A 57671-nucleotide genomic window follows, 5' to 3' on the forward strand; every position below is an offset into this window, starting at 1 on the left:
TTTATACTTTCAGTCCCTTCTAAATACCTTAATACAATTTTTAATTTTTCTTCTGAATTAAAATTAGCCATAAAAAAACACCCCGTAAAAGTTAGATTGATGTCTAACTTTTACGGGGCAGTTCAATGAAGGATTAATGCCCTTTTATGTTGAATTTCTTATGGAACTAAAGGGGCAGTTTAGTTGAAGGAGCATTAAGGTAGTTTTATAGAAATAACAAATAAAACTTTTTATGAAACCGGGACAGAACACCCGCGATTTTGATCGTGAGAGATTCAAAATAGAGTCTTTATTATGAAGGAGGGGAAATGAATTTGAATGAAATCGAACAAATGAAAAAAGTACACTCTTTAATTAAAATGAGCGTCGAGATAGCCGGAGGCGCTGCTAGCACTGCAATAGGATTAATAACAACTGGTCCATTGGGCGCTGTCTTGTTAGGTGGTTTAGGTTCCGGTATATCAAAAATACTTGTAGATTTCACTGAAAGGCAATTATCTAAAAGGGAACGTACTCGTATAGGAGCAACCGGCGCCGTTGCTATAACTAAAATAAATGAACATATTAAATCTGGAAAAGAAATAAGAGAAGATGACTTTTTTAAATCATACAGTTATCAAAGGTCAAGCGCTGAAGAAATTTTTGAGGGTGCTCTTATTAAAGCAAGAAATGAACACGAAGAGAGAAAAGTTGTGATTTTAGGTAATATTTTTGCAAATGCTGCATTTATGCCTCAAATCTCCGTAGGTGAAGTAAATCATATTTTAAAAATGATTGATAATTTAACTTATCGACAATTATGTACTTTGTCATTAATATTCAGAAAAGAATCATTAGGTATTAAATTGGAAAATGTTGATTATGGTATTTATGATAATGAGGAGTATCTATCGCTTTTATCTCCAACTTCTATTTCACTTCGTCAAGAAATATATCAAATGTATCAACTCGGTCTTTTTAATATGAAGGATACGGCATTATTATCTTGGGAAGATATTACACCAGAAAGATTAGAACTCAATGAATTAGGAAATAGATGCTATGAAATTATGGGGCTATACGAGATTTCTGATAATGAAGTAAAAAGCGTGGCTCGTGTTTTATCTTCTTGATGGACGGATAACGGAATAGAGAACATCACATTATGACGAGCTTACCACACCTTCTATACATCATAAAAATGAGATGGGTTATTTTTTAAAGTGCGGTTTTAATAGCAGTGTGGAGTTATGTATTGAGGTTGGAGCGATGTGTGAAGCACATAAATTCAATTCTAAGGTAACACATTGTTTGAGTTTAGTAAGAGATGACGAATATAGTCCATTTAAAGTGCTTACTCCTTGTGGCGTTTGACAAGAAAGATTAAGATTTTGGGGCACAGATGTAAAAGTAGGTGTGACAACTAAAGATAATTCTTTGAAGTTTGTAACATTAGATAACTTACAACCTTATCATTGGACAAATGCTTATCCTTTTGAGAGTCTAGAGCATTACTCAAATGATTAATTTATACCTTGAAAGCAAATTATTAAAGAACTACCAAGGGCGATTGCGAAATAAAAGCAATCGCTTTTTGACTAACGGGGCAGGATGACACAGAAATGGGGAATTCAAATATGAAATTAAATGCAAAATTAAATACACCACAAATCATCTTTACATCTGCGTTTGTTGCCACAATACTTACCGTTGTAAATTCTTTTGTAGAATGGGATAAGTCAATATATGTGGGTCTTTTTGCAGGCACAATGACTATTGTTGGTGCCATAATTGCTAAGATTATTTTAAAGATGAGAATTAGAGTGAAATCTTGCCAAACAAACGGATGCGATTGTGGAATAGGAGCAATCGCTTTTTTATGAAAAGGCAATTTCCGTTTGTGATTTCAATTGTTGCGGTTACTCTTTTCGTTATTTAAATAATGAATCGGTAAAAGTGTAATTATCCGATGATATTTAATATTAGCTTTATTTTTAATGTGTAAAAAATAGTTCATTATTCCTATTATTTGATATATACTAAAAAATGATTTTTCATCAAACAGGAGGACTATTTTAGATGCAAAGAAAGAAACACTTACTTTTTTTTATTTTAGGGATTATATTTGTAATCTCAATGAGCGTTGACAACAAGGCTTATGCAGGTTCAACATTAGCAACAGCATCCAGTATTTCGGTGAATAAAAATGTTGCCGGAAAATTAACCAGTAGCAGCCACTCAGAATATTATAAATTTTCATTGACGTACCCAGGTAATGTCACCCTTTCCGTTAAAAATGTTACATCCGCTATGTGGAGACCTTCCTTACTCAATAGCTCAGGTAGTGAACTTATTAGTTTTGATACAGATCCTAGCAGTTCTGCTGTTGGATCAACCGAAAAGCAAATAGGACTTCCAGCAGGAACCTATTATGTAAAAATTTCAGGTTATTGGACTGCAACCGGAGAACCTTATCAATTTCAAGTGAAATATTCACAAAGTAATTTTTTTGAAAAAGAATTTAATAATAACGCAGCAACAAGTAATTTAATTTCGATTAACAAAACATACAGAGGTAGTATAAATAGCTCCTCTGATCTGGATTATTTTAAATTTACGTTAAGCAAACCTGGTAATGTGACATTATCAATGAAAAATGTTACATCCGCTATGTGGGAACCTCAATTACTCAATAGCTCAGGTAGTGAACTTATTAGTTTTGATACAGATCCTAGCAGTTTTGCTGTTGAATCAACCGAAAAGCAAATAGGACTTCCAGCAGGAACCTATTATGTAAAAATTTATGGTTATTGGACTGCAACCGGAGAACCTTATCAATTCCAGATTAAATATACCGAAAGCAATGTATATGAAAAAGAGGTTAACGATACAACTTCACGTGCCAATTCAATCAAATTGAATACTACATATAAGGGCATTATTAACGATTCATATGATATAGACTTTTATAAATTTACAACATCTCAAACTTCAACTGTGGATTTACTATTTAAACAAAAAGCAGGCACTAGATGGAAAGCTAGTATTTTAAATAGCAAAGGAAATACAGTTAAGAAGTTAGTCACTGATCACAACAGTAATAATACTTCCACTATTTCAACAAAATTATCTAAAGGGACATATTACTTGGCTATTGAAAATGACTATAATGCAACAGATGTTCCTTATCAATTTAAAGTGAGAATTAAAACAAATACTTTGAAAGCTTCTCAAATTAAGATAACAAATAACAAAGGAAAGTCAGATGTTATCAATGTCAGTAAGATTGTGAAGGGCGATGTAATTAGAGTATATAATAGCAAAGGTAAACAACTAGCAAGTGCTACATCAAAAGGAACTTCAGTTAAAATAAACGTAGCACAAATAGGAAAAAAAGCTAGCAACGCTTATTTAACAGTAACTAAGTCTGGTCAAGGAGAGAGTTATAGAACCAAAGTATCTTATGCAGGTGAGGTTTCAGATGCTTTAAAGGCATCCAAAGTCAAGATAACCAATAATAAGGGGAAATCAGATAAAATAACAGTCAGGAATATTTCTAAGGGAGATACTATTAAGGTATACAAATCCAGAAGCGGAGGAAAAGCTATTGTTAGAGGAACTTCAACTGGATCGTCTAAAACTTTATCCGTTAAACAACTAGGAAAAAAAGCTGGAAAGGTCTATATCACGATTACTAAATCCGGCCAAAGAGAGAGTGCCCGGACGACTGTCTCATTTGTTAAAGAAAAATAAAGTTATATAAACTGAAATAGATTTTTTAAACCAATTAGATATGTAAATAACACAAAAGAAGCACTTAGATATTGCCAAGTATCAAACTGCAGACAAAAACCAATTATTTTAGGCTATTGTCTGCAGTTTTTATGTACGTGCACTTAAATGGGTTTTATATAGGGGGCTTATTCTATTGATAGATAAAGACGGTTTGATGTGATACCATTTGTTACTATCAATAAAATTTTGCGCAAGAATGAAATAGCAACTTATCTATATAGTGGCTCTAACAAATGACAGGTATACGTTTCAGCATCTGCAATAGATATTTTATTGTATGAAAACCTTTGTGCCATATTAAAGGAGAATATTAGAGAGTTTCTAAGAAACAAGGATGAAGGATAGGAAGAAGCCAAAGGATTATCTCCAGCTAAAGGGGCATTGGTCCAAGGAGGATTAATGCCTTTTTGTTGAATTCTTTATTGTAGAAAAGGGTCAGGTTAGTGAACAATGAAAATGTTACAGTGTTTTGGGGTATTTTGTTTCTATCGTTAAATCCAACAAATCATTGTAAGCGATTTTTAATTTTTAGTAATATGTATGGGTATTACCAAGATTCAAACAACTAGGAGACAATGATGAAAAAAACAGCATTAATAATTTGTGTGCTAGCAGCATTAATGTTGGCAGGATGCCAAGAAAGTAAAATTGAAGAAAAAGTAGAAGCAGAAACAAAGACGGAAGTAAAAAAAGAAGAGACGACAAAAGAAGTACCAGCAGAAAAGAAAGAAACTAGGGAAGAAACAAAAGCCCCTTCTATGAACAAGGAAGAAGTCACAAAGTTAATTAGCTCAACTATAGAAAAGATTGAATCTGCTTTAGATAAAGCTTGGGATGAAAACAATTGGGATTCAAGCGCAGAAGCTGATCTAAATGTATTTAAAGAAAAGTTGAAAGATGTAACTAGCGAAGAATTTGTGGACACACAAATTAAAAATATGCTGGATAATAGATATTACGAAGGCACTGATATTCGTTATTTCCCTTATGGATTAATGACTGAACTCAGACTAGATATTAAGCAAGAAGAACAAAGACTAGTAGCAACGTCATTCGCACCCGAAAATTTAATAAACAGCGGTGTTATTTTTACAATTACCTTTGACTATATCGATGACAAATGGATTCTAAAAGGTTGGACAGGAGAAACCATTACAAATTTAGGTTTAACCATAGAGGAATCACAACAACTATTAGAGACATATCTTGGGTATTCAGATATCACTTTTAGAGAAGAAAAACAAACTGAAAAAGGAACAGTTTTTGTATTCTCATTAGGTAGTGACGCTACATTAACATTTAATCCAAATACAACAGAATTCACAGAAGAGCATCCAGAATTAAAAGAAGAGGAAGGAGTAAAAGAAGAAGTTTCTTATGAAAACGTTGATTACAAAAAGTTAGATGCAAAAGCTGATGAACTTGTGTGGGGCTATAAAACTGAAGATGGAACCACTCCAGGAACAAATCCTTTTTACCAATTAGGAGTAACATATTATATATATGAATACTTTTTAAACTTAGGTTCCTATGATGTCGATCACGAAGATTGGCTAAAACGTTATCCATTTGAGAAAGCATCTTATATATTAAGTGATTCTGCATTAAATGGAGTCTGGAATATTCTAAGCGAAAAGCTAGAAGCATCCGAGTTTGAAACCTTGAAAGCAGAGCAGAAAGAATGGATTAAAGAAAAAGAGGCTTCGGCCCAAAAAGTGCTCAACTCTGAGGATGACGGACTAATAGGGAAGGTGCTGTATTATTTAGATTTATATAACTCGACAGTAGCGCGATGTGATGAACTTATCGAGAATTACTATTCTTATTTACCATCACCGTACCCTCAATAAAAATAATTCTACCTCTGCTTAGGCAGAGGTTTTTCCTTTTGTAAATCTGTAAAATACGCTACAAGAACTGTTTTCTCATTTTTAATTTTTCCTGTTTAAGTCGTGGTAGACTCATAAAAAATTAAAAGGAGAAGTGAAAAATGAACTATGTAGCAATTCTAGAAGGCGGATTAATTAACGAGATTCTAAGGGATGCTAATAAGGACAAAAACCTTGTTATCATAGACCGTGATTGCGAAGGAACTGACTTATCCTAACTTGCATCAATGGAAGAAAACGATGCCTACATCCACATCGGTTTCTAGCCCATCAAGCTAAACTTACTTGGATGGAAATTATATAGGGCTTTGAGTTCTACTTTGGATAGAGATATAGAAGATTGATGATAAAAATTTTAATGTTTATAGCTTTGTTATATACAAAGGAGAAATGACATTACAAAAATTCTCTTATCCAAGGGGTGACTTCTAAGTGAATATTCGTTTTCTTTGAGGGACAGTTGCACTATCCCTTTTTTATTTGGAAAACTCTAAGTGAGTTTTAAACTAATAAGAATTTTGTTTTCACCAGTTATGAATAAGAATATTGTGATGATCAATACAAATTGTGAAGGAATGTACTTAAAGTAAAAGGGGCGTTGATCCAAGGAGGATTAATGCCTTTTTGTGTTGAATTCCTTATTGTAGAAACGGGGCAGGTGTGCGGAAGTAGGAGAGAATACATTTGAATTAGAAAAAATATGGTTTGTTATTTTCCGTAAACTAGGGGAGTATTAGATACTAATATTTCCTGTATAGTCCAAACATATCTACACGATTAGAAGATGGATCCGCGTCTAGTAGAGGAAGATAGTTCTCATCTAGATTAGGAGAGTAATAGAGTGATTCTGAAACAATGAGAAAATAACTTTATCATTGCTCCTATCTCTTTTATGATGACAAATACAAAAGCTTAAGAAAAATTGCTCCTTATTCAACAAACAGGTTCAATACCAAGTGATCAAGGCTGTCATATTGACGGTCTTTTCTTGTGCTGCTAAAGAGTTAGATGAGTGTTCTATTTGATAGTGGATTGTTAATACCAAGTAGTATTAGAGTGGTTAGTTGAAGAAAGCGCTCCAAATAATATGGTGATATAATAAAAGAAAGCGAGACAACCGTTCATATCGATGTTTTTAAGTATGGATGTTGTTTGCTAACTTAGAAAAGGGAGTGTAAAAAATGCGAAAGAAAAGGTGCTTCATAGTATTAGCCAGCTTAGTATTAATTCTTAGCTTTTTGACACCTGGTTTTGTGAACGCGGCAACCGATAAAACCAAACCTACCATTACGGGAGCCACCAATACTACTGCTTACCTATACCACTCATTCAATCCAAGAAAAGGGGTAAAGGCAAAAGATAATGTGGATGGTAACATCACAGACCTCATCCAAATTTCTGGGAAAGTAAATTTAAAAAAAGTGGGTAAATACACGCTTACATACAAAGTAACAGATAGCGACAATAACACCTGTACAGTAAAGCGTGTTGTAACGGTTAAGAAAGATACAACCAAACCAAAAATTACGGGAGCCTCCAATAAGACCGTATACAAAGGTTATTCCTTCAATACTAAAACAGGAGTAAAAGCTACAGACAACTTAGATGGTAACCTTACTTCCAAAATCAAAGTGAGCGGAAAAGTAAACACCAAAAAAGTCGGAAAGTACAAAATTAAATACACTGTTTCCGATAAAACCGGCAACAAAACAACAGTTACTCGAATGATTACAGTAAAAAAGGACACAACTAAACCGAAGATTACCGGAGCATCCAGCAAAACCGTTTATATGGGCTATTCTTTCAATCCAAAAACAGGCGTGAAGGCTACAGATAATGTGGATGGTAACATAACTTCTAAAATTAAAATAAGCGGAAAAGTAAACACCAAAAAAGTCGGAAAATACAAAATAAAATATACTGTTTTCGATAAAACCGGCAATAAAAGAACAGTCACTCGAACAATCACAGTAAAAAAGGACACAACTAAACCGAAAATTACTGGTGCATCGAATAAAACTGTTTATATGGGATATTCCTTTAACCCAAAAACAGGGGTAAAGGCTACGGATAATCTTGACGGTAATATCACGAGTAAAATAAAGATCAGTGGAAAAGTGTATATGAATGAAGTTGGTACCTATAAACTGAAATATTCTGTACAGGATAAGACAAAGAATACAACAACAGTTACCCGTACAATAAAAGTCATAAAGGACACTACCAAACCGAAAATTACTGGTGCTAGCAATACGACAATTAATTATGGCGATTCCTTTGACCCTAAAAAAGGCGTAAAGGCCACAGATAACCTAGATGGTACGATTACTAATAAAATGACGATTAACGGTAGCGTGGACCGATACAAAGTTGGAACATACAAACTTACTTATGCCGTTAAAGATAAGACAGGCAATAAAACTACCGTAACTCGTACAGTTAAAGTTGTTGATAAAGTCGCTCCTACTTTGTCTGGAGAAGGGCTCAATGACATAACCATAGAAGCGGTAGTAGAAACTTTTAATCCCCTATACCAAGTTCAAGCGAATGACAAAGTAGATGGGGATTTAACAGACAATATCAAGGTTGAGGGGGAAGTGAATGTAAATAAGGTTGGTACTTATACGTTGACTTATACAGTTGAAGATAATTCAGGAAACATTACGAAAGCGGAACGCCAAGTGACAGTAGTGGATAAAGCTCCTCCTGCCTTATTTGGTGTAGAGGACACAGCGGTCCATTATTTTGATGAGTTTGACCCGTTGAAAGATGTAGGTGCGTATGACCATCACGATGGAGACTTAACATCTAAAATTACCGTAGAAGGAAAGATTGACACAACTAACTTGTCGGCTGGAGGTTACTACGAATTCACCTATACAGTGACAGATGAAGCAGGAAATAAAACTATTAACCGTCGTAATGTTCTTCTAACCTACAGGGAAGCTGAATTTTCCGGTATTAGCGAAATGACAATCAATATCGGGGAAGAGATTGACACTTTAGATGGGGTAAGCGCTATTGATAAAGGAACAAGGGAAGAAATAACTTCATATATCAATGTTGAAAATTGTGTAGAAGATAATGTTGCAGGTACCCAGTATATTTACTACAGTCTTCCAAAAGAAAAAGGATATGACCCATCATCTAAAGTAAGTCGTAAAGTAACGGTCATTGATAATGTTCCACCAGTTATCGAGGGACTAACAGAGTTAACAGTTAATCAAGGTTATGACTTGCCGGATTTATATGAAGGAGTATGGGCATCGGATAATGTTGACGGAGAGTTAACTAAGAAAATTGAGTGTTACACTGACAATGTTGACACTTCTAAGGCAGGAGAATACACCATTACGTATAGAGTCACCGACAAAGCGGGGAACACAACCGAAGAATATCGTACCGTTTCTGTAAAGTATGTACCTGTCGATAACATTACCATCGACACCAGTCTCTCTAAATTACCGGTTGAAACTGGGAAAACTTTTGAACTATATGCGGGGGTATATCCGGATTATGCTAGTGTGAAAGATGTAACTTGGGCTTCTTCTGACGAATCAATAGCTACAATTGATCAAAATGGTATTGTAACTACGATAAATGAAGGATTGGTAACATTCACAGCAACAAGCAAAGATGGAGTTTCAGGAAGTTTGGAAATTGAAGTGACAAACAAACTGGATCTCCGATTCGATGCATATGGTTATAATGAGAATTCAGTTGATTTCAATTTCTTTAATTATGAAAGCATACCAGTGGTTATTGAAAAAGTTGAATTATACAATGTAGGCGGTGGAGTGGTTCAATCATATTCAAAAGAACAATTGGAAAAGCTTAATGTGAAAACGATTCTCCAACCTACCGAAGAATTGTATATCGTGTTTGATATAAGCAACGAGGAAGCAAAACCCATTATAAATGGAGGTAAATTCGTTGTAACTGCAGGACCAGAAGGTGGAAAGACCTACGAATATGTAAGACAAATAGGGGAATGGACTTGGTAAGCCTTAAAAGAATAAATACTCAAAATAAATAAAGAAAAGGGGTAGCTTTGCTACTCCTTTTTTAAAATTAAAGAACAATTTCGAAACTGTCATCATCCCAGATTAGATGAAACCTTTCCCAAAAACCAACTGAATCAGGATCAGCATCTCCTTTAATATGCTGGATTCCATATTTATCAAGAAGGAAATGAATCATCTTTGTGTCGGTCCCTTTTTTAAAGCTGCTGATAGATCAGATAAATGCATAGGACTGGTTTATTCAAAATAAACGTATACAGAGAGATAAACCTAATTTTATAAAGGGCAACATTTCTATTATGAGTTATTACACAAACGGGCGTTTGTTGAAGAACAAGTATACCTACTTTCTTTCTGAAGATACCTGTTTCATATCTCGAATTAATATTAGACAAAAGCAACAATCCTTACGAAAACAGTTAAAGATGTTGATAAACCCACCAACATCTCTTGTGTACGCACGTGGAGTGTGTCTCGCAACTCATTTTAAAATAAGGCAGTTCATTTTATGGCGCTGCCTTTTTATGTTTCCTTAATCAGTGCAATTGAATGTGTAACACACTCACTAATTGTGATTAGTAAACGCATAACACCAAAAGTGGAGTCGCCATTTAATTATAGTAAGGTTAGCTAAAATAGTTTAACTTCTTTCCTAAAATGGAGCAGTTGCTTATCTTAATATAACTATTTTTTTGAAAGTTTTATCAAAAATTCTTTTTTCCGTTGACTAAAAATACTTTGGAGATATACTTTTATGTGAAATATTATACATAAGTTTATTGGAGGTAATAAGAATGAAGTATCTTAGCGGTATTCTAGCATTTTTATTAACTTTATCACTGGTTTTAAACACTGGTGTGGGAGATGCGGTTGCTGCCATTTCTGATGTTACGTTGCCAACTGTAAAAAGTCTCACTATAGATAAAACAGAAGTGCAACCAGAGGACACCATCCTAGTTCAAGTCGAGGCTGAGGATGAATCGGGTATTTCAACTAGTTTTTATCAACAAAGTAAAGTTGTATTCAAATCGGAATTTGGCAATAGTTCCTATACTCGAGAAACTGTTAATCTAATATATAATCCAGATACAGATAAATATGAAGGACGCCTTAATGTAAATCATTATATGGTAACAGGTAAATGGGAAGTTTACTATATTCGTATTTACGACAATGCAGGAAATTATACTCACATTTCTTACCCTATGGAGGGCAGTGATTACTACGTATCCTTTACGGTAAACGAAGATACAAGGCCACCAGAGGCTCCAATAGTGTACGAAGTGACAGACCAATCTGAAAGTGTTAAGGGCGCTACCAGTGCTATGGATCCATATGGTGTTGAGATTTTTGTTAAAGATGAAGATGAAACTATAAGTATAGGAAAAGGATTTGGGGGGGGCAGAATTTGAAATTCCAATCCCCAAACAAGAAGCAGGCACTGTACTTTCTGTAACAGCGAAAGACACTGCCGGTAATGAGAGTGAACCTACAAAAGTAACAGTCAAAGACACGACCCCACCAGCTGTAGGAGGGGTTGTAAATCAGGAGACTTACAATAATGACGTACAAGTTACTTTTAACGAAGGTACAGCTGTATTAAACGGTGTACCCTTCGAAAATGGAACTACAGTAAGTAAGGATGGAAACTATCAACTGGTGGTAACAGACGGTGCCGGAAACTCAACAACAGTTTCATTTACAATTGATAAAACAGCACCAATCGTAACAGGAGTTAAAGATCAAGAAATCTATAATAAAGACGTAAAGGTTACCTTCAACGAAGGAACAGCCACTTTAAATGGTAAAGCATTCACTAGCGGTACAACGGTAAGTGACAATGGAACGTATGAATTAGTTGTGAAAGACGCTGCGGGCAACTCAACAACGGTTTCATTTACAATAGATAAGACAGCGCCAGTTGTACAAGGGGTCAAAGACCAAGCAAATTATAATAAGGATGTTACGATTACATTTGACGAAGGAACAGCTACTTTAAATGGCAATGAATTTAAAAGTGGTTCAACGGTGAGCGAAGAAGGTTCATATAAATTAGTTGTAAAAGACGCTGCGGGCAACTCAACAACAGTTTCATTTACAATAGATAAGACAGCGCCAGTGGTAACAGGTGTTAAAGACCAAGCTAATTATAATAAAGATGTTACGATTACATTTGACGAAGGGATAGCTACTTTAAATGGAAAAGCATTCACTAATGGTTCAACAAGAACAAAGGAAGCTATTGTAGAAAGACAACCGTAAAGGCCGATTCGAAAGGTAAGTTTTCTTTCAAAATCAGCAAGCAAAAAGCAGGAGTCGTTGTAAAGGTAGTCTCAACAGATGCAGCGAAGAATGCAACAACAAAGTGAACAAAGGTATTGGATAAAACAGCACCAGCATACCAACTGTTAAAACGGTGAAGACAACAACCACAAAAGTAACAGGCACAGCTGAAAAAAATGCGACTGTTTATGTTTACAACGGAAAAACGAAGCTTGGTACAGCAAAAGTAAATGCAAAAGGCAGTTATAGTGTGAGTATCAAGAAGCAAAAGAATGGGGCTAAATTAACAATCTATGTTAAAGACTCAGCGGGGAACCAAAGTAAATCGAAAACAGTAACAGTTAAGAAATAATAAGAGAAAGGAAAATCTGATCTTATATGGTACCTGCTTTTAGGACTCTTTAAAAAAGAGGGTTCTATCTACAGGTACCATAGTAATATTACTAATGATATCTTCTGCTTTTCGTTTTCTCATATCTCAATGATATATATATATATATATATATATATATATATATATATATATGTAATGCTGGTAAACCCACCAACATCCCGTATGTTGCCACATACAGTCCACACACGTAGAGTGTGTCTCGCAACTCATTTTAAAAGAAGGCAACTAACCTTTGTGGTTGTTGCCTTTTCTTGTTCTTTGAAGGATTACGAGGTTGTAGTGAATACGTCGTAATGTTGAGGAGTTTTAAACTATTAAAGAGACAATTTCTTTGTGATAAGAGAAACTATCTCTTTTTAGGTATATAAATAGGCTTAATTATCACTTAGTGTTTTTGAGTCTTTTTCTATCCAGGCAATTACATCAGAATCAGTTTGTATATCAGAAAGCTTATTTATGTTTACCCAATCTCCGTCTTTGTTCAAATAAAATCTTCCTGTTTTAGAGTAAAGCTCGGCAAGTACGTTTTTTCTAGAATTCACTGATTTCAGATACTCAATGTTAAAATCAGTGCCTTTAACAACTTTTACTTTATAGTCGGGATGTTCGTTGTAATATGCTAATAGCGAATTAATATTTATCATTATAGACCTCCTTTGTTATAAGAATATATAAAGGACCAGAATAGGCCCTTAGTTTCCCTCAAAATTATTCATTTTTTTTAAAAAACATTTTAGATAGATTTCTTAATACTTCCGCATCTAGTTCAATATTATGTTCATAAGCATACTTAATACCGTAACCCAACGATAAAGTCATACTTCCAGCAACTCCAGCACCGACAAGCGACCCCGCTCCAGGTATAACTTTTATTGCCTGCCTAAAGAGACTCTTTCCCAAGTTTCCAGTCAAAGACGAGATTGCCAATTCCTTAGCTCTGTCCCTTGTTAATGGTTTTTCATATAAAGTTGCCAATCTGACCATCAAGCTGACTTGAATACCAGTTAGGGGAATAAAATCAGAGCCTGGGAGTGGCGCAGCACCTACGACACCGGCTGATGTTGCAGCAGCTAAAATCCACTTGTTTGCTGTCGAAGACTTTTCCTTAATATGTCTTGCGAATAAAATATCTTTTTTTTCCTCCTTTAGAATATCGAGGATATCATTTCTAAGCATATCAATATTTTCGCCCGTTCTTGATGATATTGGAGTAACCTTAAAATCATTACTTGTAGCTTGTTGTACATATTTAACAAGACTTGGAATATCATCAGCTGCGTCAATTTTATTTAAGACAAAGATGATCTTCTTATTGAATTTTTTTATATTTGTATATGATTGTCTTTCACCCTCTGAAAATACTGTTCCTGCCGCATTAAGGAAGAAAAGAATAACATCTGCTTCTTTATAAAACTTAAGTGTTTCCTCAGAGTTTTTACTGTTTATATCGTCTAATCCAGGTGTATCAGCGAATATAATTTTATCTTTATAATTATATTTCTTTACGACGGTAGTTTCTCCGGGTTTTGGCCCAACTGAAGCCACTTCTTCTCCAATTAGGCGATTAATTGTTGATGACTTACCTGCATTAACATCACCAACCATTGCAAATAAAATTTCTTTTTCAAGTTGTTCATTAATATTGTTTATCTCTTCTTCATAGCTCTTTTCAAAATCGTTATCATCAAATTGAATCATAATCTCCTCACTCCTCTTTGTAAAATTAAACCAAATTAACCTATATACACCATTTATATACTTAATGCTTTACCCTCTCACGGTATTTCTTTAACCAGAAAACGCATAAATCTGCAAAATATGAGAAATTGAGTATAAAAAATTACTATTAACTAATATGGTGAGTTTAGTGGGAATAAAAACTATCTTCTACGCCTGCCAATCTATTTTAATGAACACCATTTTATCTATATTAATCAATGGAAGGGTATTTGAAAGACTATCAGTTGGCAATTACTTGATTGTTAATAATACAAATAATTAATTACTTAAATCACAGTTGAATATCCGTTAATTTCAAAAATTTGGTATAATTTACACAAGGAGATAAATGTAAATATTTGTTTATTTTTAGAGTGTATCTCTTTTTAATCCCAAAAATTAAGGGGGAGCAGAATGATAGATAAGATTATACTTAAGAATGTTGCTACCTATAATGATGAAGGAGCAGTCTTGGCAAAATTAAAAAAGATTAATTTTATTTACGGTAATAACGGGTCTGGAAAAACAACAATTTCGGAAGTTTTAAGAAATGAAAGTCATTTTCCAAACTGTTTAATAGAGTGGAAAAATAGAAGGATACCAACTTATGTTTATAACAGGAATTTTGTAAATGAAAATTTCCAACAGGATAAAGTTATTAAAGGTATTTTTACTTTAGGTAGGGAGTCAGTTGAACTTCAAGCTCAAATAGATTCTCTAAAGGAAAAAATCATAAAACACGATGAGGATATAGAAAAATTAGATGAAACATTGGATATAAAGTCTAAAGAGAAGCAAGGTTTAATTGATAAATTTAAAGAACTATGCTGGGATATAAAGAAAGAGGTAGATGAGGATTTTAAGGACTTAATTGAGGGATATAGGAATTCTAAAGATAGATTTATGAGTAAATGTATAGATGAGAGTAATGTTAGTAGAGAACTAAAAACACTGGAAGAAATCAAATTAAAAAAGGAGGCTATTTACGATCGACCAGTCGAAAAATTAGACGTTTATAACAAAATTATTTTTGAAAAATCTATAGAAGATAATTTTATCTTTAAACAAAAAATCATTGGTAAAGAAGATGTAGATATAGCTGATTTAATTATAAAGCTAAACATTAGCGACTGGGTACAACAGGGGTTTTTATACATAAAAAACAGCAAAGAACAATGTCCATTCTGCCAACAAACACTCCCATATGAATTTGAAAATAAGTTGAAAAGTTACTTTGATAAAACTTATATAAAGCATATAGAATTATTGAATCAATCTTCAAGTAGTTATATAAATCAAGTTCTTGCTGTTATTGATAACATTGAACTACTTACAAGTTCTAAGAGCGGATATTTAAATGTAGAAAAGCTACAAGAAATCATAAACTTAATCAAATCTAAATTTAATGAAAATGTTCTTCTTATAGATAAAAAGAAAAAAGAACCGAGTAGAAGTATAGAAATTGTAGCGATTGCACCTTTTATAAATGAGGTTAATTCTGAAATCTTGAAGGCAAATACAGATATCATAGAATATAACAACTTAATAGACAATGTTAAAGTAGAAAAAGCAAACTTGATTAAAGATATGTGGAGGTATATTGCAGAAAAGAATAAAAAACATTTTACTTCTTTTAATAACAAAAAAATAGGAGTAGAAAAAGCGATAGAAAGTATTAAGAAAAGTCGACAAGAAAAACAGATTTTTAGACATAGATTTGAAAAGGATTTGATTGAACTTCAAGAAAAGTCTACCAGTGTAGAGCATTCAGTTAGTGAAATTAATATTTTACTTGAATCCTTTGGGTTTAAAAATTTCAAATTAGCCACTGCCGCCAAAAAAGGGAACTATAAAATTATAAGGGATAACGGTGAAGATGCAAAAGAAACTCTAAGTGAAGGTGAAAAGACATTTATCACTTTTCTATATTTTTATCAACTACTAAAAGGAAGCAATAGCAAAGAAGAGATTGTTACAGAGAAGGTAGTAGTTATAGATGATCCAATATCCAGTTTAGATAGTAATGTCCTCTTTATGGTAAGTAGTTTAGTTAGGCAAATAATGTTTGATATAAAAGAGAATAAAAAGAATATTAAGCAACTCTTTTTACTAACACATAATATATATTTTCATAAAGAAGTGACCTTTAAACAAGGGAAGAAGACTTATGGGGAAGGTGGTTATTGGATAGTAAAAAAGAAAGATAACCAATCGTGCATTATTCAATATGATGAAAATCCAATCAAGACTTCGTATGAGCTTTTGTGGAAAGAATTAAAAAGTAGGGATAAACAAAGTCTTGCATCTATTCAAAATGTTATGCGTAGAATCCTCGAGAACTATTTTAAGTTTTTGGGTAATATAGATCTTGATAGTTTAGAGGAGAAATTTGAATATGAAGATAAAATTAGATGCAGGTCATTGATTTCCTGGATAAATGATGGTTCGCATTTTATTAACGATGATCTGTATGTTGAATCAAGTGAAGATGTAATGGATAGGTACTTCGAAGTCTTTAAAAAAATCTTTGAAACGCAAGGACATATCGCTCATTTTAATATGATGATGGGCGAACTCTATAATAAGCCTATTATATCTGATAATCAAGTTGTAAAACGAAATAGAGATGGTGAAAAAGAAATTAGGACTGCAATGAAAGAAGTAGCTGCTACAACTGACTAAAACCAATTTTTCCTTTAAATATTTTGGAATACTCTAAAGAATCGGTAATATTTTTATATGGCACTCGTACACTTTTATCTGAAATAGAACGAACAAAAATAGTAAAAGTGAAATAAATAATTGATTTGGTTTTAAATATATCAGTAGTAATGGAAAGGAAAGATTGGAATGAATTATATTAATTACAAACTAGAAGTAGAAGGAATAGGACCTTTTTCAATAAGTCTTGATTATAGCGAGGGGATAGTAAAGAATATTATTATAAATTTGGTAGATATACAGAACCAAGTAAAGGGTGAAATGAATATAAAATTTGTTCTAGCATCAAATATAAAAAGTGCTGAGGATGCTTTTAGGATTACCCAAGAATTAGTACAAGATGTAATTAACGTGTTATTTACTAAAGTTAAAGGAAGATTTGGTATACCAAGGCGTGGAACCTACAGTATAAATGGTATGGGAATAGTTGCAATGAATAGCATTACCTTACAAAATGTTGAAACAGTTGATGTACCTGCAAATATTACAAGAGATTTAGAAGTAGGATTGGTTGATAATACGCTATTATTGGATTTGAGGAATAATTATACTCATCGTTTGTTCAGATCTGCTATGAGAACGGATGACACTACTTCACGATTTATGTTTTTATACGGAATATTATTGACAATTGAGCCAAAGCAACCAGGGGTAGATCAATTAATAATTAATGAGGAGCCCTTGGTCGAAATGAGGCCTACTACAAATCCAAAATGGATAGGTCATAATGAAACCAAGTATACCTGGTTGAGGAATCAAATTGGTCATACAAATGCTTTAACTAATATATATGATGTGGAAAATGAGATAGCAGAGGTTTGTGGAGACTTTTCAGAAATAGTAAAAAAAATAATAAATTAATAACGCAAAACTAATGGTTTTCACAGTTTTTTGTTTTGTGTAATGGATTGACCAGTAATCAGTGGATTTTTTTGGTAATTGTTTAACTTATAATTCTAAATCGAGCACATATAACAAAACATAACTAAATTGGTTCTTAGGTATATTTTTCTTCTGTATTGAAATAAAACTCGCATAAATTTTAAAGAATATTGATAAACCCACCAACATCCCTTGTGTTGTCACATACACTCCACACACGTGGAAAGCGTAGCAAAATTAGTATTGAAATAAGGCAGTTGCCCTTTGGCGCTGCTTTTTTCTTTTCCCTGTAATTAGATTTAAGTACTGTTCTTTTTCAATATATAGCAGTAGTAAATTTTCTTAATGATTTCAATCGGTAATACTATTTAAAAAATTTGGTAGTCGTATCCTCATAATTCTTTCGCCTTTCAAGTCCAATACAGACCCATAAAAGCAAGCTATATTTTTCTATGTATTTATATCTACTCTCATTCTTAGCTCCCCTTTGCTGATTTCTATTCGGGAATATTTCCATTTTCATTGCTCTAAAGAAAACGTCCCCTTTGCGTTTAAAGCAAACTGCTAATAGACAAGTGAAAAAGGAGGGTATTAAAAAAGCGAAACCACGGATGTGATTTCGCTTACTTCTTAACTATATCGTTTAATTCCATTGACCTGCTTTTTCTAATTTTTCTTTCCCTTTGAACGCAATGATGATTAACAAGACACTTAACAGAATCATCCCTGCAACAGCATATAACACGTATAGATAGCTGCCCGTTGCATCAAATACAAACCCATAAGCAGGGAGCGCCGTAATACCTGCTAATGCTAATCCTAATGCTGCCGTTCCATAAATGGCACCATATTCTTTCGTGCCGAAGATAGAGGTAGTCAATAACGGTCCTAGCGTTCCAACAGATGAAGAAACAAATCCAAATAGTCCGATTGCCACTGAAAATACCATTGGATTGTCTGGTAAGAAGATTAATAAGAAAACGGAAATCAATCCAACGAACATGGAGAAAAAGGTGGTTTTCTTTGCACCCATTTTGTCGGTCAAGAAACCGAATACCAAGGATCCAACTAAAACACCAAACATGAACACACCCATGACATTTCCGGCAAACTGGACATCATACCCAATGCTTTGTGCGTAAGGGGCAATAAATTGAGCAAAACTTGCAACCGCGGTAATTAAGAATAAAAAGAATAATAGTGCATAAAAGGCCAATGACTTTTTCGCCACTGCGGCTGTGACACCTTTGTTTTCTAACGTTTGTGCGTCTTGTTTCGAATCGTTAGCTTCTGCCTTGTCCAAGCCATAAGGTAATAGACCTTTTTGTAGTGGTGACATACGTATGAACAGTAAAACCACTGGTATTACAATGATAATCGCCGCAATCCCAACGATGATGTAAGAAGTTCTCCAACCTTGTGAGGCAATTAACGTTCCTACATACGGTTGTATGACCGCCCCAAACATTCCACTCGCTGCCATCATAATACCAAGGGCTAGTCCGTTTCGTTTTTTAAACCATTGGTTTATAAGAACGGGACCTGCCAATTGTGTCACAAGAACACTACCGACAGACAGTGGGATTGCTAATAAATACCATCCCCATACCGAGTTCATCATACCAAATAACGCAAATGCACCGCCTTGTAATAGAATGGATACAATCAATACCATACGAATATCGTATTTACCCATTATTTTTCCGGCAAACGGTAAGAATACCATCATCGCAATGGATGAGACACTCAAGTATAGGGTAAGTTGTCCCATACCAACGCCTAAATCTTCTGACACAGGTGTTAAAAATAAACTGGCAGCATTATTTATACCACCACGTGCAACACCCATCATAATGGCTAACCCAAACAATACCCACCAAGCAAAATGAATTTTCTTCTTTTTCTGTTGCATGTTCTACCCCTCCTGTCCCTATATAATTTTTCTTTCGATAACCCTTTGCTTTCGCAAAAAAATATATCAGTATGTTCTATATTTATTTTACCTTATAAAAAAGGAGAGTTACAATTTTTGACTTCCTCTTTTTTATATACTCACATAATACCTTTATCGAAGCTTAGTAGGATTCACACCTGTTTTTAATATAGCTAATGAACAGGGAAAGGATGATGTATGTCATTGTAGAAATTGTTTGACCAAATATTCAGAATAATATTACTATAATTATATAATATATTAGCTTAATTCATACGTGTTCAATACGCCATGCCATTCCACCAGATGGCATTAGGAGCATATTAATTACTTGGCGCAAATTCAGAACAAGGAGGTGAAATTATGCAGGAGAGATTCCCGGGTATCGTGTGGTTTTGCGATCGCTGCAATACTTGCCTGAGCGAACAGCCGGGTTTTGATGACCACCACTATGTTTGGAAATGTACAGAGTGCGGTCATAAGAATAGCATTTCTTCGGATTCAATCTATGAATCTGAGGATGATTTTAGAAATTATGACAATTAAGTACAATTAGCTTAGGGTATTTTGAGTAGACTGCTTTATAAATATAAGGGAGGAAAAGCAATGTCAATTTTTGAACGTGACCACAGAGTTATTCCTTATAGTTTACTTAATGATGAATCTAAAGAACCTGATGAAATTGATGAATCTGAAGAATTTGATGAATCTTTAAGTGTTTACGAAGCTGCAGAGATATGGGCTTCGCACGGGAAAGATGAAGATTATATGTTTGGGTACACTGAAGAGGAATTGGAAGATGCTCTTTAAAAAACAACACCCTGCTAGCATTATATAGTTAGCAGGGTGTTGAACATCTCAGGGTTTGTATATCTTTTATTTTCTATTCGTACTTGAAGAGCAAATCCAGTATTGAAATTAGGCAGTAGCCTTCTAAAGGGACACTGTCTATTTATGTTTACTTTTTCTTTTTTTGCTTCAGTTTATTCCTTTGATTCTTCTTGATTAATTTCAAGATCCTTTATCTCTTCGTTAACTAAATTTAACTCTTCTTCTGATTCTTCAAAATCGATATCTTTGATGGGAACTTTGATTGTTTTATTTTCGATTAGCTTGTTTATTTCGTCTGTTAAATGGTCTTGTACCTTTTCTCTACCCGTTTCAATATGATCTCTAATTGTCTGTTCGATAATTGTGTTTGCTTGTTCATCATATATTTTTGCATCGTCATATGATGTCGGAGAGAGTATAGACTGTGCCCATCCTAAATTTTCATCGGATTCAACCAATTCTTTTGCGTAAAATGCAGTTAGTTGTGGCTCTTTAATTGTCAGTGTCTGCTCTTTTTTATTGTATTTGACGGTTTTCTTGTCAATCTCACCTCTATAACCCCATCTAACTAATGCTTTATATTTCAGTTCAACTACCTTTTCCATTCCCAAAACCTCGTTATAGAAAAAGTTCCCTTGTTTATCAACAGGTTTAAAAGTAGCTGTTACGGGATGTCCTGCTATGTAAGTCTCTTTAATGATATCTTGTATAGCTCCAATCTCTAATTCGGTAATGTTATAGATTTCTATTCCTAGTGGGGCGATAATTGTTTCTTTTGTTTCAGAGTCTCCGAAAAACACTTTCCCTAGAAAAAATACCCCTAGAAGAATTGCTGTAGAAGCTACTCCAATAATAAATAATTTAACTTTTGACATGATGTTCTTCCTTTCATAGATGTTTTTATATTAAAGTGAGCGGTGTTATTTTTTGTGAAATGACAATGTTAAAGTGATCAAAATAATAGCAATAAAATAAAGAAAGGAAAATATTGAACTAGCACTCAAGAATAGATTGTAATGGTTCTGTTCACTTCAGAATCAGCAAGAACTCTCATGTGGACCTTTGTGAGCTGTTGTAGATTCAAAATGTATGGTTAGTGTTTCCCATATATTACTCATAAGGTTTCTACTACTCTGATTAAATGGGTATGTTTGAACAAAGATGAGCTAGTAAAATTTATTAATTAAAGTGATGTCAGGAGAGGCGAGAACAACAAAAGAAAAACTGAGTCACCCTTCTTTATATTAGGATAATAAAATTCTAATTGTTTGTGAATAAATAGACCGAATATTTTTATATTTATTGTATTGGATTTATAAACGTGTACTGAATCCGGATATATCGCAATAGCAAGTGATTTTCTTGCCCAGTGAGGGAAGGAGCTGTAGTCATAATATAGTCGAATTATCATTTCCTTTTGATTAAGGAAGTTTTTTTATAATATGACTCTTATTGGATATTTCGCTTTTCTGTTAAGTTTTTGCTGAATATACTTGTTTTTTAAATCAATTTTAGATATAACACGAATATTTATTTATATTTAAGTAATAACGTACGGTTTTTGTTGACGTTGGAAATTCCTAATGTTATTATTGTTAAGTAAAAACGAATACTATTTCGATATAATATTAAGGTTATAACCTCAAGGTTTTTTACTGTCGCTTGACGTTTTTATAAATAAGAGTCAAGAGCCAGTACAAATAGTTGTTTTTTATAAGTTTACAAAAATAGAGGAGGATAATTTCTTGAAACAAAGTACTAAAAAAATAGTAATGGTCTTATTCATGGCTTTAATGACTGTTGCTATGGCAGCGTGTGGAAACAGTGAAGATAAAGCAGGATCCGAGAGTAACGGAGAAGGATTAAAAATTGCTATTGTAACAAGTCTAACTGGTGTTGATGATGGCAACTTTAACGAAAATAACTATAATGGTATTTTAAAATTCATCGAAAACCATCCAACAGCTACTGTAAAAGCTATTAAAGAAGAAACGGGCGATCCTGCTGCAGGAGTACAAGCCGTTGCTGATATCGTGGCAGATTATGATGTGATTGTAACACCTGGCTTCCAGTTTGCTGGAGTTTCAAGTGTTGCTTTAGAAAATCCTGATAAGAAATTTATATTAATTGATTCTGAGCCTACACCTGTAGGTGACCAAAAAACGTTCGATAATATTTACTCTATGATGTTTGCTGAACAAGAAGGTGGCTTTTTTGCCGGAATGGCAGCAGCACTTGAAACAAAATCAAATAAAGTTGCAGTTGTAAATGGAATTGCTTACCCATCAAATGTAAACTATCAATTTGGTTTTGAATCGGGTGTAGAGTTTGTTAATAAAACATATGAAAAAAATGTTGAGGTTGTTGAGTTATCCGGATATGCAGGAACTGATGTCAACGGAGTGGATGTTGGCGGTAACTATGCAGGGTCTTTTGGTGATGAAGCAACAGGAAAAGTAATTGGTAATGCATTGATTAAAAAAGGTGTAGACCAAATCTTTGTTGCAGCAGGTGGCACAGGTAACGGTGTGTTCACTGCTGTTAAGGAAGCGAAAGGCGATGTTAAAGTAATTGGTTGTGATGTTGACCAATTTGATGATGGTGTAAATGGTTCTGAGAACATTGTATTAACATCTGCAGCTAAATTTATGGGCATGAACGTTGAAAAGCAATTAAATGCCATTGTTGACGGAAGCTTTAAAAGTGGAAACGTAGTTCTTCATGCAGATACAGATTCTACTGGATTTATAAAAGAAGAAGGCCGTCATCAATTATCAGAGGATACTCTTACGAAAATGAACGAAGCGTACGATTTAGTGAAAGAGGGTAAAATCGTACCTGCATCTAACTTTAATGGTCATACGCCAGAAAAATTCCCGGGATTGTAATATTCATTAGAAAAACATAGTGGAATAAATCTTTAGAAGTTTGTCGCCTTCTAATCTAAATAGATTAGGAGGAGGATGAACTTCTAATTTTTTCCTTTCTATTTTAATGTGATAAAGGAGAAGAAAGATGTCTGATTATATTGTAGAGATGAAACATATAACCAAACGATTTCCTGGAATAGTAGCGAATGATGATGTCTCTATCGGCATAAAAAAGGGAGAAATCTTCGCCTTACTTGGAGAAAATGGTGCTGGTAAATCAACGTTGATGAGTATGCTGGGTGGCATGTATGAACCGGATGAAGGCGAAATCTATATCCGGGGTGAGAAAGTGAATATCAGCTCACCTAACCATGCGGCGAAGCTCAATATAGGGATGGTCCATCAGCATTTCAAACTGGTATCAGATTACACGATTACAGAGAATATTATTTTGGGAATCGAGCCAATCAGAAAATTTGCAGGTCTCTTTCCATATGTGGATATTCGAAATGCCAATCGAAAAATTGAAGAACTGTCCAAAAGCTTTGGCTTAGAAGTGGATCCTACAAAAAAAATAGCAGATCTGAACGTTTCCATGCAACAACGAGTGGAAATTCTTAAGGTACTTTATCGTGAAGCGGATATCCTTATTTTTGATGAACCGACTGCAGTCTTAACGCCGCAGGAAATTGAATTCTTGCTGGATATAATCAAAGGACTGCGAGACGGTGGGAAAACGATCATATTAATTACACATAAGCTGGAAGAAATTAAGAAGGTGGCCGATCGATGCGCCGTATTGAATAAAGGCAGATTAGTCGATGTCCTGGATGTAAAGACAACATCGGTTAATCATATGGCTCAATTAATGGTAGGCAGAGAGGTAAACTTTGAAGCTGAGAAACTACCTGCTGAGTTTAAAGAGGAAGTATTAAAGGTAGAGCATCTAACCGTTAAAAATGAAGATGGGTTTGAAGTAGTGAAAGATGTATCCTTTACCATTCGCAGCGGTGAAATCTTTGCCATTGCAGGGGTTGCAGATAATGGACAGGTTGAAATAGCGGATGCAATAGCTGGACTAACAAAAGTCAGCAACGGAACTATACATCTTAATGGCAAGGATATCACGAATGAAACAATAAGAAGCAGAACAGAAGCAGGTATATCGTATATCCCTGAAGATAGACAAAGCTTTGGCTTATTTTTGGATTTCGATTTAGCTACTAACCTAGCATTAAAGCAGTATTATAAGGAGCCTTTTTCTAGTAAGTGGATGCTAAATAAAGAGGAATTCGAGCGATCTGGCAGTGAGTTGATTGATAAATATGATATTAGAAGCGGACAAGGCGTCAAAACGCAAGTTCGTTCGATGAGCGGCGGTAATCAGCAAAAAGCCATTATTGCTCGAGAAATCGAATTACAATCACCTCTTATGATCTTCGTTCAACCAACACGGGGAGTAGATATTGGCGCAATCGAAAATATTCATAAGATGATCATTCAGGAACGTGATCGTGGAAAAGCGATTCTCCTTATATCATTGGAGCTAGATGAAATTATGAATGTAGCAGATACGATAGGAGTTATCTATAATGGCCAACTTCAAAAGATTGCTAGCAGAGAGTCATTAACGACCAATGAAGTCGGTGAATATATGATGGGGGCAAAGCATGAGTAAAGATAGAAAGAGTAATAACTTACGTAGTAGTCTTATTCGGCTAATAAATAATGAGAAGTGGCAATCAATCTCCATTCCATTAGTCGCCATAATTATAAGTTTTATTGCGGCAGCTATTGTCATACTTTTAATGGGTAAAAATCCTTTGCAGGCGTTCTACAACTTATTTCAAGGGGCAGGAATTTTACCGAAGCCATTTTATGCTGGCTATAAAAGCATGCTGACTGATTTCATGAGTTTGCTGAACGCGATGACGCCGCTTTTATTTGCGAGCTTGGCAGTTGCTGTCGCATTTAGAGCGGGTCTATTTAATATTGGGGTTGCCGGTCAAATGCTCGTCTCTGGTTTTTTTGCGACGATTATTGTCGGCTACAGTGGCTTGGATGCGGTAATCGCAAAGCCGCTTGTTTTACTGATTGGTATAGTCACAGGGGGACTAATGGGAGGATTAGTTGGGTGGCTCAAATATAAATTTAACATCAATGAAGTCGTATCTACGATTATGTTGAATTATATTGCTCAATATGTCATTAGCTTTTTTATTCAAATGTATTATATTGATCCAGTCTCAAGGCAATCTAAATATATTTCTGAAGCAGCAAGATTAACATTGGCGAATGTTGAAATAGGGGCCTTGAAAATGGATATTCCGTTAGGCTTTGTTTTGGCCATCATTACCGCTATTTTAATAAAGATCCTCATGGACAAAACGGTTGTTGGATTTGATATTAAAGCGGTAGGCTCCAACCGCAATGCAGCAAAATATGCGGGAATTAATGTAGGAAGAAATACAGTCCTGGCAATGGTTATATCGGGTAGTTTGGCTGGACTTGCCGGTGTCACATATTATTTAGGTTATTACGCTTCTATACAACCAAAGGTATTGTCAGACATCGGCTTTGATTCCATTGCTGTAGCCCTATTAGGAAACTCTCATCCAATTGGTGTTATTTTTTCATCATCTTTAATATCAATCATTGATCAAGGAAGCACGTATATGAGTTCACAGGCAGGCATTAGACAAGAGATTTCTTCTGTGATCATCGGGTTGATCCTTTTATTTAGTGCATGTGGTGTATACCTGAAATATAAAATTAGCCGCATGAATGAAAAAGCAGTGGAACGAAAGGAGAGTAAATCATAATGGATACAGTACTTATTGATGGTCTATCCTTTGCTTTGCCTCTTTTTATTATAGCAATTGGCGGTATATACAGTGAAAAGAGTGGTATTACCAACTTAGCACTTGAAGGATTTCAAGGTTTTGGGGCATTCATCGGGGCGCTGTCAGCTGTATTAATCGCAAATGCCTTTGGTACAGATATTCAAGATTTGTTTTACGTAGCGTTATTATTTGCTATGCTTGGCGGGATGGTTTTTGCCGTTATTCACGCTGTACTATGCATTAAGTTTAAGGCAAACCAAGTTATCAGTGGTGTCGTCATTAATATACTGGCGTTGGCTTTAACAACATTCTTAACGACACAAATCAATGCGCTTGTCTTCGGAACTGCTTCGGACAAGTTCCAGTTAGGTGTCATGGAGCGGTTTACTATTGCTGGTTTAGCCGATATACCAGTAATAGGTGCAATCTTTACGAATGTGTATCCGTTTGAAGTAATTATCATCGTGATTGCCATTTTTGCTTGGTATCTTTTATATAAAACAAAGTTCGGCATGCGCTTAAGGGCGTGCGGGGAAAATCCTCATTCCGTGGATGCAGCAGGTGTAGATGTAGCGAAAATCAGGTTTACAGCAGTCTTAATATCAGGTCTATTATCTGGTCTGGGCGGCATGTGTTTTGCCTATTCCATTTCAGCTAACTTTTCTTCCAGCATTTATATGGGATATGGATTTTTAGCGATTGCTGCATTAATTTTTGGTAATTGGAAGATTGTCCCGACGCTAGCTGCGTGTCTTTTGTTTGGTTTTGCGAAATCTGGTGGAGCTTTTATTGCTCAATCAATGGCATTGCCAAGCAGTTATACTGATTTATTTATGATTTTGCCGTATGTATTAACATTATTGTTATTAATCTTCTTTTCTAAATCAAACCGTGCTCCGAAAGCATTAGGTGAGATTTATGACAAAGGAAAGAGATAAATAAATTTACTAAGCAGTTTCCATGGGCTAACATGTTAAATTTGGTTAACGAAACGTGTGAGTATCGATAAATTACGGTTCAAGATAATGCACACTCTTATCGTGCGTCGACATAAGGTGGAAATATACCTAGTGTGTGGGCATACAGTCCACATGTGGATAGTGTAGCAAAGCTTATAATGAATAAGGCAGCAGCCCTCATTGGGGGCGCTGCTTTTTTCGGTTTCTCACAATGAACAAAGCTGTATTTAATGTGAATTATCTTATCTGATTGTCAGGTACCTACCAAATGCTATCCCAAGAGGATTGCAACTTTCGCAATAGAACAATTTGGCCGATATGATATGAATCGTGCATCATGATATTGCTGAGTAAACGCTCAATAGAGTACCTGTTAGCTGCATACAATGTTTTTAGCTTTTCATCCTCAAGGTCCGCAATGACCGTTTTTAATTTATTCATGACTTCAATAAGGCGCTGCACTGTCTGGACCCATCTGATTTCGTCTTCTGGATCTCCTGGATTTCCGAAGGTTTCTTCATTGTTTTCTGGCTTCTGCGGATTCTCGGTTCCCTTAATTCGATGGATTACATCTTCATTCCAAAATATCAAGTGGTTGACAATTTGCCAAATCGAATTGCTGTTTCCCGAACTTCGCCATGCCGCCTCAGCTGCGGTAACTCCATGAAGTGCCTGATTCATGGAAGCAAACCATTCATTCTCATGGCAATGCATGTCGAGTTGTTCTAAAAACAATTTAGTTACGACTTGCATACTACCAATCTCCTCCCTGTTTGGGATCATTTTTTAAAGTTAAAAGATAAGTAAAAAGCTGACGATAATAAAATCCTATAATCTATTTAGCAAAAAGCCACTCATACGCATATAATTTTGGACTGCTGGCTATATAAGGACGAATGTATTCTAAATAAAATGCTCTATACATTTATTTTGAGAATACAACCAAACTATAACACTCTGACTTTATTCGGCGCATCCAGCATGTATTCCTTCCACATAACAAATAAAGTTCTTATATATGGGATAGGTAGGCTATGCTTAACAAATTCCTCATAAATCTACGATTATTCCTGGTGATAAAAGCTATTGATTCCATACCTGGAAGTTAAAGATTAAAATAATTCATAAGAATAAATTTAGTAAAAATATTTCATTGACTATCAATGCATGTGTTGTTAGAATGCAAAAAAGGTTTACGAAATAAAAACAGTTATATTATAAAAATAAACTCGTATAATCTTGGAAATATGGTCCAAGAGTTTCTACAAACTAACCACTTTAATTAGTTCGTCTACGGGAATAGATACGTACAGAATGTATAGTAAACTGCTATTTTATTTATACATCCTTCTACTTTCTTATTTGTCCCGCTGAGCACAAAATGAGGAGGAATAAGATGAAAACCCCAAAACAAATCAAATCCCAAATATTAGCAGCAAGAAATATCAGTTTACCTGAGTTAGTTATTAAAAATGTTCAAACAGTAAATGTGTTTACGGATGAATTGGAGCGTGTGGATGTTGCCATTCACAATGGTAAGTTCGTAGGTATCGGCCATTATAATGGTAAAAAAGAAATCGATGGCACTCCATATACAATGGTTCCAGGTTTAATTGATTCACACGTCCACATCGAATCTAGTATGCTTTCTCCTTCTCAATTTCAAAAAGCTGTTTTACCGCGAGGAATTACGACTATTATCACAGATCCCCATGAAATAGCAAATGTCCAAGGGTTAAAAGGAATAGAATGGATGTTAAAAGACAGTGAAAACTGCCTATTGAATTATAGCTATCAACTGCCTTCCTGTGTCCCGGCAACTTCCTTTGAGGACAATGGAGCAACTCTGACGGCAGAGGATCTTGCGTCTCTTTATAATCATAAGCTTGTGCTTGGCTTGGCGGAAGTGATGGATTTCCCCGCAGTATTATCCGGTCAGGAAGATATAATATCAAAGCTGTCCGGGGCAATTATCAACAATGTTCCGATTGACGGACATGGTGCTGGTTTAAGCGGGAAAGATATTAATGCCTATTTGACAGCGGGTATTACAACGGATCATGAATGCGTAAAACCAGATGAAATGATTGAACGCGTCAGACGAGGTATGTATGTGATGCTTCGCGAAGGCTCTGCTGCCCGCAATCTTCATGATTTGTTAGCCGGCTATAGTAAAGAGCTTTCGCATCGTTTAATGTTTTGTACAGACGATAAGCATATAGATGATTTATTGGAAGAGGGAAGTATTGATTATCATGTACGTGAATGCTTAAAGGCTGGAATCGATGTATATTCTATTATGAGAATGGCATCCCTTAATGCGGCTCAATGCTACAATCTAAAAGGGAAAGGGGCAATTGCTCCTGGCTATGATGCTGATTTTATTTTATTGAATGCAATAGAAGAATTTGATATACATTCTGTTTGGGTAAACGGCATCCGTTACGAAGAAAAAAACGAGCAATTGAAAGAAGCACCTTTTGAAAATACCGTGATATTGGGAAGCTACTCAAAGGAGCTTTTACATCTGCCATTGACTTCTGATGTAGCAAGGGTAATTGAAATTATTCCTAACTCGATTGTGACGAAAAAAGCTCAATACAAGGTACCAGCTGTCAATGGCCTGTTTGTGCCAACTGAAGAAGAGGATTTCGTAAAAATGGCTGTAGTCGAAAGACATAAAGGTACAGGAAGTGTAGGAGTCGGTATTGTAAAGGGCTTCTGTCTGCAAAAAGGAGCTATTGCTACAACGATTGCTCATGATTCGCATAATATTATATGCATCGGAAAGAATGATGAAGATATGGATGTCGCTATCAGGCAGCTTGAGAAAATTGGCGGAGGTATTTCGATTGCTTGCAATGGAGAGACAATCGCTTCATTATCATTGCCTGTTGCAGGATTAATGACAACCATCTCACCTGAAGAATTAAATCATCAATACAGCCAACTGCTGAGTGCACTTTCATCACTTGGCATCACGGATGAATTTTCACCTTTACTAACATTATCCTTCTTGGCCTTGCCAGTTATTCCTTCGTTAAAGCTTACGAATCAAGGATTGTTTGATGTTGATTCATTTACGTTTGTAGATGTAAGTGTATAAATTAATTGGAGGGTCTCTCTAAAGTCTTCAATGATTTTTGAGAGGCCCTTCTTTGTTTGTGCAGGTGCGTATGAATCCTCCCCAGTAAATTTGTTTAAAATATCCATTGGATGGAGCACCTGTATATATAACTAATTCAGTGAAAAAGTGTCGCTAAGCTTAGAAATGAGGCAGTAGCCCTCCGTAATAAGGGAGCTGCCTTTTTATATTAGAGAATGCAGTAATTATTGGATAACTATATAAGGTTGATTCCACAAACCTAGTGTAAGTACATATCCTGCTGCTGCACCCATCAATAATGTAATAAAAGTCCTTTTGTTTTCCATCTTGTAATATCTCCTTTGTATACTTCATTTGATAGTTGTATTTTACCTATTTGATGTTTGCAAATTGCAAAAGAAATGTTTATTAAATGTTAAAATGAAAAAAATATTATCCATATATAAAAGAATCCTATAAACGATTACCGTTTATAGGATGTTATACTTCCATTATGGCTATTTTAATAAATCCTCGCTCAAAGATAGTATCTGTGGTGCTAGTTTTTCTCGTTTTCTTTTTGTTATTTTCACATATATGGGATAGGCAACGCTTATTAGCACAATTCCTAAAAAACCTACAATTATTCCTGGTATGAAAAGCTGTTCATCCCATACTAGACAGCAGCTCATACCTATTCCAAATAATAATGTTCCTATAAGGCCTGACATAATGGCCAAGATTGTTCCTGGTCTTTCTGCACTTTTATCCAAATTTCGTAACTGTTCGAATGGATCATCTTCCTTTTTCATATATTTCTTTTTAATAGCTTCTATTTCTGACTGCCTTTTTGCAGAATATGTATACTCAAATTTACTATTTTCCATCATTGTCATCCATTCCTGATTTATATTTACGCATAAGATAATATTTCTATCATTTTATTCGATTACGTTCTCCTTTAAGTAGACAGTAAACGTGCTTCCTTCTCCCGTTGTACTTTGTACATGAATATCTCCACCAACTATATCAATCACTTTCTTTACCAATGCTAGTCCCAAACCGTTTCCTTGCGTAGCATGGGAAGTATCCCCCTGATAAAATTTTTCGAAAATATGCTTTCCTGTTTCAGGGCTAATGCCACAACCGCTGTCGCTGACTTCTACAAATGCAGTAAGTCCTTCTTTTTTTACCTTAATACCAACAGTTCCGCCATGATCCGTAAACTTTATCGCATTTGAAAACAGATTGTTCCATACTAGACTTAACAGTTCGGCATCTTCGTGTATGAAAATATCTTCCTCTAAATCGGTTTCAATATTAATGTTCTTACTTCCCCATGATTGTTCAAACAAAAGTAAACATTCGCAAATCTGTTCTGTTAAATTATAATGTTTTCTCTCCGGAAAGATTTGTTGATTTTCCAGGCGATTTAATTTCAATATATTTGTAATCAGACCAGATAATCTTCTTGTCTGCTCGGTAATGGCCTTTGCATATTCTACCTTCTGTTTTTCAGAAAGGGAATGTCCCTGAAGCAGCGTTCCATAATTTTGGATAGCCGCAAGGGGAGTCTTAATTTCATGAGAGACATTTGAAATAAAATCTGTTCGGAGAGTTTCTACTCCAGATAACTCGATAGCCAGTTCATTAATCCCTTTGATAATTGCATCGAATTCATTGCTGCTGTTTTCATTTCTAATATAGGGAATCTGTGTGTTGAAATTGCCGGACATTATTTCATCCAGACCTTCCTGAATCCGTGCTATTGGTTTTCTTACCATCAAGGTACGGCGAATTTCATCAATCACACTGAAAATAAATGTGAGAATGATAACGTTTAAGAAGGTAATGGGAACAGCTTCTTTCATTTCTTCCGTCGTCAAATCAACCCAATGCAAAAACAATACCAGATTGCAGGTAACTACAAATGCTATCAGTATAAAAAATATTAGGAATCTCCCAAAATTAAATAAAAACTTTTTCCTATTTCTTTCATCTGTTGTAATTCTCATTTGAGCACCGTCTTATATCCTAATCCATGCACGGTAACTATTTCAAAATCATTGCACGCAGAAAACTTATCTCTCAATTTTGTAATATAAACATCCACTACACGTGGTCCTGACTGAGATTCGGCACCCCAGAATTCATCCATCAACTGAGTTCTTGTAAATGTTTTCTTCGGGTATGACAACAGCTTATACAATAATTTGAATTCTCTTACTGTCAGATTGATTTCTTCCTCGTTTAAATAAGCTGAGTGCTCTTCAATATCAAGCCTTAGCTGGCCAATCTCGATTTTTTTATTGGATGCAATTTTTGCCCTGCGGAGCAATGCTTCTAGTCGAAGGAGTAATTCATCCAAATCGACAGGTTTAACCATGTAATCATCTACACCGGCATGGAATCCTTTTCTTTTTGATTCGAGATCTTCCTTTGCTGTCATAAATAACATTGGAATATCATTGTTCAATTCCCTCACAGACTTGGCAAATTCAAATCCATCAATCCCCGGCATCATTATGTCAGAAATAATTAAATCAAATATATGGTCAGTCATCGCATCATAGGCATCATTGACATTCTGAACACCTTTAGCTTGATAGCCGTTTAGGTTCAAATAAGTACAGACGGTCTGATTTAAATTTTCGTTATCTTCTACTACTAATATTTGAAACATATGTATTCTCCTAGTTGTATTTTTGACATTATAGCATGTGATTGTTTACGAAATGTTAACGTATTATTAAAACGTCTAATAGATAAATAAAAGATATGCTATAAGAACCATCAGAAGAAGAAATTGGTCTATTGTTGACTGATACTAATGAGAGCCTAATCTAGAGCCTTTAAACAAAACTGATTCCATAATGATTACCACGAGAACATAGCTTGTATAAAAATTAAAAAATGCAGAAAAATATAGTGGATGATAGATGGTTATTTTTGAATATCTGATCTTTTGTAAGATAAAAATGAGGTGACTAATATTTGTACTGGATTAAGCATTCAATCTCAAGAGGGTAAGTGGTTTTTTGGAAGGAATATGGACTTAGCATATTATTTCAATCAAGCAGTTATGATTATCCCAAGAAATTATCAATATGAAGATAGAGTCACAGGTAATATGGTAACCAATAAGCGGGCTATCATTGGAATGGGGACGGTTATTGATAATCATCCTCTTCTGGCGGATGCTATGAACGAAGTTGGCCTAGCCTGCGCAGGATTAAATTTTGAAGGGTACGCGTACTTTGAGAAAGAACCGATTGAGGGGAAAAATAATATTGCACCCTACGACTTTATACAATGGGTCTTATCAAATCACGAAACAGTAGAAGAAGTTAAACGTGGGATTGAGCATCTAGAACTTGTGGATTGCCCAATCAATGAAAATACGCCTGTTTCAATGCTTCACTGGATGATTGCAGATAAGACAGGAAAGGCTATTGTGGTAGAAAAGACAAAAGACCGCTTGACTGTACATGACAATCTAATAGGAGTTTTGACCAACAACCCTACCTTTGATTGGCATTTAACTAACTTGAATGAGTATTTACATTTGACACCGATTTCACCAAAAGAAACAAAATGGGGTAAGCAAACATTAAAGGCACTAGGCATTGGAGCTGGAACATTAGGGATACCCGGAGACTTTGCTTCCGTTTCCAGATTTGTAAGGATAGCTTATATTCGTACACATATGCCTAAAATTGAAGGAGATATTCACTCTATTACTCAATTTTTTCATATGCTGGATTATGTAAAAATGGTTAAAGGTGGGGTCCTTACAGATGAAGGATTAGAGGATGGTACAACCTATTCCTCTTGTATGGATCAAGAAAAAGGTGTTTATTACTATAGAACGTATGAAAATAATCGTATCAATGCAATCGATATGCATAAGGAACAACTAGAGGGGACAAATCTTAAAATCTTTAAATACCTCACAAACCAGGATATCAACTATCAGAATTAGGTTCACTAAATTCACGAGCGTAATGTTTCATGTTTCTCGTAACATATTTATGTTTAAAGGCAGTCTGTCCTCACCGAATAGGGCGCTGCCTTTTACTGTTTCCAGTTTGGATTTATCGATATGTATTGTCTCCGGATATGTATCTCAGCTATGCAAGCATTCTCTTGGCAAATGGTGAAGGAGTTGAGGTGTTACTGTCTAAAGATTCTTCAATTAGTGATTAGTTTCTTTTATTATTTCAATATAAGCTCAGTTAGTATCATCAGAAGAATATCCTCTATCAATCATCTACTGTTTAGTTCTATCTATGAAGATGGTTTTTCTATGATTATTAACTCTATTCACTTAAAGTGAGAAAATGCGTATAATAATGAATATTAAAAGAGAGAAATGGAGTAGTATATCAAATGGTTCAATCAATCAATACAAAAGATGAGTTAGTTATTGATGCGACCTCACATAACGGGCTTCCTGAATATGGAAAAATCATGATTGGTGACAAAGGATTTGAATTCTTTAATGAACGTGATGCTCGTAAATTTATTCAAATTCCTTGGGAGGAAGTTGATTATGTGATTGCTTCTATCATGTTTAAAGGGAAATGGATTCCGCGTTATGCTATTCAAACTAAACGAAATGGGACATTTACATTTTCCTCAAAGGATTCAAAAAAAGTTTTACGAGCCATTCGTGAACATGTTGATCCTACTCGTATGGTTCAATCATTAAGTTTCTTTGATGTAATCAAACGTAGTGTGAGTAGTATATTTAAAAAGTAATAGTTCACAAAAAAGATGAGTTGGAAGAACTTATCTTTTTTTGTCGAAAAAAAATTCCCTGATAAAGAGACTTTGGACATAGAAAAATTTAATCCTGCTTGAAAGCGAATTATTCGGCATGCTATAATCACTAAGAAAGTTTATTGAAATTTTCGAAAAGCTAGTCTAAATAACCATCTCCTTTATTTTTTACGCGATTCTACTTCGATCAGATGTAAGTAAAAAGTATTGATTGATGAAGAGAAAAAAGGGGTCTTTTTACCTGAAACTTCATTTAATCACTTTTTTTTATGTCTTTTTTTGTCGAATAGAGTCGTTTTAGATGGTTGGAAAACACATCTATAGAAATCTATAAATATAGAAATAGACGTGTTTTACTGTATTAGTTGCTTGTAACAATAATAATAGGAGGTTAGAAGATGGTAGGGATTATCATTGCTAGTCATGGTGAATTTGCGAATGGTCTCTTGCAATCTGGAGAAATGATCTTCGGAGTACAAGAAAATGTAAAAGCTGTTACATTGATGCCGAGCGAAGGACCTGATGATGTAAAGGCAAAAATGAAAGATGCAATTGCCTCTTTCGATAACCAAGATGAAGTCTTATTCTTAGTCGATCTTTGGGGTGGTACTCCTTTCAACCAAGCCAACAGCTTGCTTGAAGAACATCAAGACAAATGGGCAATCGTTGCGGGTATGAACTTACCAATGTTGATTGAAGCTTTTGCATCTCGTTTCTCAATGGAAAAAGCTCATGAAATTGCCGCTCATATTTTGGGCACTGCTAAAGAAGGGGTTAAAGTAAAACCTGAAGATTTAGAACCTGTTGCAGAGGTTAAACCTACTGATAAACCTTCAACAGCTGGTGCACCTGGTAAATTTGAGTACGTGTTAGCTCGTATCGACTCTCGTTTGCTTCACGGACAAGTAGCGACTGGTTGGACTAAAGCAACAAATCCTACTCGTATCATCGTTGTATCTGATACCGTAGCTAAGGATGATCTTCGTAAGAAATTAATCCAACAAGCTGCTCCACCAGGTGTAAGGGCACATGTTGTTCCTGTACATAAAATGATTGAACTGGCAAAAGATGATCAACACTTTGGCGGTCAGCGCGCATTACTTCTTTTCGAAAACCCGCAGGATGCACTTAGGGCGGTTGAAGGCGGCGTTCCATTAGAGACAATCAATGTTGGTTCTATGGCACACTCACCTGGTAAAGTTCAACCGAATAAGGTGTTGGCATTCAATCAAGAGGATATTGAGGCTTTTGCTAGTTTAAAAGAGCGTGGTTTGAAATTTGATGTACGTAAAGTTCCGAACGATTCAAAAGGCAACATGGACGAGATTATCAAGAAAGCCCAAGAAGAGTTAAACAAACAAAAATAATCATGATTATCACGAAAAAAAGGGAGGATAAATCATTATGGATTTGACTATTATTCAAATAATATTAGTCCTTTTCGTAGCATTCTTAGCCGGTGTAGAAGGAATTTTGGATGAATTCCATTTCCATCAGCCAATTATTGCATGTACGTTAATCGGCTTAGTTACAGGAGAACTTGTACCTTGTCTTATCTTAGGCGGTACGCTTCAAATGATTGCTTTAGGTTGGGCGAATATTGGAGCAGCCGTAGCACCAGATGCTGCGTTAGCATCAGTTGCATCTGCTATTATTTTAGTTTTAAGTGGACAAGGTCAAGATGGAGTATCTTCTGCAATCGCGATTGCAGTTCCACTTGCAGTTGCTGGACTTTTATTAACAATTATCTGTCGTACGATTGCAACAGCATTTGTTCACTTTATGGATGCTGCTGCCGCAGAAGGAAATATCAGAGTAGTAGAATTTTGGCACATCGCTGCAATTTGTATGCAAGGTTTACGTATTGCAATTCCAGCTGGATTAATTTTAGCCATTGGTGCAGGTCCGGTTCGTAACTTGCTTGAATCTATGCCAATGTGGTTGACAAATGGTTTAGCTATCGGTGGTGGAATGGTCGTTGCTGTCGGTTATGCAATGGTTATTAATATGATGGCTACAAAAGAAGTATGGCCATTCTTTGCAATTGGATTCGTATTAGCAACTGTTACAGAAATCACACTTATTGGTTTAGGAGCTATCGGTGTGGCTCTGGCACTCATCTATTTAGCTCTTTCTAAACAAGGTGGTTCAGGTGGTAATGGCGGAAATGGTAATACAGGTGACCCAATAGGCGCTATTATTGATAATTACTAAGAAGGAGGAGGACAGAAAGTGGAAAAAGAATTGAAATTATCGAAAAAAGATCGTATTTCTGTTTGGTGGCGTTCAACCTTCATTCAAGGTTCCTGGAACTATGAACGAATGCAAAACGGTGGTTGGGCGTATGCAATGATCCCAGCTATTAAAAGATTATATAAAACAAAAGAAGACCGCTCTGCTGCACTAAAACGTCACTTAGAGTTCTTTAATACTCATCCATATGTAGCTTCACCTATACTCGGGGTAACTTTAGCGCTTGAAGAAGAACGTGCAAATGGTGCACCGGTTGACGATGTAGCTATTCAAGGTGTTAAAGTCGGTATGATGGGACCTTTAGCAGGTATCGGGGATCCAGTTTTCTGGTTCACGGTTAAGCCTATCCTTGGTGCGTTAGCAGCTTCTCTTGCTATGACTGGTAATATACTTGGTCCAATTCTTTACTTCGTTTTATGGAATCTTATTCGTATGGGATTCACTTGGTATACACAGGAATTTGGTTACAAAGCAGGATCTAAAATTACAGACGACTTATCTGGCGGATTGCTTCGAGACATTACTAAAGGTGCCTCGATACTCGGGATGTTTATCCTCGGTGCATTAGTAAACCGTTGGGTATCAGTTAAGTTTACGCCAACTGTATCTTCCGTTCAGCTTGATGAAGGTGCTTATATTGATTGGGATAAGTTACCTGCAGGAGCAGAGGGAATTAAAACAGCGTTGGAACAACAAGCTGCTGGTCTCTCATTAAGTGATGTTAAAGTAACAACTCTACAACAAAATTTAGATAGTTTAATCCCAGGCTTATCTGGATTGCTATTAACACTTCTTTGTATGTGGCTGCTTAGGAAGAAAGTATCACCAATCGTGATGATTCTTGGATTGTTCGTCGTTGGTGTTGTCTTCCATGTACTAGGCATCATGTAAAAATAAATTTATAAAGCTTGTTCAGACTTATACAAAGATTATAAGACTGTTAAACAAATAGGGAAGCACCTCCTGAAATTGAGCGAATCATTTTCAGGGGGTGCTCTTTATATACCGCCAGAAACTTGATCATTACTACTATATACATATCAATGGAAACCATTTTGAATTAAACTATTGCTTAATAGAAGATATTAAGTATAAATTTATATTTTAGGAGGCTGCCATGCTTACAATTGGCTATATTGGAAATGGGAAAAGCACGAACAGATACCATTTACCGTTCGTCCTGCAAAGAAAGAATATAAAGGTAAAGACAATTTATCAAAGGAATCCTAAACATGAAAGCTGGGATCGGATTCCAGGGGTCACTTATACATCTGACTTAGATCAACTGTTAAATGATAAAGATATACAACTCATTGTAGTTTGTACAAAACATGACAGTCATTATGAATACGCCAAATTGGTATTAGAACATAATAAACATTGTTTAGTTGAGAAGCCTTTTATGGAAACCTCCGAGCAGGCAAAAGAAATATTTGCAATCGCGCGTGAGAAGGGACTAATTGTTCAAGCTTACCAAAACAGACGCTTTGATAGTGATTTTTTAACTGTTCAAAAGGTTATCGAAGAAGGGAAGCTAGGAGACCTGCTAGAAGTAGAAATGCATTTTGACTATTTCCGTCCCGAAGTACCAGAATCCACTACTACTTTCGAACCTGCTATGTCATTTTTATATGGACATGCATGCCATACATTGGATCAGGTTATCAGCTATTTCGGCAAGCCGGATCACATCCACTATGATGTTAGGCAATTATTGGGGCAAGGCAGAATGAATGATTATTTTGATTTAGATCTATATTATGCTGAATTGAAGGTTACTGTAAAATCCAGTTATTTTAGAATTAAAGAAAGGCCTAGCTTTGTAGTTTACGGTAAAAAGGGATGCTTTGTGAAAGCAACGAAGGACCGCCAGGAAGAACACCTAAAATTATTTTACATGCCGGATAACAAGGATTTTGGAGTAGATACGCTAGAACATTATGGTGTACTGACGTATGTTGATGAAGAAGGCACCATCCATGAAGAAAAAGTGAAATCGATAAATGGTGATTATGGGTTAGTGTATGATGATTTATATGAAGCCATTGTGAATGGTAAAGATAAAACTATTACAGATGAACAGACACTGCTGCAAATGGAAATATTAGAAACTGGGATTAAGAATTTAAAATAAAACTATATGATAGGGGCAGCCCCCAATACCGCACACTATGTTGGTATTGGGGGCTGTTCACTTTTATTGGCAAACACAGCTGTATGTGATCACATATCTTTATTGATCTTTTAGCTCGTAGAGAGCCAGAAATGCACATTCTATCGCGCGCAAAGTATGGGCTGGAATTCCGCCGCCCATATTGTTCCACAGATCAGCGAATAGTCTCGGACTATGACCTTCACGCAATAGCTTTTTAGCGTATAAGACGATCATATTCGGGTCGCGTTGATGGCGTAACATGCACATAGGAGACGGATAGTCTTCACGGAGTCTATTTTCCATCTCAAGAGCTTCCCTTTTCGAAATGGCAGTCAGTGCCGGCTGAATTTTTTCCCATTCATCGAGCATAATGGGTATCCATTGGCAATTGTCCTCATGATAGAAATAAGTCTCCTGACCATTGGTCTGATAAATAATCTCTGCACCTTCGTTAAAGTCACGATAATAGGTTACGAAAATATCCGTATACAGATTGGAAATCTCCCAATACATATCATATTCATGCAGGGGCGCAAATGCATCAATTAGCTTACTGTAATACCAGCTCTGCTGCTCTTTTCCACGGTTGAACCTGGTCCAGAGTTCGTCTCCGCATTCAATATAGTCTGCTTTAATACTGCGCAGATTGGATAGTTTGTCCGCGCAGGCAAGTAAGAGCTCTTCAAAGCTAGCTGACTCTGTCATGTAGTCGATGGTATGCTGCTTTCGCTCTTCCCAGCTGCGTGATTTGTCCTCGCTGTTTGACTGAATAAGGGACAAAACCAGAGGACCAAATTCACTTTCAATTGCTTCGGAAGTCTCGTCTGTATCTTCCAGAACGTCATGAAGCAGGCCGGCGATAATCAACGCAGTATTACAACCGGCAGAGGTTAAAATCTGGGCAACCTCGAATGGATGAGAAATATACGGAATATCCGTTCCTTTACGAGTCTGTCCCTGATGTGCCTTTGTTGCGAAGAGAATTGCTCGATGCAGGATAGCATTTCCTACCCATTTATTTGACGTATATAGTGCACACTCTTCATTTGCCTTTTCGACATCAGGTATCTTTTTAAGCTTAGATGAATCTATCCTCTTTTCCGTCATTGAGTTCCCTCCTTCTTTTCCTCTATATAGTTCATGATATATTATATAAAAATAATTATAACATCTATAAGCTGAGACTGATGAGGAATAAAATCAGGTGAAATGTCGTCTATTTGATTTCTTCTGTTCTATTCCAATAATATCTTGGTTCGCTTAATAGAAATTATTCAGATCAGCAATTTAATATCTTAGTAAAATTCTTTGGGAATATGCAGTAATGGGTATGAACAAGGATAATGTACTTTGGCAGTGACCAAGGCTGGGCCTAATTTTCCTGGTTTTCTTTGTACTTTTTGTTCATAATAAGGAATAATATGTTCAAAATTTCTATAGTTTGATAAAAAGTGCCTAAGCATGCTATAAGTGTAAAAGAAGATTATTTCTGTTTAGTTTTGGGATAGATTTTAATATGATATCCCATTTTAATGAGAGGATTGGAATTCGAATATGAAAGAAAATTTTTGGCGTGATTTACCACGACCTTTTTTTGTACTGGCACCCATGGAAGATGTGACGGATGTTGTTTTTCGCCATGTCGTGAGTGAAGCTGGGAGACCTGATGTGTTTTTTACAGAGTTTACAAATTCTGAAAGCTATTGTCACCCTCAGGGAAAAGAGAGTGTACGTGGACGTTTGGCCTATACAGAGGATGAACAACCGTTGGTAGCCCATATATGGGGGGACAGGCCTGAAAACTTCCAAAAAATGAGTATTGGTATGGCGGAGTTAGGGTTTAAAGGCATAGATATCAATATGGGATGTCCCGTACCCAATGTAGCTGACAACGGGAAGGGAAGTGGCCTGATCTGCCGTCCCGAAGTTGCAGCCGATTTAATACAAGCAGCAAAAGCAGGGGGATTGCCGGTAAGTGTGAAAACACGGCTTGGTTTCTCTGATATAGACGAATGGCGTGATTGGCTGACACATATATTGAAGCAAGACATTGCTAATCTTTCTATTCATCTGCGTACACGAGATGAAATGAGTAAAGTAGATGCTCACTGGGAGCTCATTCCAGAGATTAAGAAACTTCGCGATCAGGTAGCGCCTGATACACTTTTAACAATCAATGGGGATATCCTTGACCGTGAAATGGGATTGAAACTGGCTGAACAATACGGTGTAGATGGAATTATGATTGGGCGTGGTATTTTTAAAAATCCATTTGCCTTTGAGCATGAGCCAAAAGAACATAGCAGTAAGGAATTGCTGGATCTCTTGAGGCTCCATTTAGATCTCCATGATAAATATTTAGACGTAGTAGCTCGTAAGTATACACATCTTCATCGTTTCTTTAAGATCTATGTCCGTGGATTCCATGGGGCTGGTGAATTAAGAAATGAATTGATGAATACGAAGTCCTCAGATGAAGCGCGTGCATTGATCGATAAATTTGAAGAGCTTAATGGGATGGACGAAAAGTAAGAAGCATTCGAATGAGAAAATTGTTGCTACTTCTCTATAGTAGAACGGATTTCATATCTGTATGGTATGTTATGAAGTAATCCTAATCTTAAAATAACCCTTGGAACTGCGTGATTTCCGCATGTCTGAGGGTTTTTTCCTTTAAAATAATTGATTGCTGTTTCTAGTATTGTAGGATTAACTATCTATCGATTTAAATATTTTAATAATTCAAATTATTCATGATATTATTCTTCCTCCGCTTTATAATGAATAAAATAGAGTTTAGTGGAGGGAATATATTGAAGAAAAAATTGATAGTACCGGTACTTCTAACATCCGCTATATTAGTAGGCTCGATTCCAACTGGAAGTGTATTTGCGCAGCCAGTTAATTCGAAAGCAGTTAGTAAGGAGTGGAATGAGAGGGCTAGCGTTCCTTTATTCGTGAAGGAGCGGTTTGCTGAAAAATATTCTTCTAGTACTCCTTCCAATGCTTTGGATTATTTGAAGAATAGGCAAGGGAAGACTGGAATCAGTAATCCAGAGAAAAATTTGAAGGTAAAAGATGTACAAAAAGATGAACTGGGTATGACACATATCCGCTTTAATCAAACGGTAAATGGAGTAAAGGTTGAAGGGTCAGACATTATTGTTCACTTTAATAAGGATGATGAAGTTGAATCTGTTAATGGAAGAATGAATCAGACACTTAGTGAATCAAAAGTGAATACAGCCGTCTCCTTAAGTGTTGATAGCGCAGTAAAAGCAGCCTTATCCTCTGTTAAAGCCCCTGAAGAGCTGACATATGAACCTACTGCTGAATTGGTCGTCTATCCTTTTAAAGAAGAAAACCATACAGCCTATAAAGTAAATGTTAACTTTATGGGTATGGAACCTGGAAACTGGTTTGTCTTTGTAGATGCACAAACAGGTGAGATAATTGATCAGTATAACGCCCTCATGCATGCCGCTGAAAGAAAAACGCAAAAGGGTACAGGAATCGGGGTACATGGAGAACGCAGAGAACTACATATTACCCGAGTTAAAGAAAAGAATTCTGGTACTAAGTTTTCGTTAGCAGATTACGCTCATTCCAATTTAGAAGGAATTGAAACATACGATGCCAAAAACGATAACACTTCCAGTAATGATACGCTATATGTAGGGAATTCAGCTTCATTTATCAAAGACTACGATCGTGCAGCTGTCGATGCGCACTATAATTCCGAAAAAGTATACGAGTATTTTCTAAACGAGCATGGCCGTAATTCTCTAGATGGAGAGGGAATGGCGATTATATCTAAAGTCCACTATGGCACCAATTATAATAATGCTTCCTGGAACGGACGTTGGATGACCTACGGTGATGGAGATGGAGAGTTTATGATTTCTCTGGCAGCAGGACTTGATGTAGCTGCTCATGAAATGACCCATGGTGTAATTTCTCACTCAGCTAATCTGGTTTACCGGAATCAATCAGGTGCACTAAACGAGTCTTTTGCTGACGTATTTGGTGTACTAGTTGATGATGGTGACTGGGAAATGGGAGAGGATATTATGGCACCAGCTGCTAAAGCTGAAGGGGTGACGGTATTGCGCAGTTTAAGTAATCCTAACAGTGTAATTGTCAGCAACGAGCAAAGAAGAGAATATAGCACAAATGGAGGTGTCTATCCAGACCATATGGATGAGTTCTACCATATGCCGACTTCCGTAGATGGCGGTGGTGTTCATGTTAATTCCTCTATTACAAACCATGCCGCATACCTGATTGGTCAAGAACTTGGAAGAGAGAAATTGGGGGAAATCTACTATCGAGCTTTAACGGTTTATTTAACCTCTAATTCAGATTTTAGCGATGCGCGGAACGCAATTGTGCAGTCTGCTATTGATTTGTATGGTGAAGGCAGCGAGGAAGAGGCAGCCGTACAATCTGGTTTTGATGCGGTGGGAATCTATTAAATTATCCCGATGATTTGAAGGAAAGTTAGTTTATATTTATTCGCTCCCTTAAACGATGAGTTTAAGGGATTTTTTATGTGAATATAAACTACTAGCTTCAAAAATTAAAAGCAAATGAGTTGTAGATTATATAAATTGATTGTTTAAAGGGGAATGATAGAAATCAATAGTTAAAAGGTTAAGTCCTATAGTAATTTTTGTATGATTAAGTTCATTTTACGAAGTGTATATATTCTTAAATTTAACAAAAAGATTTGAAATGTGTAAAAAGTTTAAAAAAGGGGTTGGCATGCAATTTAAAACATGCTAGCATACTAGTATGGATGATAATAGAGTTTATTTTATTGGCGATTAATTTGTGAAATGTTGAGCAAGTTTATGTGAAGTATTGTGCATTATTAATATGTAATATTGGTTTGCGTGTAATTAGAACTTATAGAAGGGCTATAAATACTTATTTGAAAACATAAATTAAGCTCAACTGATTTTAGATCAAATTTGAAACCGTTTGCAAATTAGTGTCCAAGTGGATAAATCTAGATCCATTACATTTAAAACTATTATTAGAGTGCTGGAGGAGAAGTGAAATGGGTGAACCACAAGTAAAAACGATTTCTGATCTACAAGAATCAACTGTAACACATCGTCCTTTTGGTATGAGGGACAAAATTGGTTATTTGATGGGCGATTTTGGAAACGATTTCTTCTTTCTATTAGTAAGTGCTTATTTAATGGTTTTCTACACAGATATATTCCATATCAGTGCAGCTACTGTAGGGGTACTGTTCATGGTGGCACGTCTGTGGGATGCCGTTGCTGATGTAACGTGGGGGCGTTTTATTGACACAAGACCAGCAACTAAAAACGGAAAATTTAAACCATGGATTTTGAGAATGTCTTTCCCACTTGTTTTTTCAGGAGTCTTGATGTTTGTAACCATTCCAGGAATGAGCGATGGCTTTTATATGGCTTGGGCTTTTGTTACATACATTGTTTGGGGAACATTATACAGTACAGTAAATATTCCGTATGGATCAATGGCATCTGTTATTACAGATAACCCAGATGAACGTACAACTTTATCCACTTGGAGAACAGCTGGTGCAATGTCAGCTAGTTTGATTATTAACGCAGTTGCTCCATTAATCGTGTTCGTAGATAACCAAATCGATGCGAACCGTATGTTTATGGCGGCATGTATTTTCGGTGTTCTTTCAATCTGTTGCTATATGACTTGCTATAAACTATCAACTGAACGTATTACAGCACCAGAGGGAACAAAAGAAACAGGTAATATGAAAGCTACGGTTAAAGGATTAGTTAAAAACAAACCATTACTTTGGATTTTGACAGCTTCATTATTACTTATGATGAATACAATGCTTATGGGGGCAGTTAACGTTTATTTGTTCAAAGACTATTTCACAAATGCAGCTGCATTAAGCCTTATGGGAGTTGTTCAGACAGCCGGTACATTTGTAGTAATGCCATTTGTGAAACCACTAGTTGCAAAGTTCGGTAAGAAGGAATTATCATCTGTAGGGATGTTAATGGCAACAGTAGTTTACTTGGTTTTATTCTTTATGAAAGATTTAAGTGCTATGCAGTTCATTGGTATTGCTACACTTGGTATGATTGGATTAGCTTTCTTTAATGTTGTCGTTTGGGCATTCGTAACAGATGTTATCGATTACCATGAATTATTGACTGGCTTACGTGAAGATGGAACCGTTTACTCTATCTATTCATTCGCGCGTAAAGTTGGTCAAGCAATTGCCGGTGGAATCGGTGGTTTTGCCATAGGTCTTGTTGGATACAATGCTGCCAATAGTGTACAAACTCAAGGCGCTCTTGATGGTATCCACATGTTAGCCACTTTAGTGCCAGCCATTGTCTTCGGGTTAATCTTCCTTATCTTAGTATTTTTATACCCGCTAAATAAGAAACGTACAGATGATATGGTTATTGAATTGAATGCTAGAAGAAATCAATAATCCCTATAGATAAATAGTAGTCATTAAAAGAAGATAGCTGATGATTCATTAGTTATCTTCTTTGTATATAAATTGATAATAAGCTTGTTAAGCGCTGATAGTTAAGGAGGGTCCGATCATGTTAGTTGTGACACCGAGAGCAATTGGAGAAAATACGAAAGAGTATTCATATCGCCTGGTTAAGAACGCTATTATGTCATTGCAACTGCAACCTGGCCAATCCATTAAAGAAGCAGATTTAGCTGCATCTTTGCATATTTCGAGAACACCGATCCGAGAAGTAATGGCAAAATTGAAGGAGGAGCACCTAGTAGATGTTTTACCACAAATAGGTACATATGTATCCAAGATTAATTATCAGTTAATTGAGGAAGCAGCGTTCATGCGCTTTACATTAGAAAAGGAAATTTTGAAATTATCTTGTCGGAAATTTTCAAAGAAGAGTTTAAAAGAGTTGAAACGAATCGTAGCTCAACAAGAAGAACTTATTTGTGAAAAAGAATATGTACAGAAGTTTCATCAATTGGATAAACAATTTCACGCTTTAATTTTTAGAGAGAATAAGAAAGAGCACATTTGGGAGGGGATTATGCGTCTAAGTACACATTATAATCGTATAAGGTTACTTTCTGAAATGAACAATAGCTTTGAAGAGGCGATTAAACAACATCAAGACATTATCCAACTAATTGAAAATCAAGACATGGAATATGCTTCTCAAATTGCCTATCAACATATAATAGAACCAAAAAGAAAGTGGAAGCAATTTTTAGAGGAAGGTAGTCCGTACTTACATTATTTTGATGTGCAGTAAGAAAAGTGTCCAACATATAAGGATACTTTTTTAATTTATAGCCAACTATTCTAAATGAACTAATGATGTACTAGCCAAAGATTAAGGATGTTCTTTTAATTTTTTATTACTGTCGGAATAGCAGATCAGAGTAGAAAACTTTCTTCATGAAAGAGAGACTGCAACTATATGTTGAAGTCTCTTTTTCGTCTCTTATTATTGAGGTGTTAATATCAATGTCTGATCTTCATTAACTGACTCATTGAGTGAAGTGATGTGATAATCTCCTGTCACCCAGTCTTCGAATTGATTATTATACCATTCACTTTTAAAGTGTCCGGACTGTCCTGGCGCAACAATATGATGAGCTTTAGTCATATCACTTGTGTCTATGACATAACGCCAAGAGGCTCCATGATTGACCAAACCGGTTTCATCATTTCGTCGTGCCGCTTGAACGGTCACGGCACTTCCGCCGACAGGGATAGCTTGTTTACTATTGAAAATATGCTGAAGTGGACTCACACTGGATAATGGATGAGAAAACTGCAATTGATGCTCATCTCCCCATTTCCACTCACTCATCTTGTCTCCATAACGTTCAGATAATGTTTCGATTGTTTGTTTCAGGGCATCATAAATGACTTCTGATAAACCGCCATTGTTCTTAATCCAAGGACCTTCATTTCCTTCATTGGCACGGCGAATTAATTCGTCTATAACCTGTGCTTTTCCTTCAAAAAGCTCCATCATTTCATCAGAAATTTTCTCTCCGAATAAAACGTTCGAGATTTCTAGTAACATCGTTTGGAACAGCAATGGAGCAGTCTCTGCCTGGTCATCCTCAAATTCCCACTCTTTTAGTAGTGTAACCGCTTCTTGCTCTTGCTCATTTAATGTTTGTTTAGATAATTTTTCAAGGAAAATAGGGACAAACTCTTCTGCCTGTAGATTTTTGATATCCAGTTGAAGTTCTTTCATATCTTCAACTGTAAAGGTATCTTTAGAGTTCAATATTTCTAAAATACGTTGCTGACGATAGGGTTGTGCCCATACATGAGAAATATGATATGGATAGGAATCATCGACAATTTTATTATTAGCGGTAGCAATAAAACCTTCTTCAGGGTTGATGATTGTCGGCAATTCATTATGCGGAATATATTTTTCCCATTCATAATCATCATTCCAGCCTGGAACTGGCACTAAACTTTCGCCATTTTTTCGAATAGGAATATTCCCGGATGCTTTGTAGGCGATTGTCCCATCTTTTGCAGCGAATACAAAATTGGATGCCGGTGCTTTGAATCTTTCTATCGCTGTATCGAATTCTTCCCAGTTACTCGCTTTATTCATCGCTGGGATTGCTTCTAAATCCTGCGTTGCGTCTAAACCTGTCCACTTTAATGAAAGTACTGTATCACTCTTATTATCATGAGCAAACTCAGAAATAACAGGACCATGACTAGTAACCATAACTTCATAATTAATAGACTTTTGTCCTTTTACCTTGATGGTCTCTTTAATGATCTCTGCATCTATCCATTCATCATTATATAAAAATTGATTTGGATTATCTGGATTAAGTTTTTCAATATATAAATCTTGTACATCCGGTCCTACATTGGTAATTCCCCAGGCAACTTCTTCATTGTGTCCGATGATAATACCTGGAATTCCTGCAAATGTCACACCGCTAATATTTTGCTCATTTGATTTTAACGTTGATTGGTACCAGATAGCTGGAGTCATTAATCCTAAATGCGGATCATCTGCCAAAAGTGCCGACCCGCTTTCACTTTTCTCTCCGCTTATAACCCAGTTGTTACTGCCGTTGAACTCATCTGGGATATGGGCATTTGCAAAGCTTTTCTCCCAATCGATCGCACCTTCATCAATTACGGTTGGTGCATCTTCGGAATAGGATGGAAACAAATCTAAGGCTTCTTCTTCAGTAAATTCACTTAATAAATAACTGCGGAAGGCTTGGCCTTTCCAGTGTCCGCCTAAATCATAGGCCATGTATTTGACAATGGTTAAGGAATCGATGATCGTCCATTCTGACGGTTCATAGCCTAACAATGTGAACTCGACAGGCAGTTTATTTTCAGAGATGGCTTCCTTCATAAACATATTTACCCCATCCGCATAGCATTGCATGTATTCTTTCATTTCATCTGAATAGCCGTTATAAGAAGCTTCAGCAGCACGTCTCAAGCCAAAAGTACGAAAGAATTTATCCTGATCCACCATACTTTCTCCGACAACCTCGCTTAATTGTCCGGAAGCTTGTCTTCTGCTTAAATCCATTTGGAACAAACGGTCCTGAGCAGTTATATAGCCCTGAGCCATATATAAATCATGATCATTTTCAGCTGTGATATGAGGTACGCCTTCTTCATCGCGCACAACAGTGACTTTATCTCGTAATCCCTCGAGCTCTATTTCTCCTGAAATTTGCGGTAATGAACGCTTTGCATACATATTTGCTGCAACTAAAATGGCTACAAGGACAAGGGTTAATCCGAGAAAGGAAAAACCGACAATTTTAGGCCACCTACGTTTTTTTCGTTCAATCTGATTTTCTGCATTTATACACATCGTAAGTATGTTCTCCTTATCGATAACTATCAAATATTCATAAAAACCCTCTTAGAGTGGGAAAGTACTATAAAAGAAGAACAGAAGGGAGAATATCCCTTCTATACTGGGTTATTGTTTTATATAAGCAAGTCCTAGACACCCTGGACCGGTATGGCTGCCAATGGATGGGCCGATTTCGGTGATGAATACTCGCGCGAAGGGTTGTTCTAATTCAAGATCAGCTTTTAAGGATAATGCATGATCAAGATTATTAGAGTGTAAAATACAAATCATTTCTCTCTCAACATTTGAAGCTAGGAATCTCTCTTTGATTTGTTTGGTTGCACCGGATGTTTTGCGAGCTTTGCAGACAGATTCAATGACTCCATTATCTGTAACGGAAAGGATTGGCTTGATTCCGATTAGTCCTCCAATCTTCGCAATAGCCGGATTAAGTCTGCCACCTCTGGCTAGGTATTGTAAGTCATTCACGTAAAATTCTACGTGGAAGGATTGTTTGTTTTCTTCCAGGTATTCGACAATTTGATCGTAGGAATACTTCTCATCTCTCATCATGCAAGCTTTGACCACTAACATTCCCATAGCCATAGAACCAGTTAAGGAATCGATTACGGTGATGCGACTTTCCGGATATGAATCTAGTAATTCTAGACTTGCCAATCTAATATTATTAAACGTGCAACTTAATGCACTGGAAAGAGTTACGCAAATGATATCATTTCCTTTTTCCAATTCTTCTTTTAATACTTGAATTGCGGCTGAAGGAGAGCTGGCACTTGTCTTGGCAACCTCACCGTTTGCTAATCTTTTATAAAACTCCCCAAGTTCCATCTTACGTTCGGAACCGTACTCTACTTGATCCTCAAACTGAAAATGAAGAGGGATTAATTTTATTCCATATTTTTCGATTACCTCTGAAGGGATATCGCAACTTCCATCGGTAATAATTGATATATTCTTCATGAAAACCTCCGTTAGTTATTAAACACTGTGTTGTATAAAATTTGTTATCATTGTATAATGATGCCCCGGAAGCATCAATCATCAATTTTAATCAGAATGAAAGTTATTAAACAGAATGGGACGATTTGTTTAAGAATAGGAGTCAGAATGGATGGAAGATCGCAGAATAAGATATACCAAAAAAGTAATTAAAGACACATTTATCGAATTGTTAGAGAAGAAGCCTATCAATAAAATTACCGTAACCGAGCTATGTACACAGTCTGAAATCAATCGGGCTACCTTTTATCGGTACTATGAGGATGTATATGATTTGATGGAGAAGCTAAAGAGTCAGTATGTAGCTGAACTGAAGGCAGCTATCTCTATTTCAAAGGACGACTACACGATTTCGGGATTTACAAGTGAAATTCTCGAGGTAATTCTAAGGAATAAGGAACTGAGCAGAGTTCTCTTTACTTTGAAGAACGGAAAAGATTTCTTGGATGATGTTCTGGATATTGCCCATCAGAAATGTGTGGAAAAGTGGAATCGATACGGTAAAAATGTACCGCAGGAGCAGGTTGGGTATTTATCAACCTTTATAACTGCTGGAACAATAGGTATTCTGAATGAATGGATTCAAAATGATTACAAAGAATCACCTTCTGAGATTGCCAATCTGATTGAAAATATGAGTCACTATGGTCTGGCGAAAATTATTTATGGGAAGTAAGTAAGCAATCAGCTTTTAGGTGACCGTTATTTATACAGAATTATTATTGAAATGATCAGCCCTTCTCATTTTAGAGTTAGGGCTTTTTTGATAGTTGTATTTTATAAATAAGAAACAATAATACTAGTTTTCAGCGCTCTACTCGTTTGAGTAAATAAGATGACGATCCGGATATATGATAAAGCCAAATTACCAATCAATCCTCTGAGCTCATTCAACTTTTTGCGGATCAATAATAGGTAGGTCCTTTTAATATTTTCTGATAAAAATGATAAAGTAGAGTATATAGAATAAAAACTAGGTGGTTTTATAAATGGAAAAAGTGATGCAAAAGGTTTTAGAGTTCAGGGATGAGCGGAATTGGGGACAATATCATAATGAGAAAGATTTAGCGATTTCGATTTCATTGGAAGCGAATGAACTATTGGAGAATTTTCAGTGGAGAGATAGCGAAGAGGCAGTGGCTGATTCAATCGACAATATAAAAGAAGAAATGGCCGATGTATTTATCTATCTCTTGCAGTTAGCGGATAAATTAGATATCGATCTGGAAGTGGAAGCACTCAAGAAACTGAAGAAGAACGCCATAAAATACCCTGCTCCGGCAAAGAAATAATCATATTCAGCTTACAATCATGTGTAATGTGGAGGTGCGGTATGAGTACAAGTACAGTAGAAATTGAGACACTGCCTTTTAACAAGGCATCAATAAATCGCCTGAGCGGCTATTATATTGATTATCCTGTCGTTTATTTTCTGAACAATGAAACTACCGTCTATATAGGCGAAACAGTGTCAGTTAAAAATCGGATGAGGGACCATCTGAATAATCATGAACGAAAATCATTAAATAAGATGTCCTTGATTATCCATAATAAATTTAATCGCTCGGCTACATATAATATTGAAACGAAGCTAATCAATTATTTCTTGGCGGATGAACGTTATAAGCTGCAGAACAAGAGTCAAACTGCAAAGAATGTAATGCATAATTATTATGAAAAACAGTACTATGATGAACAAGTTTTTGATGAAATTTGGACTGAGCTTTTAAATAGAAAAATTGTCGATCATTCCGCACAAGCAATTGAGAATAAAGATATTTTTAAGTTATCACCCTTTAAGGAAATGACGACAGAACAGTTAGAGCTTCAGCAGGAAATCATAAAGGTTTGCAAAGAACATATTATGGATGAAAAACCGTTTGTTTTTCTTATTAAAGGGGAAGCGGGTGTCGGAAAGAGTGTTGTCTTAAGTTCGGTTTTTAATAAAATTCAAGAACTCTCCAAGGAAAAGGATAACGATCTATCCAAAACTGAAAACTATTTATTAGTTAATCATTCTGAGATGTTAAAGACCTATAGAAAAATAGCTGGGAATGTTAAAGTACTTTCTAAAAAGAATTTTGAAAAGCCAACAACATTTATCAACAAGCGAAAGAAATTGAGGAAAAAGGCTGATATCGTTTTAGTAGATGAAGCTCATTTATTGTTAACAAAACCTGATAGCTACAATAATTTCAACGAAGAAAATCAATTAGAAGAGATCATTAGACATAGCAAGGTCGCTATTATTGTCTATGATGACAAGCAGGTTTTGAAAATAAAAAGCTACTGGGACGAAGAAAAGCTTTATTCAATTACAAAGGGCTGTAATACAGGAAATTATGTTTTGACGAATCAATTTCGAATGCGTGCCTCTGATAATATGGTCAATTGGATTAATAATTTTGTAGAGAAGAAAATTACTCCGATGCCGATTGAAGATGCATATGATTTTCGGATTTTCAAATCGGCAGCAGAAATGTATAAAGTAATCCAAGAGCAGAATAACAAATTTGGTTTGGCGAGAATTGTGTCCACCTTCGATTATATACATAAGAAAGATGGACTAACCTATTACGTGGAAGAGGATGGTTTTAAACTTCCATGGAATAATGATTATGGAAATCATACATGGGCAGAAGAAGCAAATACCATAAAGGAAGTAGGATCCATTTACACAATTCAGGGCTTTGACTTAAATTATGTTGGAGTTATTCTAGGCCCATCAATCGGCTATGATAAGGAAACAGATATGTTAATAATCATTCCTGAAAACTATAAGGATACAGAGGCCTTTAGGGGAAGGAATGAATATGAAAACAGTGAAGAAATTATGGAAAGAATTATTTTGAATTCACTTAACATACTGATGAAGAGGGGCATACATGGCCTGTACATATATGCACATGATCCGGAATTAAGGGGTAGATTGTTGGAGTTAGAAAAGAAAAGATTTCCTAGGTAGGACTAAAGAAGGATTCTGATCTCATTATAAAGGGCAAAACCCTTAACCAATCTGAATGAGGGTAAAAGGTGTTTTGTCTGCCTCCCTTTGAATAAAAGCTTCCATCTTCAATAAAATCACCAAATAGTTTATAATTATCTGTAAATAGTAGATATTTAAGTCCAAGAATCATTATAATGGTATGAGATATGGTAAAAAATGAGATGTAAGGGTTTCCTAAGCAGAGCCTTTCTTTTTGCTTTTTTTAATAGGAGAGCTTGCTCTTTTTTACAAATTAGGGGATGAGGATGGTTATAATGAGCAACATGCAGAAGAAAACAGACGTTATCTTAATTGGTGCCGGGATTATGAGCGCGACATTGGGGTCAATACTTAAAGAGTTAGCACCTGAATGGAACATCAAAGTATTTGAAAAACTTGCAAGTGCAGGGGAAGAAAGCTCAAATGAATGGAATAATGCAGGGACGGGGCATTCTGCACTGTGTGAGCTTAACTATACATCTGAAAAAGCTGATGGATCTATAGATATTAGTAAGGCTATCAATATTAATGAGCAGTTCCAGCAATCAAAGCAGTTTTGGTCATACTTGATTAACAGCAATTTGATTCAAAATCCACAGGATTTTATCATGCCAATTCCTCATATGAGTTTAGTGCAGGGAGAGGATAATATAACTTTCCTGAAAAAACGTTTTAAAGCGCTTTCTAAAAATCCTTTATTTGAAGGAATGGAATTTACAGAGAATCCAGATAAACTGGAAGAATGGATTCCTCTAATAATGGAGGGACGCTCATCGGATGAACCGATTGCAGCAACAAAAATTGATTCAGGAACCGATGTTAACTTCGGTGCGTTAACACGCATGCTGTTTGAACATTTATATAGTAACGGAGTAGAAGTCAATTATAGGCATAGTGTAGAAGATATTAAACGTACCACTGATGACTTATGGCAGGTGAAGGTGCATGATTTGGAAAATGGTAAACTTGAATACCATACGGCGCATTTCGTCTTTATCGGTGGTGGAGGCGGAAGTCTTCCTTTACTTCAAAAAACCGGTATTCCGGAGTCCAAGCATATCGGAGGTTTCCCTGTAAGCGGACTGTTTATGGTTTGTAATAATCCCGAAATCGCTGAGAAGCATCATGCGAAAGTGTACGGAAAGGCTAAGGTTGGTGCACCGCCAATGTCTGTTCCTCATCTAGATACACGGTATATCGATAATAAGAAAACGTTATTATTTGGGCCATTTGCCGGTTTTTCGCCCAAATTCTTAAAAACTGGTTCCAACTTAGATTTGTTTGGGTCTGTAAAACCGAACAATGTAATTACGATGCTGGCGGCAGGAGTTAAAGAAATGGCATTGACTAAATATTTGGTTCAGCAAGTCATGCTATCGAATGAGAAGCGTATGGAGGAATTACGTGAATTTATTCCGAACGCCAACAGCGATGATTGGCATACAGTAGTGGCAGGCCAACGTGTGCAAGTAATCAAAGATACAGAAGAAGGCAAAGGAACACTTCAATTTGGTACAGAAGTAGTCAGTGCTGAAGATGGTTCGGTTGCTGCATTGCTCGGAGCCTCTCCTGGAGCCTCTACTGCCGTTCACGTTATGCTTAAAGTATTGGATAAATGTTTCCCTCAAAATATGAAGGAGTGGGAACCTAAAATAAAAGAAATGATTCCATCTTATGGCTTATCTTTGATGGAAAATCCAGATCTTTTCAAAGAAATTAATAGATCAACTTCAGAAACTCTTAGACTTTGTACAAAAGAAATGATCTATAACTAAACATCTCTTAATTATAAATAAGGGCAACTCACTGTATTATGTAGGTTACCCTATCTTTATTTTATAAATAGTAGAACAACCCTGCACTAGACTTACCAATGCAGGGTTGTTTTATTAGTACTTATTAAGTTCATTAATTGGGGTCTGAATAATGACTGGCTTCTTTTTAGGGTCCAACCATTTCAAAATCTTTTTCATATTTGTTTCAGAAGTGGCGGTGCAGCCTAAAGTATAGCTATCACCAATGTGGAAGAAGATTGCACTTCCTTTATAAGGAGTTCGCTTTGTATTGTAGTTGATGACAAAGCCATATGTATAGGCTGAAATATTCATATTCTCTGCGCTTTTCCATTGGCCCTTGGTTTTCTTTTTGGACTGCCAAGTATTATAAAGTTTCGATTTCGGATCATCGACCCATACGTCATCCGCAGTGATTTTACGATAATTCAGCTTTGTTCCTGGATTGGCTTTCCGGCCAAAAGCTGTACCGATTGTATACTTCCCAATCGGAGACTTTTTGCCTCCCTCTTTCATATCCTTTTCCTTCGCAAACCCGTACTTACCAATATAGCCTTTGGTCGTTAATACAGGAACCCATTTTCCTTTGGAGTTCCTTTCGAATGTACGGATTTCAGCATTGGGTGTATTATATCCATTTGAAGTTACAAGAATGAGTTGCTTGTTGCTCCCAACTGTCTTTAAGCCTTCAGCTAAATTTTTCGGAGCTGCCGGCTTTTTGGAAGTTAAATACTTGCTTGAAGCCCAACCGGTTTTACTGCCGGTGATTACCTTGCTCCAGGAGCCTTTCGTTTGGGTTACTTTAACTGAGCTGTTCTTTTTGATAGTGGCGATTACTTTGTATTTAGTTCCGGCACCACTGCGGATATTTAACGTACTGGCTGACACGTACATCGTTTTTGTAGTGGTTTTAACAGCTGGCTTCTTGGTTGTTAAATACTTACTGGACACCCAACCGGTTTTGCCGTTTACAGTTACTTTTTCCCATGAACCTTTCGTTTGAGTAACTTTAACAGAGGTATTCTTTTTAACAGTTGTAACTACTTTGTATGTAGTACCCGGGCCACTTCGTACATTTAGTGTACTGGCCGTAACATATTTGGTTTTTGATGTCGCTGCTGCTTGAACGTCTTTTCCCATTGGTAAAGCTGAAAGTAGGACGAATAGCGCAACTATGATAGCTAAGCCCTTTTTTAACATGCTTCATTTCCCTCCCAGTTGAGAAATCCCTTTAATTTTTCACATATCTATTATAAATTAGAATCCACCTTTTATTTCCACTTGTTTGTTAATTTTACTTTAAATTTTAAGAGATTCTAATATATATTTCTATCAGTCAGTTTTAGGAATGTTTATGTCAAAAACCATCGGGAAGAAGGAAAAGAGGCGAAAGAGAATTGAGAAGGAGGAATTACTAAATGGAAAAAACCATTTTTATAACAGGAGCAGGGAGCGGACTTGGTAAAGGTGCGGCCATTGGACTGGCAAAGAAAGGTCATCGTGTGATCGCAACGACTGAAACTACTTCCCAGAAAACAGCGCTTATGCGGGAAACAAAAGACTTAGACATAAATATGAATGTTTTTAAGCTTGATATTACCAATCCTATTGATTTAAGAGAAATTGAAAAATATGATTTTGATATTTTTGTAGCAAATGCCGCGATTAATGAAGGAGGACCCCTGGGTGAGATACCAATGGAGCGGTTCCGGGCTATCTTCGAGGTGAACGTATTCGCTACACTTGAAACAGCTCAAATAGCAGCAAGAAAGCTGGTTGAAAAGGGGAAAGGGAAAATTGTTTTCTTAAGTTCGATGGCAGGTATTATGACAACTCCTTATGCAGGTCCATATGCAGCCACGAAGCATGCCATTGAAGCAATGGCTTTGACCTTAAAAGATGAATTAAAAGAGTTTGGCGTACAGGTGGCTACTATTAACCCTGGTTCATTTGATACGGGCTTCAATGATCGGGCCGTAGAGGAAAAGTGGAAATGGTATAATGAGGAAGAACACTTTACCCGTAAAGAAGATATGAAAGCGATGGAAGAGGGATTGGAAAATCAAATGGATCCAGAGGATATGATTGAAAAAATGATAGAAATTATCCCGGCAGAACATCATAAATTCCGTACGGTTTATCCCGAGCAAACAGAAAAACAGATGAAGGAAGCTGAACAGAAAAAGTGGTCGATGGAAATTTAGTTCGACAAAATCTTAATTTACGTTCACTCTTTTTTCTCTTTAACTACTAATTGTCACATTGTGTCCAACTTTTGATCTAGTAAATCAGGAGTTTTAGTTTTATTTAAATTTAAATATAAGTTAAAATATTCATGAAGCAAGAATATCATTTTTTTTGGGTAAACTTACTTTCTTTTATGTCTAGGCAAAATTAGGCTATGTTAAAGTCCATTATGTTGGCTAAGCAAGTTTACTTGAAATGGATCTGAGGACTAGGGTATGTCTCGCTTTTATGCTGGATTAATACGAAGTGTCACAGACAAAATCCAAGTATAAATTTTAAAATCCGTATGGATAAACAGAACCTACACTTTAATGAGGAGGTAGTTCAAAATGAAATTAGAGGGAAAAGTAGCGGTAGTAACAGGTGCAGCATCCGGAATGGG

At 35.9% G+C, this 57671-nt stretch carries 45 protein-coding genes and 1 riboswitch (1 of these 46 running past the window's edge); of the genes, 33 read left to right on the top strand and 12 right to left on the bottom strand.

The features are described 5' to 3' along the window. Nucleotides 1-314 precede the first annotated feature (314 nt). From AC4D4B_RS16035 to AC4D4B_RS16075, 9 genes are all read left to right on the top strand, one after another. Complete coding sequence (locus tag AC4D4B_RS16035; protein ID WP_490997091.1) at nt 315-1112, top strand: hypothetical protein; 798 nt, start codon at nt 315-317, stop codon at nt 1110-1112. Between the two features lie 489 nt (nt 1113-1601). Continuing rightward, nucleotides 1602-1862, top strand: coding sequence for a hypothetical protein (locus AC4D4B_RS16040; RefSeq protein WP_490997090.1), 261 nt, complete (start codon nt 1602-1604; stop codon nt 1860-1862). A gap of 196 nt (nt 1863-2058) precedes the next feature. Further along, nucleotides 2059-3732 (top strand): pre-peptidase C-terminal domain-containing protein, encoded by a 1674-nt coding sequence (locus tag AC4D4B_RS16045; protein ID WP_490997089.1) that lies wholly within the window; start codon nt 2059-2061, stop codon nt 3730-3732. Between the two features lie 620 nt (nt 3733-4352). Next, nucleotides 4353-5624 (top strand): lysozyme inhibitor LprI family protein, encoded by a 1272-nt coding sequence (locus tag AC4D4B_RS16050; RefSeq protein ID WP_490997088.1) that lies wholly within the window; start codon nt 4353-4355, stop codon nt 5622-5624. 1220 nt (nt 5625-6844) lie between these two features. Further along, nucleotides 6845-9667 carry an immunoglobulin-like domain-containing protein gene (locus tag AC4D4B_RS16055; protein WP_491000509.1) on the top strand — a complete coding sequence of 941 codons (2823 nt, stop codon included), beginning with the start codon at nt 6845-6847 and terminating at the stop codon, nt 9665-9667. A gap of 812 nt (nt 9668-10479) precedes the next feature. Continuing rightward, a complete protein-coding gene (locus AC4D4B_RS16060; RefSeq protein ID WP_490997086.1) occupies nt 10480-11097 on the top strand; it encodes a hypothetical protein in 618 nt (205 codons plus the stop codon). After that, nucleotides 11078-11947 (top strand): Ig-like domain-containing protein, encoded by an 870-nt coding sequence (locus tag AC4D4B_RS16065; protein ID WP_490997085.1) that lies wholly within the window; start codon nt 11078-11080, stop codon nt 11945-11947. The genes AC4D4B_RS16060 and AC4D4B_RS16065 overlap by 20 nt, the downstream gene beginning before the upstream one ends. A 32-nt stretch (nt 11948-11979) precedes the next feature. Beyond that, nucleotides 11980-12054, top strand: a complete 75-nt coding sequence (locus AC4D4B_RS16070) for a hypothetical protein (protein WP_490997095.1) — start codon at nt 11980-11982, stop codon at nt 12052-12054. A 29-nt stretch (nt 12055-12083) separates the two neighbouring features. Continuing rightward, complete coding sequence (locus AC4D4B_RS16075; RefSeq protein ID WP_490997094.1) at nt 12084-12320, top strand: Ig-like domain-containing protein; 237 nt, start codon at nt 12084-12086, stop codon at nt 12318-12320. Nucleotides 12321-12736: 416 nt separating this feature from the next. Here AC4D4B_RS16075 and AC4D4B_RS16080 read toward each other — a convergent pair whose 3' ends face one another. Both AC4D4B_RS16080 and AC4D4B_RS16085 read right to left on the bottom strand, forming a co-directional pair. Continuing rightward, entirely contained in the window at nt 12737-13006 is a 270-nt protein-coding gene (locus AC4D4B_RS16080; protein ID WP_490997084.1) for a hypothetical protein, read from the bottom strand. Between the two features lie 64 nt (nt 13007-13070). Further along, a complete protein-coding gene (locus AC4D4B_RS16085) occupies nt 13071-14060 on the bottom strand; it encodes a GTPase (RefSeq protein WP_491000510.1) in 990 nt (329 codons plus the stop codon). A gap of 435 nt (nt 14061-14495) precedes the next feature. Here AC4D4B_RS16085 and AC4D4B_RS16090 point away from each other — a divergent pair, with 435 nt between their 5' ends. After that, nucleotides 14496-16763, top strand: coding sequence for an AAA family ATPase (locus AC4D4B_RS16090; RefSeq protein ID WP_490997082.1), 2268 nt, complete (start codon nt 14496-14498; stop codon nt 16761-16763). A gap of 168 nt (nt 16764-16931) precedes the next feature. Then, the gene (locus AC4D4B_RS16095; protein WP_490997081.1) at nt 16932-17663 is read left to right on the top strand and encodes a hypothetical protein; all 732 of its coding nucleotides are present in this window, start codon (nt 16932-16934) and stop codon (nt 17661-17663) included. Between the two features lie 664 nt (nt 17664-18327). Here AC4D4B_RS16095 and AC4D4B_RS16100 read toward each other — a convergent pair. Next, the gene (locus tag AC4D4B_RS16100) at nt 18328-19596 is read right to left on the bottom strand and encodes an MFS transporter (protein WP_490997080.1); all 1269 of its coding nucleotides are present in this window, start codon (nt 19594-19596) and stop codon (nt 18328-18330) included. A gap of 627 nt (nt 19597-20223) precedes the next feature. On the opposite strand from AC4D4B_RS16100, the gene AC4D4B_RS16105 reads away from it, so the two are divergent. Next, entirely contained in the window at nt 20224-20427 is a 204-nt protein-coding gene (locus tag AC4D4B_RS16105; RefSeq protein WP_490997079.1) for a hypothetical protein, read from the top strand. A 173-nt stretch (nt 20428-20600) separates the two neighbouring features. Here the strand turns inward: AC4D4B_RS16105 and AC4D4B_RS16110 are convergent, their stop codons facing one another. After that, on the bottom strand, nt 20601-21323 hold the full coding sequence (locus AC4D4B_RS16110; protein ID WP_490997078.1) for a hypothetical protein: 723 nt from the start codon (nt 21321-21323) through the stop codon (nt 20601-20603). An 870-nt stretch (nt 21324-22193) separates the two neighbouring features. Here AC4D4B_RS16110 and AC4D4B_RS16115 point away from each other — a divergent pair. The 4 genes from AC4D4B_RS16115 to AC4D4B_RS16130 all read left to right on the top strand — a co-directional run bounded on the left by AC4D4B_RS16115 (nt 22194) and on the right by AC4D4B_RS16130 (nt 27099). Then, nucleotides 22194-23336 carry a BMP family lipoprotein gene (locus tag AC4D4B_RS16115; RefSeq protein ID WP_490997077.1) on the top strand — a complete coding sequence of 381 codons (1143 nt, stop codon included), beginning with the start codon at nt 22194-22196 and terminating at the stop codon, nt 23334-23336. Between the two features lie 127 nt (nt 23337-23463). Continuing rightward, on the top strand, nt 23464-24996 hold the full coding sequence (locus AC4D4B_RS16120) for an ABC transporter ATP-binding protein (RefSeq protein WP_490997076.1): 1533 nt from the start codon (nt 23464-23466) through the stop codon (nt 24994-24996). Further along, the gene (locus AC4D4B_RS16125) at nt 24989-26140 is read left to right on the top strand and encodes an ABC transporter permease (RefSeq protein WP_490997075.1); all 1152 of its coding nucleotides are present in this window, start codon (nt 24989-24991) and stop codon (nt 26138-26140) included. Before AC4D4B_RS16120 ends, AC4D4B_RS16125 begins: the two co-directional genes overlap by 8 nt. Then, nucleotides 26140-27099 carry an ABC transporter permease gene (locus AC4D4B_RS16130; protein WP_490997074.1) on the top strand — a complete coding sequence of 320 codons (960 nt, stop codon included), beginning with the start codon at nt 26140-26142 and terminating at the stop codon, nt 27097-27099. The genes AC4D4B_RS16125 and AC4D4B_RS16130 overlap by 1 nt, the downstream gene beginning before the upstream one ends. Before the next feature lie 282 nt (nt 27100-27381). On the opposite strand, the gene AC4D4B_RS16135 is transcribed toward AC4D4B_RS16130, so the two are convergent. Further along, nucleotides 27382-27873, bottom strand: a complete 492-nt coding sequence (locus AC4D4B_RS16135) for a DinB family protein (protein WP_490997073.1) — start codon at nt 27871-27873, stop codon at nt 27382-27384. A gap of 456 nt (nt 27874-28329) precedes the next feature. Further along, nucleotides 28330-28434: riboswitch (purine riboswitch) on the top strand. A gap of 82 nt (nt 28435-28516) precedes the next feature. Between AC4D4B_RS16135 and ade the strand changes: the two genes are divergently transcribed. After that, complete coding sequence (gene ade / locus AC4D4B_RS16140; RefSeq protein ID WP_490997072.1) at nt 28517-30226, top strand: adenine deaminase; 1710 nt, start codon at nt 28517-28519, stop codon at nt 30224-30226. A 497-nt stretch (nt 30227-30723) separates the two neighbouring features. Here the strand turns inward: ade and AC4D4B_RS16145 are convergent, their stop codons facing one another. The 3 genes from AC4D4B_RS16145 to AC4D4B_RS16155 all read right to left on the bottom strand — a co-directional run bounded on the left by AC4D4B_RS16145 (nt 30724) and on the right by AC4D4B_RS16155 (nt 32888). Continuing rightward, complete coding sequence (locus AC4D4B_RS16145) at nt 30724-31092, bottom strand: hypothetical protein (RefSeq protein WP_490997071.1); 369 nt, start codon at nt 31090-31092, stop codon at nt 30724-30726. Between the two features lie 54 nt (nt 31093-31146). Next, complete coding sequence (locus AC4D4B_RS16150; RefSeq protein WP_491000511.1) at nt 31147-32106, bottom strand: HAMP domain-containing sensor histidine kinase; 960 nt, start codon at nt 32104-32106, stop codon at nt 31147-31149. A gap of 110 nt (nt 32107-32216) precedes the next feature. Further along, nucleotides 32217-32888 (bottom strand): response regulator transcription factor, encoded by a 672-nt coding sequence (locus AC4D4B_RS16155; protein WP_490997069.1) that lies wholly within the window; start codon nt 32886-32888, stop codon nt 32217-32219. Between the two features lie 300 nt (nt 32889-33188). Here AC4D4B_RS16155 and bsh point away from each other — a divergent pair, with 300 nt between their 5' ends. The 6 genes from bsh (at nt 33189) to AC4D4B_RS16185 (ending at nt 39374) form a co-directional block, all read left to right on the top strand. After that, nucleotides 33189-34187 carry a choloylglycine hydrolase gene (gene bsh / locus AC4D4B_RS16160; protein WP_491000512.1) on the top strand — a complete coding sequence of 333 codons (999 nt, stop codon included), beginning with the start codon at nt 33189-33191 and terminating at the stop codon, nt 34185-34187. A gap of 407 nt (nt 34188-34594) precedes the next feature. Continuing rightward, nucleotides 34595-34966 carry a DUF956 family protein gene (locus AC4D4B_RS16165; protein ID WP_490997067.1) on the top strand — a complete coding sequence of 124 codons (372 nt, stop codon included), beginning with the start codon at nt 34595-34597 and terminating at the stop codon, nt 34964-34966. A 419-nt stretch (nt 34967-35385) separates the two neighbouring features. Next, the gene (locus tag AC4D4B_RS16170; RefSeq protein WP_490997066.1) at nt 35386-36354 is read left to right on the top strand and encodes a mannose/fructose/sorbose PTS transporter subunit IIA; all 969 of its coding nucleotides are present in this window, start codon (nt 35386-35388) and stop codon (nt 36352-36354) included. A gap of 43 nt (nt 36355-36397) precedes the next feature. Next, on the top strand, nt 36398-37201 hold the full coding sequence (locus AC4D4B_RS16175) for a PTS mannose/fructose/sorbose transporter subunit IIC (RefSeq protein ID WP_490997093.1): 804 nt from the start codon (nt 36398-36400) through the stop codon (nt 37199-37201). A gap of 18 nt (nt 37202-37219) precedes the next feature. Further along, nucleotides 37220-38131, top strand: a complete 912-nt coding sequence (locus tag AC4D4B_RS16180; RefSeq protein WP_490997065.1) for a PTS system mannose/fructose/sorbose family transporter subunit IID — start codon at nt 37220-37222, stop codon at nt 38129-38131. 226 nt (nt 38132-38357) lie between these two features. Continuing rightward, a complete protein-coding gene (locus AC4D4B_RS16185; RefSeq protein ID WP_491000513.1) occupies nt 38358-39374 on the top strand; it encodes an oxidoreductase in 1017 nt (338 codons plus the stop codon). Nucleotides 39375-39473: 99 nt separating this feature from the next. On the opposite strand, the gene AC4D4B_RS16190 is transcribed toward AC4D4B_RS16185, so the two are convergent. Beyond that, the gene (locus AC4D4B_RS16190) at nt 39474-40502 is read right to left on the bottom strand and encodes an HD domain-containing protein (RefSeq protein WP_490997063.1); all 1029 of its coding nucleotides are present in this window, start codon (nt 40500-40502) and stop codon (nt 39474-39476) included. Between the two features lie 447 nt (nt 40503-40949). Between AC4D4B_RS16190 and AC4D4B_RS16195 the strand changes: the two genes are divergently transcribed. From AC4D4B_RS16195 to AC4D4B_RS16210, 4 genes are all read left to right on the top strand, one after another. Next, entirely contained in the window at nt 40950-41927 is a 978-nt protein-coding gene (locus tag AC4D4B_RS16195) for a tRNA dihydrouridine synthase (RefSeq protein WP_491000514.1), read from the top strand. 281 nt (nt 41928-42208) lie between these two features. Continuing rightward, on the top strand, nt 42209-43870 hold the full coding sequence (locus AC4D4B_RS16200; protein ID WP_491000515.1) for a M4 family metallopeptidase: 1662 nt from the start codon (nt 42209-42211) through the stop codon (nt 43868-43870). 587 nt (nt 43871-44457) lie between these two features. Next, nucleotides 44458-45864 (top strand): MFS transporter, encoded by a 1407-nt coding sequence (locus AC4D4B_RS16205; RefSeq protein ID WP_491000516.1) that lies wholly within the window; start codon nt 44458-44460, stop codon nt 45862-45864. Nucleotides 45865-45982: 118 nt separating this feature from the next. Next, on the top strand, nt 45983-46678 hold the full coding sequence (locus AC4D4B_RS16210; RefSeq protein WP_490997059.1) for a GntR family transcriptional regulator: 696 nt from the start codon (nt 45983-45985) through the stop codon (nt 46676-46678). Nucleotides 46679-46873: 195 nt separating this feature from the next. Here the strand turns inward: AC4D4B_RS16210 and AC4D4B_RS16215 are convergent, their stop codons facing one another. Both AC4D4B_RS16215 and AC4D4B_RS16220 read right to left on the bottom strand, forming a co-directional pair. Next, on the bottom strand, nt 46874-49258 hold the full coding sequence (locus AC4D4B_RS16215; RefSeq protein WP_491000517.1) for a penicillin acylase family protein: 2385 nt from the start codon (nt 49256-49258) through the stop codon (nt 46874-46876). Nucleotides 49259-49369: 111 nt separating this feature from the next. After that, nucleotides 49370-50224, bottom strand: coding sequence for a DegV family protein (locus tag AC4D4B_RS16220; RefSeq protein ID WP_491000518.1), 855 nt, complete (start codon nt 50222-50224; stop codon nt 49370-49372). A gap of 151 nt (nt 50225-50375) precedes the next feature. Between AC4D4B_RS16220 and AC4D4B_RS16225 the strand changes: the two genes are divergently transcribed. The 4 genes from AC4D4B_RS16225 to AC4D4B_RS16240 all read left to right on the top strand — a co-directional run bounded on the left by AC4D4B_RS16225 (nt 50376) and on the right by AC4D4B_RS16240 (nt 55024). Further along, nucleotides 50376-50939: a TetR/AcrR family transcriptional regulator gene (locus AC4D4B_RS16225; RefSeq protein WP_490997056.1), complete on the top strand. Its 564-nt coding sequence runs from the start codon at nt 50376-50378 to the stop codon at nt 50937-50939. A gap of 313 nt (nt 50940-51252) precedes the next feature. Next, on the top strand, nt 51253-51555 hold the full coding sequence (locus AC4D4B_RS16230) for a nucleotide pyrophosphohydrolase (RefSeq protein WP_490997055.1): 303 nt from the start codon (nt 51253-51255) through the stop codon (nt 51553-51555). A gap of 41 nt (nt 51556-51596) precedes the next feature. Further along, the gene (locus tag AC4D4B_RS16235) at nt 51597-53228 is read left to right on the top strand and encodes a DUF2075 domain-containing protein (RefSeq protein ID WP_491000519.1); all 1632 of its coding nucleotides are present in this window, start codon (nt 51597-51599) and stop codon (nt 53226-53228) included. 296 nt (nt 53229-53524) lie between these two features. Further along, nucleotides 53525-55024, top strand: a complete 1500-nt coding sequence (locus AC4D4B_RS16240; RefSeq protein WP_491000520.1) for a malate:quinone oxidoreductase — start codon at nt 53525-53527, stop codon at nt 55022-55024. Between the two features lie 114 nt (nt 55025-55138). On the opposite strand, the gene AC4D4B_RS16245 is transcribed toward AC4D4B_RS16240, so the two are convergent. After that, nucleotides 55139-56242, bottom strand: coding sequence for an SH3 domain-containing protein (locus AC4D4B_RS16245; protein WP_490997052.1), 1104 nt, complete (start codon nt 56240-56242; stop codon nt 55139-55141). A 218-nt stretch (nt 56243-56460) separates the two neighbouring features. Between AC4D4B_RS16245 and AC4D4B_RS16250 the strand changes: the two genes are divergently transcribed. Together AC4D4B_RS16250 and AC4D4B_RS16255 are read left to right on the top strand one after the other, a co-directional pair. Further along, nucleotides 56461-57246, top strand: a complete 786-nt coding sequence (locus AC4D4B_RS16250) for an SDR family oxidoreductase (RefSeq protein ID WP_490997051.1) — start codon at nt 56461-56463, stop codon at nt 57244-57246. Nucleotides 57247-57618: 372 nt separating this feature from the next. Further along, nucleotides 57619-57671: the 5' portion of an SDR family oxidoreductase gene (locus tag AC4D4B_RS16255; protein WP_491000521.1), read on the top strand. Its footprint extends 709 nt past the window's final position; 53 of the gene's 762 nt are visible here — the first part of the coding sequence; it begins with the start codon at nt 57619-57621; its stop codon lies off the right edge, out of view.

The sequence above is a fragment of the Pradoshia sp. Z6_59 genome (assembly GCF_058267515.1).

Excerpts from the sequence above, each read along its gene's own strand:
- AC4D4B_RS16230 (WP_490997055.1), top strand. The coding sequence starts at position 51,253 with ATGGAAAAAGTGATGCAAAAGGTTTTAGAGTTCAGGGATGAGCGGAAT.
- AC4D4B_RS16105 (WP_490997079.1), top strand. The coding sequence starts at position 20,224 with ATGTCAATTTTTGAACGTGACCACAGAGTTATTCCTTATAGTTTACTT.
- AC4D4B_RS16220 (WP_491000518.1), bottom strand. The coding sequence starts at position 50,224 with ATGAAGAATATATCAATTATTACCGATGGAAGTTGCGATATCCCTTCA.
- AC4D4B_RS16225 (WP_490997056.1), top strand. The coding sequence starts at position 50,376 with ATGGAAGATCGCAGAATAAGATATACCAAAAAAGTAATTAAAGACACA.
- AC4D4B_RS16125 (WP_490997075.1), top strand. The coding sequence starts at position 24,989 with ATGAGTAAAGATAGAAAGAGTAATAACTTACGTAGTAGTCTTATTCGG.
- AC4D4B_RS16240 (WP_491000520.1), top strand. The coding sequence starts at position 53,525 with ATGAGCAACATGCAGAAGAAAACAGACGTTATCTTAATTGGTGCCGGG.
- AC4D4B_RS16165 (WP_490997067.1), top strand. The coding sequence starts at position 34,595 with ATGGTTCAATCAATCAATACAAAAGATGAGTTAGTTATTGATGCGACC.
- AC4D4B_RS16045 (WP_490997089.1), top strand. The coding sequence starts at position 2,059 with ATGCAAAGAAAGAAACACTTACTTTTTTTTATTTTAGGGATTATATTT.
- AC4D4B_RS16170 (WP_490997066.1), top strand. The coding sequence starts at position 35,386 with ATGGTAGGGATTATCATTGCTAGTCATGGTGAATTTGCGAATGGTCTC.
- AC4D4B_RS16245 (WP_490997052.1), bottom strand. The coding sequence starts at position 56,242 with ATGTTAAAAAAGGGCTTAGCTATCATAGTTGCGCTATTCGTCCTACTT.
- AC4D4B_RS16120 (WP_490997076.1), top strand. The coding sequence starts at position 23,464 with ATGTCTGATTATATTGTAGAGATGAAACATATAACCAAACGATTTCCT.
- AC4D4B_RS16055 (WP_491000509.1), top strand. The coding sequence starts at position 6,845 with ATGCGAAAGAAAAGGTGCTTCATAGTATTAGCCAGCTTAGTATTAATT.
- AC4D4B_RS16145 (WP_490997071.1), bottom strand. The coding sequence starts at position 31,092 with ATGGAAAATAGTAAATTTGAGTATACATATTCTGCAAAAAGGCAGTCA.
- AC4D4B_RS16190 (WP_490997063.1), bottom strand. The coding sequence starts at position 40,502 with ATGACGGAAAAGAGGATAGATTCATCTAAGCTTAAAAAGATACCTGAT.
- ade (WP_490997072.1), top strand. The coding sequence starts at position 28,517 with ATGAAAACCCCAAAACAAATCAAATCCCAAATATTAGCAGCAAGAAAT.
- AC4D4B_RS16250 (WP_490997051.1), top strand. The coding sequence starts at position 56,461 with ATGGAAAAAACCATTTTTATAACAGGAGCAGGGAGCGGACTTGGTAAA.
- AC4D4B_RS16155 (WP_490997069.1), bottom strand. The coding sequence starts at position 32,888 with ATGTTTCAAATATTAGTAGTAGAAGATAACGAAAATTTAAATCAGACC.
- AC4D4B_RS16050 (WP_490997088.1), top strand. The coding sequence starts at position 4,353 with ATGAAAAAAACAGCATTAATAATTTGTGTGCTAGCAGCATTAATGTTG.
- AC4D4B_RS16235 (WP_491000519.1), top strand. The coding sequence starts at position 51,597 with ATGAGTACAAGTACAGTAGAAATTGAGACACTGCCTTTTAACAAGGCA.
- AC4D4B_RS16100 (WP_490997080.1), bottom strand. The coding sequence starts at position 19,596 with ATGCAACAGAAAAAGAAGAAAATTCATTTTGCTTGGTGGGTATTGTTT.
- AC4D4B_RS16040 (WP_490997090.1), top strand. The coding sequence starts at position 1,602 with ATGGGGAATTCAAATATGAAATTAAATGCAAAATTAAATACACCACAA.
- AC4D4B_RS16205 (WP_491000516.1), top strand. The coding sequence starts at position 44,458 with ATGGGTGAACCACAAGTAAAAACGATTTCTGATCTACAAGAATCAACT.
- AC4D4B_RS16210 (WP_490997059.1), top strand. The coding sequence starts at position 45,983 with ATGTTAGTTGTGACACCGAGAGCAATTGGAGAAAATACGAAAGAGTAT.
- AC4D4B_RS16060 (WP_490997086.1), top strand. The coding sequence starts at position 10,480 with ATGAAGTATCTTAGCGGTATTCTAGCATTTTTATTAACTTTATCACTG.
- AC4D4B_RS16110 (WP_490997078.1), bottom strand. The coding sequence starts at position 21,323 with ATGTCAAAAGTTAAATTATTTATTATTGGAGTAGCTTCTACAGCAATT.
- AC4D4B_RS16185 (WP_491000513.1), top strand. The coding sequence starts at position 38,358 with ATGCTTACAATTGGCTATATTGGAAATGGGAAAAGCACGAACAGATAC.
- AC4D4B_RS16130 (WP_490997074.1), top strand. The coding sequence starts at position 26,140 with ATGGATACAGTACTTATTGATGGTCTATCCTTTGCTTTGCCTCTTTTT.
- AC4D4B_RS16215 (WP_491000517.1), bottom strand. The coding sequence starts at position 49,258 with ATGTGTATAAATGCAGAAAATCAGATTGAACGAAAAAAACGTAGGTGG.
- AC4D4B_RS16135 (WP_490997073.1), bottom strand. The coding sequence starts at position 27,873 with ATGCAAGTCGTAACTAAATTGTTTTTAGAACAACTCGACATGCATTGC.
- AC4D4B_RS16090 (WP_490997082.1), top strand. The coding sequence starts at position 14,496 with ATGATAGATAAGATTATACTTAAGAATGTTGCTACCTATAATGATGAA.
- AC4D4B_RS16085 (WP_491000510.1), bottom strand. The coding sequence starts at position 14,060 with ATGATTCAATTTGATGATAACGATTTTGAAAAGAGCTATGAAGAAGAG.
- AC4D4B_RS16095 (WP_490997081.1), top strand. The coding sequence starts at position 16,932 with ATGAATTATATTAATTACAAACTAGAAGTAGAAGGAATAGGACCTTTT.
- AC4D4B_RS16080 (WP_490997084.1), bottom strand. The coding sequence starts at position 13,006 with ATGATAAATATTAATTCGCTATTAGCATATTACAACGAACATCCCGAC.
- AC4D4B_RS16195 (WP_491000514.1), top strand. The coding sequence starts at position 40,950 with ATGAAAGAAAATTTTTGGCGTGATTTACCACGACCTTTTTTTGTACTG.